This is a genomic window from Synechococcus sp. BDU 130192 (assembly GCF_963876085.1).
Classification (GTDB): domain Bacteria; phylum Cyanobacteriota; class Cyanobacteriia; order Cyanobacteriales; family MRBY01; genus MRBY01.
Genome location: NZ_CAWNNO010000008.1, coordinates 1 through 57,671, shown reverse-complemented (window position 1 = coordinate 57,671; position 57,671 = coordinate 1). Strand labels below are relative to the sequence as shown.

Here is a 57,671-nt window from a genome sequence, read left to right as displayed (position 1 = left end):
GAAAAATTTGGACAAGACCAAAGATTAACGAACCAATAGAAACGAAAATCGCCAGATAACGATCAATCTTGGGCAGTAAATAAATACTAAAGCCCACCACAAAGGGAAAAATTACCCAGCCAATGGTCAATTCATTCATGGTTATCATCCTCCCTAAACTAACGACCACTGAGAGTTGTCCTAAGCCAACACCAGCCAAAACAAACCCGTCAACACCAGACTCATCACCCCCACCAGATGTTCAAATTGCTCCACGACCCGGGGCAGCTTGACCGTAATCCGCTGGAAAATCAGCCCATAGGCCAGCCAACCGATGCCGATGGTGACTAACGCCTTGAGGATATTACTGGGTTGATAAGCTTCCAGATAAAAGCTGTTGGTCACAAACAACCCCCCCAGGAGCAGCACAATCGCGCCATAAAAATTCGGCAAAATTTTGAGGTTGGGGTCTGTTTTTTTCGGGAGGAAAATGAATTTCGCAAAGGAAATTGCTGTCCCCACTGCCGCCACATTGAGGGCGAAGCTTTGCCAAGGCAGAATATTTTTCATCGTCAGAATTTTAGAACTGTAACCCGCCAAAAAGGGCAAGCCAGAGATCGAAGCACAGGCCAACACCAAGACCCACCAGTAAGCCCGGGGAATCGACTGTTCGCGCAAAACTTTAAAATTGCGACTGGATAACTGTCCCGCCGTGAGAAAAAGCGCGCCTTTAACGAGGCCATGGGTGAGGGCATAAAACCCCCCCACCGCTGGCGCGGCCAACACAAAACCCAATTGGGAAACGGTGTGAAAAGCCAACATTCGTTTTGTATCTTTCTCAAAAACCGCATAGCCAACCCCCAACAGAGCCGTACCCACACCGAATAATCGCACCACAGGATCAAGCTCTGGCACTAATAGGGCGCAGCGAGCCAGGGGAAAAACGCCAGCTTTAACCACAACCCCTGATAAAAGGGCAGATACGGGGGTTTCTGATTCTCCATGGGTGAGGGGGAGCCACAGACCAGAGACAAAAATGCCCCCCTTGGTCAGTAAGCCGAGGAAGATTAAGGCGATCGCCTCCTTGGGGGCCACTGCCAAACCCGAAAAAGCAAAGGAATTACTCGCTTGGTAGACCAATACCGCACCAATGAGATAAAACAGCATCGCGGTATTGCTAATGAAGAGATAGCGCAGGCCGACCCAGAGGGAGCGATCGCTCCGGGAATAGGTGATTAATAAAAATGCAGCAATCCCAATGCACTCTAGGGCCACATACAGACTGATCAAATCTGCACAGCAAAATGTCGCATTCACGGCCCCATGGAGGATCACCAGTTGGGTATAGAAAAACGGTGATTTCTGTTTATCAAAACAATAAAGAAGTACAGCCCCCGTCACCAGCCCATTCATCAAAATGAAATAGCCGCTCAGTTCATCGAACATCAGGGTGACGCCGAAGCTATCCAAGAGTTCTAGGGTAAAAGGCTCTAGACTCCAAAGCAGACCGATACTATAGATCACCGATAGAGCGGCGATCGCCAAAGCAAAGTAACGGTTCCAGCGGGGCAAGAGATAAATACTGAACCCCACAACAAACGGCAACAAAATCCAAATAATTGTGATGTCGTCGATCATGGTGTGTGGCTTTTCTCGATTTCGCTGGTTTCTAAGGTCGGATTATCCCGTGACAACTTCATCACGCCCACGAGCATCAAAGCTTGAATCGAAAATCCGATCACAATCGCCGTCAAAATCACGGCCTGGGGCACCGGATCCGCATAGGCGATCGCCCCCTGGTCAGCATCCACAATGGGAGCAAAAATCCCCCCACGGGCCGCCACGAGAATGTAATACGCAATCACCCCCGTACTCATCACATCCATGGCCAGGATTTTCATAATCAGATTTTTTTTGAAAATGATGCCGAAAAACCCAATGAAGATTACTGCAAACACACAGGCTTCGAGCATAGACATCGACATGGCTGAATTCCCTCCGTCCGAGTGGGGAATGTCCCTGATGACAATCCCCCATTAATGATTTCCTACACCGACAAACTTTTCTCAAGGGCTTCCCGGTCGGCAGGCACATCCGGATCCTGGGGCTTATTTAAAACAGCCTGGAGGAGCGGCGGTGCCAAGAAAGTGGTCAAGATCACCATCACAATGATCGCTGCTTCTAGGGGCTTATCTAACACACCACTAGCAGAACCAATGCCCGCAAAAACGAGGCCCACTTCTCCCCGGGGAATCATGCCAAAACCAATGGCCAAGCGATTCACCCCCGGTTGACCAAAGACGGCCCAGCCCGTGATTACCTTCCCGACAATCGCCACAACAATGAGGAACGCAGCAATCACTAATCCGGCGCGGTTGGCAGACTCGAAGGGGTTCAGAACACCAAGGTCTGCTTTTGCTCCCACGGTTACAAAAAAGATCGGCACTAAAAAGTCGGCAATGGGCATTACCTGACGGTCTAACTCTTTACGGAGATCCGTTTCATCCAACACAAGACCCGCTGCGAAGGCCCCTAAAATGGCTTCTAAATGGATGAGGTTCGCAATAATCGCCATCACCAACGCAAAGGCAAAGGCCGGAATCAACAGCGCGCCCCGGGTTTTTAGTTTGGCGGCGATCGCCTCAAAGCCTTGGTTAAAGAATTTACCGAGCAGAATCGAACCCAACAGAAAAGCACTGGCCCCAATAATCAGATAGACCACATTCAGGAGATCCACCTCCCCGGTCTTAGCCAAACTCGCGACCACGGCTAAAACAATAATCCCCAGCACATCGTCAATCACCGCCGCACCAACGATAATTTTGCCTTCGGTGGACTTTAGCTGGCCCAAGTCCGATAGCACCTTCGAGGTAATGCCAATACTCGTGGCCGTGAGGGCGGCCCCCGCAAAAATAGCAGGGATAATCGGCGTATGGAACAACGTCACTAGGCCCACCGTCCCCAAAAGGAAAGGTGCCACCACCCCGACAATCGCGACCACCGCAGCCTGGGAACCCACTTTACTCAGCTCCCGGAGATCTGACTCAAGGCCAATCTCAAATAACAGCACAATGACCCCAAGCTCTGCCAATACCGAGATCACTTCGCTTTGGCTGGCAAAAATATGATCAAGGGCAGTGCCATCTAAACCACCAAGCTGCTGCAAAAACAGCATTAAACTTGAGTCGGCCGCCGTGGCCCCTATTTCCGGAAAGACAATCAAATGTAAAGCAGAGACCCCAACCAGAACACCTCCGACCAGTTCCCCTAATACAGGGGGTAAGCCGACTCGTTTGGAGAGTTCTCCCCCCAACTTACTCATGGCATAGATCACGACCAGGGTCATTAAAACGCCGGTTAAAACAAATGAACCATAGTCAGCTTCCGGGGTTGTCGCCAGGGACAGGGAAGGAACGAAATCCGTCAATCCTGGCAGACTACCAGAAAAGATTGTGGGACTTAGCATAGAATTTTTGCCTCAAACGTTGTGGTAAAAAGCGATCGCAAATATTGCAGGGATGGGACAAAAGGGAAAAGGGATAGGTTGCATCGAACCCGGAGAGGGCTATCTGCCGACCATACCGTCCTGAGATAAGCCGGAAGGTTAGACCAAGATAGCCAGGAACCCACCGCAGATCAGGGCCTTAACCCATCTCTGAACTAGGAGCCGTAACACCATCCGCCAAATGGGGATAGATTCCGAGCACGGCATTCTTGAGGGCTTCTTCCCGCGACATCAAACATTTATCGGGGGGAACCCGCTTAAAGAGCTTGAGTTTTTCCAGACGGCGACGGGTTTGGCCCGCAGCACCGACAATATAAACCTGACGTTCTTTGTCGAGGGCCTCTTCAATGGCATTTTCTAAGGCTAGGGAAGCGGTCACCCCCATGTGGGGGACTTCACCGATATCAAAGACGAGGGCATCACAATCACCCATGGCATTGTGTTCCCTGGCGATCGCCTTTGCGACCCCAAAGATCATCGGCCCACTGAGTTGGAACAAAAGAACGCGGCCTTGGCCTTCATCCAACCAACGTTTTTCAGTGGTAGTCAGGCGGATATTATCGTCAGCATCACTGACCGTTTGGACTTTTTCGGACTGGAGATTACTCATCCGTTCGATGGTGAGCACATTAGCCACAAAGACACCCACACCCACGGCAACAATCAAGTCAACTAAGACCGTCAACAAAATGACGCCGTACATAATAAAGGCACCTTTGGGGGAGATTTCGTGGGCCCGTTTCAGGAAACTCCAGTCAATAATGTCAACCCCAACCTTGAAGGCAATCCCCGCTAACACGGCCAGGGGAATGGTTGCTGTTAAACTCGCAGCCCCCAGGATCACAACCAACAGGACAAAGGCCCGCACCAATCCAGACAGTGCAGATCGACCACCGGACTGGATATTTACCACAGTCCCCATGGTGGCCCCAGCCCCGGCAATCCCGCCAAACAAGCCAGAAAAGAGGTTCCCTAGACCCTGACCAATTAATTCTTTGTTGGAATTATGTTCTGTCCGGGTCAAGCTATCGGCAACGACCGAAGTCAAGAGGGCATCGATACAACCGAGCATCCCTAGCACTGCCGCATCGAGAATCATCCTCTGGAATTCCCCTGCACTGAAGCTCGGTCTGACCAGCTCTGGGAACCCGGCTCGAATTTCACCGATGCGACGGAGATCGCTTACTTCTGGCGGGAAAACAAAAAAGGCGATTACCGTCCCCAGGACAAGGGCGACCAATTGGGGCGGGATTACCTTTTTAAACTTCTCTGGCATAAACCAGATGATCGCCACGGTGCCTAAAGCTAAGGCTGTTTCGCCCGGTTGAATATTACTCAGCAGTGTGGGTAAATTTTGGAGCGTGCCGATGACGCCGCCCCCCGGACTCGCCTGTCCCAGGAAGGGTGCTAACTGCAAAATGACCAGGATAATCCCGATCCCTGACATGAAGCCAGAAATCACAGTGTAGGGCATCATGGTGACGTATTTGCCGAGTTTGAGGGCGCCAAAAATAATTTGGAACACCCCGGCCATCATCACGACGGTAAAGGCGATCGCCAAACCTTCTTCTGGAGTAGCGGCGCTGGCCGTGAAATGGGCAATCACAGCGGTCATAACCACCGTCATCGGCCCTGTGGGTTCGGAAATGAGGGTGGGGGTTCCCCCAAAGAGCGCGGCAAAGAAGCCCACAAGCACAGCACCCCAGAGACCGGCCTCGGCCCCGGCACCGGATGCCACCCCGAAGGCGAGGGCCATGGGCAACGCAATGACCGCCGCCGTTAGCCCGCCAAAAATATCGCCGCGGATATTCCTAAAGTGAATTTTGTTGGTTATCTGCATGGTTACGCATTTTTCAGATCAGTAGTGAGCAAAGCACTTAAACAAACCATAAAGGATTCGTTGCTTAGCCTGTTGGGTGTGAGTTAAGTTGTCAGTGCAACAGGAGCATAGCTTAATATCTATGAAAATTTTATTTTGTATTGATTAACATCTAACCATAGCCCCCTACCAATTGTCTCCATTGGGAAAACTATCTTTTTGATGAATTGAATAAGTTTTTTTTATACAAAACATAGGTGGCGATCGCCCATGGCCGGACGCAATCGGGAGATTGCTAGGCTTCAAGTTACAATGGCAAGATTCTGTGGGGCGTCTAAGGAAAGAAGATGTTATGAAAATTTTTTGGTCAAGTCTAACCATTGCCACCCTGGGAGCCAGCGCCAGTTTAGTCAGTCAACCGAGCCTCGCCCAGGTACTCCAACCGACCACAAATCCAGCGGCGATCGCCTTACCGGATTACGGCCTGTGGCAAAACCAAGAACGCCAAAAGTTACTCAACGCCATTGACCATAGCCTGCGCTACATCGACACTAATACCGCCCAAGCGGATTACGCAGCGGTACAAGTCCCCGGCTTCAGTCGAGAAAAGGTGCGGCGATCGCTGGTGCGGTTTCGGCAGTTGGTGCAACAATATCCTGACCCCCGCCAATTACATCAAGCGATCCAGCGGGAATTTATTTTCTATCGCTCTGTGGGTAAAGATGGCACGGGCCAGGTGGACTTTACCGCCTACTTTGAACCAGCCTACGTTGCCAGCCCCGTTAAAACTAACGAATTTCAATATCCCCTCTATCGTCAGCCCCCCGGTTTTAAAACTTGGTCGCAACCCCACCCCAGCCGCGTGGCTTTAGAAGGCCGTGATGGTATTCCGCCGAGCGATAGTCCCTTGCGGGGGCATGAATTGGTTTGGCTAAAAAGTCGCCTCGAAGCCTACCTAATTCAGGTGCAAGGTTCCGCCCGGTTGCAACTGACCGATGGCCGCACCATGACCATTGGTTTTGATGGCAGTACCGATTATGAATACGTCAGCTTGGGCAAGGAGTTGATTAACGAGGGCATTTTTCAGCCAGAAGAATTGAGCCTCCCCAAATTAATTGACTATTTTGAGGCGAATCCCACAGAACTCAGTAATTACATTCCTCGCAATAATCGCTTTATCTTTTTCCGGGAAACCTTCGGGTCGCCGCCCATCGGTAGTATTGGGGTGCCCGTCTTGGCAGAGCGATCAATTGCCACCGACAAAAGTATTTTTCCCCCAGGGGCGATCGCCTTTATTGCGACCCAGCTTCCTTACCAGCGGGCCAATGGAGACTGGTTAAAACTCCCCGTTAGTCGCTATGTCCTCGATCAAGACACAGGCAGCGCGATCAAAGGGGCTGGCCGGGTTGATATTTTCCTCGGCACCGGGCCAAACACCCAAACTCGCGCCGGTCTCGTCAACGATCTGGGTAATCTTTACTATCTCCTCCTCAAGGATTAAGCCTCGCCTAATTTCTCGATCAAAAATCCCCCTAAATTTTTTCATCTAGGGGGACTGAATCTTAAGGTTCAAAAGCGTGTTAAATATCAACAACGGCCTTAGTTGGCGCCTGGAAATCGGCACATTCTTTGAGCAGGGCATAATCTAGCTCACTAGGAACATTGATCGGTTGGAAGCCCGCCGGAACCATCTGCAACGTCGGGCGATCGCCACCGGCGGCGACAAACCCCTTAGCCACATAATCCAATTGGTAATCGTAGGCCACCTGTTCGTAGGGATCGAGGACGGCTAAATCTAACTTACCGTTGTTAATCGCGCCCGAAAAGCAAGCATATTCCGAATTCACTTGGTAAAAGACCCCTTGCACCCGGTTGTTGTCATTTACCTGGAGCACCATGTAGTCCTGGCCTAATTGTTGGGCAACGGGAGAAGTTCCATAAACAAAGACGGCACTTTGCTGCTGGGCAATCAAGCGGGTATTTAGGGATGCAAAAAAGTTTTCACTCCGACTCAGGGCACGGTGTTCGAGGGTTGCTCCCTGGGCTAAATTTGGGGCGATCGCCGTCAGACCTAAACCCAGCAGCAGCGCCACTGGCCGTGCCACGAAATGACCTGCGAATTTTCTTAACTTTTGCCACACCATATTGCGCTCCCTAAATCTCTATCAACTGCCAAAAATCTCGATTATGTCCCGAAAAATTCCCCAATTTTTGGATTACTGGCAAAAAATTTTTCTGTGACTTTATTTGATTTCCTTATCTCTGACTGTAACGTAAATCGAAACCCTAATGGAAGAGGAAAAAAGCCTTTCTTCTCATAAGTTTACGATGTGATTTTTTGCTCACAAAAAAAGACCCGGCCGGGTCAAGAAATGTAAATATTCCCTGGGATTTAGATTGAATATTTTGAGCAGTAACCGTTAAGCTCGCCACCAGGAGAGTGATATTGAAGGCTTAATTTTGGAGGGCGCGGCGGATTTGTTGCATCAGTTGTGGCGCGGCAACGGCCCCTTCGATGCGGGAAACTAATTGTCCTTTGTTGTAGAGCACGAGAGTGGGATAGGCATGGACACCATGGTGGGAGGCAAGGGCCGGATAGCGATCGCCGTCTACTTTAACGATTTGAATTTCATTGGCCATTTGGGGGCTGATTTCTTCGAGGGTTTTGCCCATAATTTGGCAGGGGCCACACCAGGTTGCATAAAAATCGACTAAAATAGGCTTTTCGGCAGCCTGTAACATTGCTTCAAAACTGGAAAATTGTTTTTTGACAGCCATGGAAAATAGCTCCGAAACGAGATTGCGAGGGGAATTGTTGCGATCGCACGACCCTAACTCCTATGATAACCCAGTCATCAAAACGCAAAGACTTTTGGAGAGATAGGCAATGGAGCTTTTACCCGCCGCGCAACAACGTCTGAAGGATCAAGTGGCCATCGTCACCGGGGCCTCTCGGGGGATTGGTAAAGCCACGGCGATCGCCCTCGCCACAGAAGGTGCAAAGGTGGTGATCAACTACGCCCGTTCCAGTGCTGCCGCCGAGGCATTGGTCGCGGAAATTCAGGCCGCCGGAGGCGAGGCGATCGCCCTTCAAGCCGATGTGTCCCAGGAAGATCAAGTCAACGATCTCGTCGAAAAAACCCTCGCCCAATGGGGCCAAATTGATATCCTCGTCAACAACGCCGGGATCACAAAAGATACCCTACTGATGCGCATGAAGCTCGATGCCTGGCAAGCTGTCATTGACCTCAACCTCACGGGCGTCTTTCTCTGCACCAAAGCCGTCACTAAACCGATGATGAAAAAACGCCGGGGCCGGATTATTAACATCGCCTCTGTGGCCGGACTAATGGGGAACCCCGGTCAAGCCAACTACAGCGCCGCCAAAGCGGGAGTGATTGGTTTTACGAAGACTGTCGCTAAGGAACTGGCCAGTCGAAATATCGTGGTTAATGCCGTGGCCCCTGGTTTTATTACCACTGACATGACCGAAGGCCTCGAAGCCGATGAAATTCTCAAGTACATTCCCCTGGGCCGCTATGGTCAACCGGAAGAAATTGCTGGGATGATCCGTTTCCTCGCCGCTGATCCCGCCGCTGCTTACATTACAGGTCAAACGTTTAATGTAGATGGCGGGATGGTGATGCACTAAAGCGATCGCCTATTTCTTTTGCAAGATCCCCCAATGTTCATCCCCTTGCCGACTCGGCACAGAATTTTGAATCGGATCGAGGGCAAGAATCTTAAATTTTGGGGAAAACAACTGAATCACTTCCTGGGGGGTTGTGCCAAAGGGCGGGCCTCCCGTTTTGTTGTGGGTGTAGAAAATGCCGTAGAGTTTGGCCCCTGGTTTAAGGATTGTGGCCGCCAAGGTAACGTAATCGGGACGCTGCTCTGGGGCGATCGCACAGAAACAGGTATGCTCGAACAGATAATCAAAGTGACTTTTATGACTTTTTTTGAGATCAAAAATATTTTCTTCGAGTAAAGTAAGAGTAACACCATGATCTTGGCTTAATGCTTTCGCGGCGGCGATCGCCGCTGGGGCAAAATCAACCCCCGTTACTGAGAACCCCTGTTTTGCTAAAAACACAGCATCATGGCCCTGGCCACAACCCAAAACCCCCCATTCCCCTTGGGGTAATGGTGCTGTCTTTGCGAAAAAATCCTGGAGCGGTGGCGCTGCTTGGCCGAGATCCCAGCGATGTTGAGCCGTTTGATATTTTTCTTCCCAAAAATTTTTTTCCCGAACCATTACCATTGCCCAACCTTAAAGCTTAGTTGCAAAGCACTAATGAGTTTATTTAATCAGTATTACACTAATTTCCAGGGGCTTTCTTATCAAACTTTTCAAATTGATTGCCGTTTAGGGATCAGCAACCCCCCATCATTTCTCGTCTGATTTTCCTTTTTTTTTCTGTGCGTCTTATCCCACCCTGCCCATGCAATATAATCCTGCTCTAATTCAAGCCCTTGGCGACATCGTCTATGAACGCTGTTTAACCTCAGGTGCAATGGTTTGGTACGGGGATTTTACGCGGGTTTTGGGGTATTCGGCGGCGGAAATGGGTAATGATTGTCAAACTTGGCTAGAGCGGCTCTATCCGGACGATCAAACGAAAGTTTTGGCCACCCTCGAACAAGCCTTCGCCCAACAGCAAGCCTACGAGTTGGACTATCGATTCCAGCACCATGACGGCTCCTATGTTTGGATCCAAGACCGGGGGGTGCCTAAGGATATTACTGCGCAAGATTCGGATCAGTTTTGGGTGATTGGGGTGATGCGTGACATTAGTGATCGCAAACAGGTAGAGCTAGATATGCACAATGCCCTGATGCGCGAAAAAGAACTCAATCAACTGAAAACCCGTTTCATTGACATTGCCTCCCATGAATTCCGCACCCCTTTGACCTCGATTTTGGGCTTTACTGAACTCCTCGAACAATACGCCCACAAATTCAACCCAGAAGCGCAACGGCGGCATCTACAGCGAATTAAAGGGGCGGCCCAACGGCTCCAAACCCTCGTTGACGATGTCCTTTCGGTCAGTCGCGTCGATGCAGGACAACTCACCCTAGAGCCAGCGCCCGTGCATTTTGAAGGGCTGTGCCAGGACATCATCGAAGAGTTGCAAGTGGTGTTTGGCCATACCCACCCGATCCGGTTTGATTTCGTTCCCCAATACCAAGGCGATCGCCGCCTCTTCCCCGTCCTAGACGCCAAGATTATCCGCCACATTCTGTCTAATTTACTCTCGAATGCCCTCAAATACTCTTTTCCCGGTGAAGCCGTCAGCCTAGTAGTTGGTTGTGGCGATCGCCAAATCAGCATCACCATCACTGACCGGGGAATTGGCATTCCCCAAGCCGATTTACCCCATTTATTTGAACCCTTTCACCGGGCTCAAAATGTTGGCAAAATTCCAGGCACAGGCTTAGGGCTACACATTGTGAAACGTTACATTGACTTACACAATGGTACGATTATGGTCGCAAGTCTCGTGAATTCTGGCACCACATTCCGCGTTAAAATTCCCTGCTCTTTCGTGAGTAAACCCTGACTGACGCATCAAGTCCCATGAGAAACATCTACTATGGTTGCCTCCTCACTTTCCCCCACCATTCTCGTCATTGAAGACGAAGATTCGATCCGAGAGCTCATCGTCACCTTGCTCATTGCCGAAGATTATCAGGTGCTAGAAGCAGAAAATGGGCAGATTGGCGTCGGCATTGCCATTGAAAATCGTCCAGATTTAATTATTTGTGACATCATGATGCCGGGCATGGACGGTTATGGTGTCTTAGAAATTCTCCAAGCAGATCCAGAAACCGAAACGATTCCATTCATTTTTTTAACGGCCAAAGGTACGAAAGAAAATATTCGTCAAGGGATGAACTTGGGGGCCGATGATTACCTCACAAAGCCCTTTACCACCTACGAGTTACTTGACGCCATCAAAACACGTTTGCGGAAACATCGCTCCTGGCAGGGGTATTTTCAGCAAAAAAAACAAGCTGGCGATCGCCAACAAATCAACTACGCTGTTACCCACGACCCCATTACCCAGCTTCCAAACCAACTCGCCCTCCGGGATGACCTCAACCGCCTCCTAAAACAGTGGGAACCGTTCGTTCAGCAGCAACTCCAACCCCATGAGTCATGGCAAATTCCCATTTTTTATCTGAGCGTTGATCGCTTTGAAAAAATCAACGAATTATTTGGCTATCAATTTGGTAATGCTGTCCTCAAACATATCGTGCGCCAGTTGGTGACGGTGGTGGCGGAGGAGGCCTATTTAGCCTGTTTAAATTACACAGATTTTGTGGTGATTTATCCCCCCAATTGTGCGGTGCATGAGGCCGAACTCAATCAAATGGCAGAGCAGATTCTAGAAGCCTTTGGCAGCCCCCTGACGGTCAATGGGCAAAAGATCTTGATCAATTGGTACATCGGGATGATTACCATGCCTTACCGGGAATACAACTTTGATAAGTACCTCAACCAAGCAAAAGAGGCGATGGAGACGGCGCGTCAACGGGGCAGCACGAACTATTATTTTCATTTCCAAGAAGCGCAAATTAATGCCAATCACCAAAATCTACTGCTTGATGCGGATCTCTACGACGCGATCCAAAACAATCAACTGACCCTGTATTACCAACCTAAAATTAGTACGACGACGGGCAAAATTGTTGGTGCAGAAGCGCTCATTCGCTGGTTTCATCCCACCTTAGGGATGGTCTCACCGGCGAAGTTTATTCCCCTCGCTGAAAAAAATGGTTTGATCGCCAGTATTGGAGAATGGGTGTTTCGGGCTGCTTGTCACCAGGCTCAACAATGGATGCAAAGGGGCATGAGCGATCTTAGGATCGCTGTTAATCTTTCTGGACGGCAATTTTATCAGGCTCAACTGGTCGAAAATCTGGTCGAAATTACCCAGCAGTATGGGATTAATCCGGCCCAAATCGAACTGGAAGTAACCGAAAGCATTTTGATCTCGGATGTGGAGTTGGCGATCGCCCATCTGCAAGCCCTAAAAAACTCCGGTTTTCCCATTGCCATTGATGATTTTGGGACAGGCTACTCCTCCCTGAGTTATCTCCAAAATTTCCCCTTCGATATCCTCAAAATAGACCGCTGCTTTGTCCGCAACGTCGCCCACAACATTACCAACTCCACCATCGTCAAACACATCATCATGATGGCGAAACAACTCGAATTGACCACCGTCGCCGAGGGGGTCGAAACCATGGCTGAATTGGAATTCCTCAAGACGCAACATTGTGACGAGATCCAGGGGTTTTTGTTTAGTCCGCCGGTGCCCGCCGAAAAATTTACAGCCATGCTTCAGGCCGACCAAAATTTTTACGAGCCATGTCCCATCTCGCCTAATCCCGCCTAGCTTCCGACCCTGACGCTACGAAAGAACCGGAGTACGATAGGATTAAGCCTATTCCAAACTTTTTTCGTATCAGACATTTATTCACAATGACTGCAGAGCCTAATCCCGCGATCGCCTTTTCCATGGACGACTTTGAGCATGCCCTCACCGAACATGACTACCATTTCGAACAGGGACAAGTGGTCACAGGGAAAATTTTTGAACATCTATCCGATGGCGTCCTCGTGGATATTGGTGGAAAATCACCTGGGTTTTCTCCCCTCCGGGACGCACTCCTGGCAGGTGAAACAGATGCCCATACAGCTCTGCCCGTGGGCGAAACTGTTGAATTTTTGATTGTTCGAGGCCAAAATGCCGAAGGCCAAGTCACCCTGTCCCGCCGCAAATTAGCCGAACAACGGGTATGGGAAGATCTCGCCCAGGCTGCCGAAGCTGGCAACTCCGTCCAGATGCGGGTCACAGGTAGCAATCGGGGCGGCGTCACTGGTGATGTCCAAGGCCTGCGGGGCTTTATTCCCAACTCCCACCTAGTCGATAAAGATATTGATAATCTGATGGGACAACTCCTGACGGTTAATTTCCTGGAGTTTGACCAAGAGCGTCGCAAATTGGTTCTGTCCCAGCGCTATGCCGCCCAAGCCGAAGTGATGCGTCGCCTGTCGATTGGGGCTTTAGTCAGTGGCACCGTGGTGAACATTAAACCCTACGGCGTTTTTATTGAGCTCGATGGCATGACCGGGCTGCTCCACCGCAGTCAAATTAGCGCCAAACCCGTTGACCAACTCGAAGCCCTTTTTAGTATTGGCCAAACGGTGCGGGTGCTGATCACGGACATCGAAGAAAATAATAATCGCATTTCCCTGTCCCTCCAGGCCCTCGAAAAATTCCCCGGTGAAGTGATTGAACAGTTCGACGCAGTACAAACCAATGCCGAGGAACGGGTAGAGGCAGCCCGCAAAAAACTCAATCTGGTTTAAGGCATAAAAAATAAGGGAAAAGTTTCCCTTGTGAACCGGAATCAAACAATTTGATTATTTGAGGTGGTTTTTTTAGACCATCTTTTTTTTGGGCAAATTTTGCCAGCGACTATTCAAAATCTAAGTCCGTATGGAGAGAACCTGATTCAACTAAGCTCGATTCTAGGTTCATGCGTTGTTCCATCTGACCGAGGAAATAGCCCGTCATCATGGCGGACGCCAGGAGATTTGCTAAATTTTCGCGGTCGGTGGTGATGCTCACTTGAAAATCATCTGGGGGTAAGACACCGATTAAGCCTCTGACATTGTGGGCGATGATATCTTTTATCTCCGAGCTAGCGGACTGGGCCACCCGTGCAAGTACGTCCGGATTTTGCTGTTGCAAGTATTCCATTAAATTGTTTGCGGCTTGTTCGTCAACGTCGGCGGAAAAGAAGTCAGAGTTAAAAATCATTCCTTAGTCCGAAAATATTTACTGCTCACCCCCCACTTTAGCTTTTATTTATCGGACTGTACATGGTAGGTAACCGGAGAGCTTAGGGAGAGTGCTAGGGGCCAATGGTGTGAATCACGAAGGCGATCGCCCCCAAAAATTCCCCAGGGAAGATCACCTGTAAAATAGATTACGCCCACAAACCCTGTTGTATTCATTTCGACGATGACCGTAAGCCCGCCTCGCCAACCCACTGATTTCCGTGTCAAGCTAGTCAACGGCCTTTTAGCGATCCGACCAATCGCCGCCCTGGCAAAAAACCGTGCTAGGGCAATGATGATTCAACGGGCCGAAAAGTTAGGGGTGCCCTGGCGAGAAACTGTGGCGACCCTACAAAAACGGGATTGGCAAGCAGATCTCGCAGCGGTTGAAAATCCAGATTTAGCTTATCCCGAATACTACCTGCGTTCCTTCCATGCCTATGAGTCCGGAAATTTGGGTTGGGAGCCAGCCCTAGAAGTCGAGTCGGCGGCCTATTCTGTCCATTCAACCTTGTTTGGGGAACCGAATGTCCAAGGGGATGCGTTGTTGCGGGATAGTTATCACCAAATTTTGAAATTCAACATCGATATTACCCCGGAAAAAATTGTTGATATTGGCTGCAGTGTGGGCATGAGCACGGAGGCGCTACAGCAGGTTTTCCCCAATGCTCAGTTAACAGGGGTGGATTTGTCGCCCTATTTTCTGGCAGTGGCAAAATATCGCACCGCTCATCACGCTGATCAGTTTACCTGGTGCCACGCGCCCGGAGAGGACACCCAACTGCCTGGGCAATCGTTTGATTTAGTCTCCTGTTCTTTGATTTTCCATGAGCTGCCCCAAACAGCGGCGATCGCCATTTTCCGAGAAGCGAAACGACTCCTTAAGCCCGGCGGTTACTTCGCGCTGATGGACATGAACCCCCAGGCGGAAGTTTATAAAAAAATGCCCCCCTATATTTTGACGTTGCTCAAAAGTACAGAACCCTATCTGGATCAATATTTCAGCCTTGATGTGGCCGAGGAGTTGCAGCGGGCTGGGTTTGAAGCGCCCTTCATCCAAGAAAATACCGTCCGTCACCGCACGGTCATTGCCAAGGTCAGGGATTAAGCGATGGTGAAACGGGTTGTGATTTTGGGTGCAGGGGTCGTTGGGGCGGCGATCGCCTATGAGTTGAGCCGATTAGATCAGTTCGAGATTACGGTTTTGGATACAAGCCAACCGGCCAGTGGGTCAACAGGGGCAGCCCTGGGGGTACTGATGGGAATTATCAGCCGCAAAACGAAGGGTCGCGCTTGGACTTTACGTCGCCGCAGTATGGAACGCTTTCCGAGACTTTTAGAGGAACTTGCCGCCGCAGGTCAGCCAGTACCCCACAATCCCCACGGCATTTTGAAATTATTGCGGGAACCAGAGGAACTAGAAAAAGGCGATCGCCTCCGGGAATTGCGCCAAGCATCGGGCTGGCAGTTAGCAATCTGGGATCAAGAAATCATTCAACAACATTGTCCCCACCTCCAAGCCAAGGAAGCGGCTGGCGGTATTTTTTCGCCCCAGGATTTCCAGGTGCAGCCCGTCCCCTTCACCAAAGCCCTACTAGCCGTCGCCCAACAGAATGGTGCGCACTGCCACTTTGGCATTTCCCAACCCAAGTTGGAGATAACGGATCAACATTGTCAAAAAATTAACACGGATCAAAACAGCTATCCTTGCGATTGGCTCATTGTCTCAGCGGGTCTGGGTTCCCTGGAAATTACGAAACATCTAAGCGAAAGCCTGTCCCTGGGGCCAGTGTTGGGGCAAGCTTTTCACCTGCGCGTGCCAAAAAATCTTGAACCGCAAACTCTTTTTCAACCCGTGGTTAGCTTTGAAGATATCCATGTGGTACCCCTGGGCCAAGGGGAATATTGGGTGGGGGCGACGGTGGAATTTCCTGCGGAAACAGGTGGAATCACTCCAGACATCACCCTCGCTGATCAAGTGCTCCAAAAGGCGATCGCCTTCTATCCGCTTTTAAAAAATGCAGAAATTCTCCGGCATTGGTCAGGGAAACGGCCCCGGCCCAACGGTCAAGGCGCTCCCGTTCTCAAAGGGTTAGCGGGTTACGACAATATCCTCCTGGCCACGGGTCACTACCGCAATGGTGTCCTCCTGGCCCCAGCGACGGCCCTAACGATCCGCGATTGGCTCCTGGCCCCAGAAACCATTCCTTTTTAGTTTGTCCCAGTCCCTAATTTTTCTCACGTAAATCATGACGACCTCCGGCACCCTTTATTTGGTGGGCACCCCCATCGGCAATCTTGATGACATGACTTTCCGGGCGATCGCCACCCTCAAAAGCGTCGATCTAATCGCCGCCGAAGACACTCGACACACCGGCAAACTCCTCAAGCATTTTCAAATTGCCACCCCCCAAATTAGCTACCATGACCACAACCGTCACCAACGGCAGGCGCAACTCCTCGAAAAATTACGCAGTGGGCTAAATATTGCCCTCGTGAGTGATGCCGGATTACCGGGGATCAGCGATCCGGGTTTTGAATTGGTCGCCAGTGCGATCGATACAGAAATTACGGTGGTGCCCATTCCTGGGGTTAGTGCCGGACTCACGGGCTTAATTGCCTCTGGATTATCGCCGGAAAAATTTGTCTTTGAAGGTTTTTTACCTCCCAAAAAGAAGGATCGCCACCAGTTACTAACACAGCTATCCCAAGAACCCCGCACCCTGATTTTCTACGAAGCGCCCCACCGATTGGTGAAAACCTTAACAGATTTGCTGGAACATTTTGAAGGCGATCGCCCCCTTGTGTGCGCCAGGGAACTGACAAAACTCCACGAAGAATTTTGGCGCGGCCCCCTCGAAACCGCCCTCACCCATTACCAGCAGCACAACCCCAAGGGAGAATTTACCCTGATCTTGGCCGGAGCAAGCCCACAAACTGACCACGAAGCACTGACCGATGCTGAAATTTTGGCCCAACTTCAGGCGTTAATGCAACAGGGCATGAGTCGCTCTGGGGCTAGTCGCACCCTCGCCCAACAGCTGAATTTATCCCGCCGCCACATTTACCAACTCAGCACAGAGCTAGAGGGTTAATTCTAGGAAGACGCTTGGGTTTTGGGTTTGTTGTTGTCTGCTTTAGCCTGGTAAGTAAATTCTTCGACGGCACCGGGTTCCCCTAGACGGTGGGGCTGCTGGTTGTTGATGGTGATGTAAACGGCCCCCGCATTGCCGGAACGGACGCGCACACTTTCATCGGCGATCCATTGTTTCTGGGTGCCCTTGGCGAGGGTGCCTTCAAAGGCCGTTTGACCATCGATTTCGACGCGCATCCAGGCCATTTCCTGGGCGCGAATATCCACCACCACGGACTCTGGTACATCTGCCCCATTGTTGTTGGAGTCGATCGGGGCGGTGACTGACGGGGATAGTGCTGTGGTCTGGGCTGTGTTACGTTCCTGGCGGGCTGGGGTTGTGCTCTCCAGGAGGGCTGGATCAAGTTGGGGCGTCAGACTGGGGTTTTGGTTACGGACGATGTTGCCCAGGGATTGCACCGTGGCAACAATGATCAACAAATAGGCAAGGTACAGATGACTCGGCCGCAACTGGAAATGGTAAATAAATTGGCTCCAGCGGGGAATATGCCAACGGTTCTGGGTTTCGGCTTGGGGAAATTCCTGGGCGATCGCCGTGCCATCGAGGCCAAGACATTCCGCATAGCAGCGCAGGAGACCTTGGAGATAAACTGGTTCTGGGAGTTGCTCTAGGCGACCCGCTTCAATATTTTCAAGGAGTGCCCGACGAATGTTCGTTTTACGGGACACAAAGGCGAGGGACCAGTCTTTGGCGAGGCGTTGTTGCTGCAACTGGACACCAATTTGGGCGAGGTATTCTTGCTGGGGGATGGGGGAATGGATCGCTGTCTCCTTCATGCTTGGTACTCCCGGACTGGGGCGGATGAATGGAATGGGAAATTAGAATTATATTGGGATCGGAGCTGTTTGATCTCCGCTTTCGTTAGGGGACGGGCTTGACCCCGTTGCAGATCGCCCAGGTGTAGGTTACCAATGGCGAGACGATGGAGTTTTACCACAGGAAAACCGAGCTGTTCAGCGACCCGACGGATCTGGCGGTTGCGCCCTTCGGTAAGCATGATATCAATACAGGTTTTATCTTGGGTAATGGTTTTGAGGTGAATTTGGGTGGGCAAGGTACGGCGATCGCCCAACATTACCCCCTGACGCCACTGGTCGAGGACATGCTCTGGTACTTTTCCCTTGAGCCAAACGCGATAGGTTTTGGGAATGTGGTAGCGGGGGTGGGTCAAGGCCAGGGTAAAATTACCGTCATTGGTCAGCAGCAACGCCCCTGTGGATTGGGCATCGAGGCGGCCGATGGGATGGATCCCCTTTCCCTGTCGGAGCGGTGGGGGCAGCAAATCTAAAACCGTCGATCGTCCCTTGGGATCAGCGCAGGTGGAAACGACTCCCTTGGGTTTGTGGATCAGGTAATAGTAATGTCGCGGGCGTTCGGTCGCCTTGAGGGGTTTACCGTCAACACAGAGGCGATCGCCTTCTGGATCGGCTTGATCACCCAATTGAACGGGTTTGCCATTGAGGGTCACCCGTCCAGCGAGAATGAGTTTTTCTGCGCCCCGCCGTGACGCAATGCCCCAACGGGCGAGAATTTTTTGCACCCTTTCAGCCATAGATTATGGAGTGCTGGTTTTTAAAAAGCCAGGAAAATTGCAAGTCATATTTTACAAATCTTAGCAGGTGTTGTTTCCCCGCATAAATACTTAAAATCAAAGGCGGATGTCGAAATTCCTTGACAAAAGTAAGCCAAAGCGTGGGCTGACCTTGATCGTTTACCCACGACATCTGGTGTAATTTCGTCGGCTTAACGACCAATGGTGATGTTCCCCACCCGGATGGGGACGCAGGCGTGGGTCATTTGGGCAATCTGCATCGGTTCGCCTTTGCCGCACATATCGGTGCCGCGCTGTTCTAATTCTGAGGCCGGGGCGATCGCCTCGACTTTATTCCAAAATTCTGTGGTCATGCTCTGGTAGGTAAGATTTTTGACCATGCCTTGAAGCTGGCCATTTTTAATCCGCCAGACGCCATTGCCGCCAAACTGGAAATTCCGCCGTTGTTGGTCAATGGAAAAAGTATCATCCCCGTCGATGAGATAACCATCTTTGGTATCGGCGATCATTGCCGCGAGGGTTGCCGTGCGATCGCCCCCTGGTTCCCCTGGTTCGAGGCCCAAATTCGGAATCCGCACCATGGGGACACTGGCCCAACTATCAGCGAAGGCACAGCCATTACTCTCCGGGCGGCCGAGGCGGTGGGCGGTTTCTCGGTCAGTGAGATAATCCGTCAAAATGCCATCTTTAACTACGTACCATTCCTGGGCCTTGACCCCTTCGTCATCATAGCCAGCGGTGCTGCGGCCACCGGGTTGGGTGCGGTCGGCCTTGAAATTCACCCAGGGGGCTGCGTATTGCAGTTGATTGAGATGATTTGTTGTGGCGAAGCTCGTCCCGGCAAAATTTGCCTCATAGCCATAGACCCGGTCTAACTCCGTGGGATGACCGACAGATTCATGGATCGGCAACCAGAGATGACTCGGCTTGAGGATCAAGGTGGTTTCACCGCTGGGGGCTTCGGGGGCGTGGACTTTCTCAATAGCTTCCTGGGCGACGCGCGCGACATTGTTCCGGAGGGTTTCCGGTTCGATGTGTTCGTAGCCGAGGTTCAAAGGCGATCGCTCGTATTTGCGACCCTGGGCGTCTCCATTGGCCACCGCCGTACAACCCATCCCGGCGCCACTGCGATAGAGCCGTTGTTCAATTAACGACCCTTCCGTCGACGCAAAAATTTTATTTTCTTGGGTAAAGCTCAAATAGGCATAGGCTTTTTTAATCTGGGGATCATGGCCTAAGAACCGATCCGTTAAATCGAGGAGGAGGTCTGTCTTTTCCGTGAGGGATACCGCAAAGGGATCAATTTGAATCGGCGTTTCGTAGCGATCGCGGTAGGCTGGCACTGGCACCAAGCGAATTGGTTCCCGTTGGCTGAGGCGACTGCCTTTAGCAATATCAATGGCTAATTGCACAACGCGCACAATTTCTGCGGTTGTCCGCCGGTGACTCGCGGCAAATCCCCAGGCCCCCCGCCACAGGACCCGCACCCCAAAACCAGCGCTCACATTATCACTGAGGCGTTTGAGGGAACGATCCTGGGCCCAGAGTCGCTGCTTGCGATAGGTACAAAGACGAATTTCGCCGTACTCACAACCCTGGTTTCGGATTAGCTGAATGGCAGCCTGGGCGAGGTCGGTAAAGGTCATGTGCTGGGGGTGAGGCGCGGCTTGAACCATGGTTTAAAAAGGAATGAGGTTGTTGCGATCTTAATGAATATTTTGGGCGATCGCCTGACCCGCGAGCCAACTGGTCGTCCAAGCACTCTGGAAATTGAAGCCCCCCGTAATCCCATCGATGTCGAGCACTTCCCCGGCGAAAAAGAGGCCAGGACAACGGCGACTTTCGAGGGTTTTGAAGTTCACTTCCTTGAGGGAAACGCCGCCACAGGTGACAAATTCTTCTTTGAAAACGCCTTTCCCTTGGATGTTGTATTGGCCCTGGGTTAATTCTTGGCAGAGGATATTCAGTTGTTTTTTCGCCAGATCCGCCCAATTTTGATCAGGACTGATCCCCGCAGCTTGGGTCAAACTTTGCCATAGACGCTTGGGAATATCCACTGGGGCGAGGGTCGTAATTTTCTTTTTGGGATGTTGGGTCTTAAAAGTTTGGATGTCTTGACGGAGGGTTTCCGAATTAATGTCGGGGAGCCAATTCACCGTGAGGGGCATTGTGTAGCGGTGTTCGGCTAACGTGCGCGCCCCCCAAGCCGAGAGTTTTAAAACCGCTGGCCCACTGAGGCCCCAATGGGTGATCAGGAGTGGCCCCGTTTGCACGAGTTTTTTCTTAGGATCTAGCTTAATACTCACAATGGCCTTGGGCACACTCACTCCAGCTAGCCCCTGAAGTCGGGGATCATTAATCTGAAACGTAAATAACGATGGTTGCGGCGGAATAATCTTATGACCCAAGGTGGCGGCCAATCGATGCCCGGAAGGATGACTCCCCGTCGCTAACAAGATGTAGTCGGCAAAAAGGCGATCGCCTCCCTTGAGATTCACCTGAAATGGTGCGGTTTCCTCTTTAACAATACTCTGTACAACAGCCCCGGTGCGACATTGAATCTTTGCCTTAGTTGCCGCTGCGAGAAAGGCGCGAATAATCGTTTCGGAATCGTCTGTCACCGGGAACATTCGTCCGTCGACTTCGGTTTTGAGCTTGACCCCTTCGGCCTTGAGCCAAGCAATCATGTCCTGGGGTTGAAACTGACTGAAGGCACCCCGTAATTCCCGCTGGCCCCTCGGATAGGCCTTGACTAATTCCACGGGATCAAAGCAGTGGTGGGTGACATTACAGCGGCCGCCCCCAGAGATTTTTACTTTGCTCAAAAATGTTTTACCCGCTTCGAGGATAATCACCTCTAACTTTGGGTTCGTCCGGGCAGCGGCGATCGCCCCAAAAAAACCCGCCGCACCACCCCCAACGACGATTAATCTTGCCATGGTTTGTTAGTAATTCTTTGTCCACTCCAGCCCATAGAGGATCCCAGAAAGGAGCGTCAGGAGCAACATGATATTGATAATGCCCCCCGGCAGTAGCGTAAAGGGCGGCACCCCAAACCCCCGCAAAATCCAGAGCAACAAAAAGCAGACGAGGCAAGTAATAAAGAGGTAGAGAACACCGGAAGAATTGGAGCGATTCACAGGGCGACACACCGGGTCAAATAACGTCTCTAGTTTAACATTTGCCCCTTGGGGCCGCCCAAAACCCGCTATCATAAACAGTTGCAAAAATATCTAGATCAACACCCTCCTATGACCCAGCAATACCGGATCACCCTCCTCCCTGGCGATGGCATTGGCCCCGAGATTTTGGCCGTGGCAGTGGACGTTTTAAAAACCATTGGCCAACAATTTGATCTAGAGTTTGTTTTTACCGAAGCTTTGATGGGGGGCGCGGCCATTGATGCCACCGGGGAACCCCTCCCCCAAGCGACCCTAGATGCTTGTAAAGCCAGCGATGCGGTATTGTTTGCGGCTATTGGTGGCTACAAGTGGGATAACCTGCCCCGGGCGCAACGGCCAGAAACGGGTCTATTGGGTTTGCGGGCGGGCCTCGGTCTGTTTGCAAATTTGCGTCCGGCCACGATTTTGCCCCAGCTCATTGATGCCTCTACCCTGAAGCGGGACGTGGTTGAAGGGGTCGATATCATGGTGGTGCGGGAACTCACCGGCGGTATTTATTTCGGGAAGCCTAAAGGCAGTGTCACTTTAGAAACGGGCGAGAAACGGGGCTTCAATACCATGGTCTATGACGAATCGGAAGTGGATCGCATTGCGAAAGTCGCCTTTGAAATTGCCCAAAAACGGGGTAAACGTCTCTGTTCTGTGGATAAGGCGAATGTTCTGGATGTGTCGCAACTATGGCGCGATCGCCTGAATCTAATGGCCGAAAATTATCCCGATGTGGAACTGTCCCATCTCTATGTAGATAATGCCGCCATGCAGCTCATCCGCGCCCCCAAGCAGTTTGACACCATCGTCACGGGGAATTTATTTGGGGACATTCTTTCTGATGCGGCCGCCATGCTTACGGGGAGTATCGGGATGTTGCCCTCGGCTAGTTTGGGGGCGGATGGCCCTGGGGTTTACGAGCCAGTCCATGGGTCTGCGCCAGATATTGCTGGCCAGGATAAGGCGAATCCCTTGGCGATGGTGCTCAGTGCGGCGATGATGTTGCGCTATTCTTTTGACCAACCAGAAGCAGCAGCCAAAATCGAACAAGCGGTACAAACGGTACTCGATCAAGGCTTCCGCACCGGCGATATTATGTCCGAGGGCATGACTCTCCTGGGTTGCAAAAGCATGGGCGAAAAACTCTTGGCGGCCCTCAATGCTTAGATTTTATCCTGGGCGTTGATGCTGAAAAAAATTCGGCGGGCTATTTTTTTAAAAACACTTTTTGGCCATGGGGAACCTGAACTTTTCGAGACGGATTCCCCTACTGTCAAATTCTCCAGACAAAAATACAATAAATGGGTAAGTTCTAGGGTTTCTTTTCGGAGAAGCGATGGGACTTTATCTTAATATTTATTGTTCTGTCCTATGCAACCCACTAACCCAAATCAATTTACCGAAAAAGCCTGGCAGGCGATCGCCCAAACGCCGGATCTTGCCAAACAAAATCAGCAGCAGCAGATCGAATCTGAACATCTGCTACAGGCACTGCTAGAGCAAGACGGCCTCGCGAAAAGTATTTTTACCAAAGCGGAGATTCCCCTCGCCAAATTGCGAGACCGCACCGCAACCTTTATTGCTCAGCAACCGAAAATATCCCAACCGAGCGAATCGGTTTATTTAGGGCGGAGTTTAGACCTCCTTTTAGACCGCGCCGATCAACACCGAAAATCCTTTGGGGATGACTTTATTTCCGTTGAACATTTAATCTTGAGCTATGCCAAAGATGACCGTTTTGGCAAAAATCTCTACAAAGAATTTGACCTCACAGAAAATAAATTAAAGACGATCATTACGCAAATTCGAGGTAATCAAAAGGTGACCGACCAAAACCCGGAAGGGAAATACGAATCCTTAGAAAAATATGGCCGTGATTTAACGAGTCTCGCCCGCAACGGCAAACTAGACCCGGTCATTGGTCGCGATGATGAAATTCGCCGCACGATTCAAATTCTCTCCCGCCGCACGAAAAATAATCCGGTTTTAATCGGGGAACCGGGGGTGGGGAAAACGGCGATCGCCGAAGGATTAGCCCAGCGGATCGTTAACCGCGATGTCCCCGAATCCCTAAAGGATCGCACCCTGATCGCCTTGGATATGGGGTCACTCATTGCTGGGGCAAAATATCGCGGCGAATTTGAAGAACGCCTCAAAGCAGTCTTAAAGGAAGTCACCGACTCCGAAGGGCAAATTATTCTCTTTATCGACGAAATCCACACCGTTGTCGGTGCTGGGGCGACCCAGGGGGCAATGGATGCCGGGAACCTGCTTAAACCCATGCTCGCCCGGGGTGAACTGCGCTGTATTGGCGCGACGACCCTCGATGAATACCGTAAATACATCGAAAAAGATGCGGCCTTGGAACGGCGCTTCCAGTCGGTGATGGTCAACGAACCCAATGTGGTGGATACCATCTCGATTCTGCGGGGTCTGAAGGAACGCTACGAAGTGCACCACGGGGTCAAAATTGCTGATACAGCCCTCGTTGCTGCCGCGATGCTCTCCAACCGTTACATTAGCGATCGCTTTTTACCGGATAAGGCGATTGATCTGGTGGACGAAGCCGCCGCTAAGTTAAAGATGGAGATCACCTCCAAGCCAGAAGAACTGGATGAAATTGACCGGAAAATTCTCCAGTTGGAAATGGAAAAACTCTCCATCCAAAAGGAAAAAGATGAAGTTTCCCTTGAGCGGCTCGCCAAGCTGGAAAAAGAACTGGCTAATTTCAAGGAAGAGCAGTCCCAACTCAACGCCCAGTGGCAATCGGAAAAAGAATTTATCGACAAAATTCGCTTTCTCAAGGAGGAAATCGATAAAACTAACTTAGAAATTCAACAGGCCGAACGCAATTATGACCTCAATAAGGCGGCGGAGTTGCGCTACGGGAAGTTGACGGAACTGCAACAGAAAATCAAAGATATCGAGAGCAATCTTGCGGCCCAACAGGTGACCGGAGAATCTCTGTTGCGCGAAGAAGTAATCGAGTCGGATATCGCCGAAATTATCTCGAAATGGACAGGTATCCCGATTAGTAAATTAATCGAATCGGAAAAAGAAAAGCTGCTCCACCTCGAAGCAGAACTCCACCGTCGGGTTGTCGGCCAAGAAGAAGCCGTTACCGCCGTTGCCGAAGCGATCCAGCGATCGCGTGCCGGACTTGCCGATCCCAACCGTCCCACGGCTAGCTTTATTTTCCTGGGGCCGACGGGGGTCGGGAAAACAGAACTTGCCAAAGCCCTCGCCCAATTTCTCTTTGATACCGAAGAAGCCCTGGTGCGGATCGATATGTCCGAATACATGGAGAAACACGCCGTTTCCCGTTTAATGGGAGCGCCTCCAGGGTATGTGGGCTATGAAGAAGGGGGCCAGTTAACGGAAGCAATTCGCCGCCGTCCCTACTCGGTGATTCTCTTTGATGAAATTGAAAAGGCCCATGCCGATGTGTTTAATGTGATGCTGCAAATCCTGGATGATGGCCGTTTGACGGATTCCCAGGGGCGGACAGTGGACTTTAAAAACACGGTGATCATCATGACCAGTAATATCGGTTCCCAATTTATCCTCGATATTGCCGGCGATGATGCCCGTTATGAGGAAATGCGCAATCGGGTAATGGAGGCGATGAATGCGAACTTCCGGCCGGAATTTCTCAACCGCATCGATGAACTGATTATTTTCCATGGTCTACAAAAGGATCAACTGCGCTCCATTGTTCAACTTCAGGTGAATCGCCTCGCTGAACGCCTCGCCGAACAAAAGATCAGCATTCAACTCACCCCAGAAGCCTATGATTTCATTGCCGAGGTGGGCTATAACCCGGTCTATGGTGCGAGACCCCTCAAGCGGGCCGTCCAGAAATATGTCGAAACGGCGATCGCCAAAGGGATTCTCAAGGGTGAATTTAAAGCAGGCAGTGCCATTACAGTCGATGTGAAAGATGAACGTTTGACTTTTATTTAAACGCCTTTGAAATTCATCTTCATCAACAAACCCTGTGTTAGCTTCTAAGCCTCTAACACAGGGTTTTGAGTTTCTAACTATTTATTTGTTTAAACTCAACGCAAGAAAAAGCCTAGCGTGGCATCACATTGATGTTTACCAAGCTCATGGCGTTGCCTTCTGGGTTGGAGACAATCACTTGATTCGTTGCAGGAATAAATTCAATCCCTTCTGGCTCAAACCCAGCCTCTTGATCGGCCCGAACAACATCAGGGTTGAGAACGACAGTATCGAGTAGCTGAACATTTCTAGGGTTGGAAATGTCATGGATTGTGATCGCATCTGAACGCTCGATCGCTACGAATGCCAGGGTACGGCCATTTACAACACCAACAGAAACAACCTCAGGTTCCGGGCCTTTGCTGTTACAGCGCTGGGGCAAGCCGAGGGCAATGATGCTTTCTTCGATGGAATTGCCGCTATCTCCCAAAAGTTCACCCGTGGTTGCGTCAAAGACACTAATACTGCGGGTACCATGGGGACTTAAGAGAATTCCTTCGTAGGACTGGTTATTGACATTGGTCAAATTATCTTCATCGGCGGTGACAAAGTAGCGACCATCTGGGGTAATGGCAATGCCATCGGGTTCACGGGCAGAGGTGAATTCTTGTCTGAGGGATAGGTCATAGCTGCCAGAACGACAGCTTCCTTCTCCAACTTTATCTTGAACTAAACCGAAACCCGTACGAATGCCGACATCAAAGTTTTGCACCGAAAAGATATCAGGGGTTAGACGTCTGGGCAAAGGAGAGGGAATTTCAATGCGAGCGACAGCATTATTTTCTTGCAGTGTGGCGACAATAAAAGAGCTATCAGCCGCGATGCGAACTGTCTCAGGCTGTGGGTCGTGGGGGAAAAAGGGAATATTGTCGGGGGGAATGGGCACCTCGACCTGGGTCATGCGATTGGGGCCACGTCGGAGATCAATGATCGAAACGGTTCCAGCACCATTTTCTAGGTTCGTCAGATCTTCTTCGTTTTCTTCATCTTCATTGGCGACGGCAGCAAACTGACCGTTCGGGGCGATCGCCACGGAGTCTGGGCCGCGACCTACAGTTACGTGCCCAAGGGGTTCTAGATCGGGGAGAGAGAGGGCCACGACCTTGCCTGGCATTTCGTCAAAGGTATCCAGATTTGCGTCATCTGCGTCTTTGACCCCGATGAGTGCGAAGGCCCCGTCTGGGCTAATGGAAACTCCAGTGAGTTCGGCGTCCGCAGAACCTGCGGGCAAAAATTCATCCGTTAGGGTCCAAGTCCCTTCGACGGTTAAGGCATTATCTTCGATCGCCACTAAGGTCGCTGTTTTTGCGCCGACCACAAGGGCGTGGCGACCATCTTTTGTGACAGCGAGCATTTCTGCGCCGGCGAGATCCGTTAATGTGAAAACAACTTCACCTCGAATAGTTGCGTTTTGGGCGATCGCTTGGGGCGGAAAGATTAGCGTGCCCAATGGAAGGCCGGCAAGAGTTGATAAGAGAGCTAACTTGAAACCAGTTTGTAGCTTGGGCTTCACCATTGATGCCACTAAGCTTTTCACACCACTATTTAAGTTCATTACCTAATATTTATCTGATTAATACCACGACCCCAACGATACAATGGAAAGAGAATTGATTGAGTTAAAAAAAAACTAAGCAAAGTTTAATTTTAGATTTTGTAAAGACTATTTTTTGTGATTTTATTATTGTTTTTTAGTCAAATATTTTTTAGCTAAGGTGCAACTAAAAGTAATTAAATCAAGGGGATAATGTCTTACATTAGGTGAAGGAATTAGAGCCATGCTGAAGCATTGTTAACCTTGACCTTCCCGCATGGATCCATGATGGAGTTGCTTTCCCTTTTCTTTCTCCGGCACAATAGAAGACCGTGCAGTTTAGTCAGGGAAACATAACGATGGCCAGTCAGTGGGAAAATTTTCTAAAAAATCTGGGGAACTGGCGCGGTTCCTTTGCGGGGGTCAATCTAGATGGCGAGATCACCACGGAAGTCCCCTCTATTTTGACCCTATCACTCATCGACGGGAACCGGGATAAGGTGCTGTTTACCCTGCGGCGCTTTGAAAATGGCGGCTATGACAGCGAACCCACCAGCAATATGTCCCAGGAGTTTACCGGATTGGGGCGGCACACGATGTTTTTCGATACGGGCTCTTTCTCGAAAGGTTCCATGTGTCTCTCGTCCATCTCATCGTTTATCGCCGAATATGGATTTATCAAAGGCGATCGCCGGATGCGGATGGTGCAAATGTATGGCGATGCCTTTACCTTCAATAAATTGGTCTTTATCCGAGAATTTCGCGAAGGAAGCAATGCCCAGGAACGACCACCACTGACTGTGGAACAACTTTTGGGTACCTGGGAAGCGGAATACCACGTTTACACCCCCGACCTTGATCCCCCCAAGGTGCACCAGAGCCGCTTAACCCTCAGCAAAGAAGGCGATTATCTCCACCAGACCCTCGAATTAGAACACCAAACCATCGCCTCTAAAGGACAGATCCAAGGCAACACAATCCGCTTCACGGAAGGCAGTACGCCCCGCAATTTGGTGCTATTACCCGATGGGGCTTCGATGAATGTGCCGCCCCAATTGGCCCAGCGGCAAGCTTTTTTCGTCGAAGCAGGTTGGCTCGTCAGCGACAACGAACGACAACGGATCATGCGCAATTACAATGACCGGGGCGAATGGGTTAGTTCGACGTTGATTTTTGAGCGACGGGTGGCCTAGGCTGCGGTTGGCAGAGGGTTTGGTGTAGTTGATAGCGGTATTCGGCATCGAGAAATTGGTGCTGGAGTTTCGTCCACTGGTGCCAAGTCTGGTGGCGATTATCGTGGAAAATCTCACAGAGGGTAGGTAACTCCTGATCGAACGTTTTACCGAGGGCTTTTTCTAGAAATGCTTGCAGCACTGCATCATCCTGGAGCAAACCGATGAGGGTTTGGACTTTCTTAATCGCCTGGAGCTGATCGGCATAATCTTCGCCATAAAAAGGCGCAAAAATTTCCATGGTATAACGCGATCGCTTGGCGGCCTTGCGGAGGTCATGGAGAATTGGGCTGTCGGTTGCAAAAAGCGTTTCTAATTGTTTTTTGGAAAGCTTCTTCGGACTGTAACCGACCCACCAACCGGGATGGAGCAACAGTTCGCTGAGTTGGGGCAAGAGTAAATCCGGCAAGATCAGTTGAATATCCACCGAGGCGATCGCCTGATATTGGGGTTGATCTAACCAAGCCTGGGTCGCCCCCTTGAATTCCCCATAACGGGCTGAGTTGAGAAATTTCCGCACCTTAGTCAGTTGTTTTTGACGACGTTTGGCTAATTTTTTGAGGGCAATTTCGAGAATTGTGACTTCAACGGTCGGCAGTTGGGGCAGATATCGCTCCCGAAAAGTCAGGGTCATCACATCCACATCCCGCAACTTCCCCAGAACCCGACCATAACGGCCCACCTGTTTCGGGGTCAGAGCTTCTGGTAAAACCAGGGCAGGGGCAAACCCCAACAACACACTCCGCAACCGCCGCATCCCCACCCGCATTTGGTGCAATTCTTCCGGATCATGGTCGGCTAAAACCCCCGCTTCGTGGCTGAGGATTTTTTTGTAATGCTTGGCGATCGCCTTATGTGCCCAATCGCCAAAACTTTGTGTTTGGGGTGGCTGCATCATTTATGCCCAAATCAATCTCACCACTTCGATCTTAAGAGGTGCAATTTTAAAACCCGATTAAGAACACACAAGGCTTAATGATTCTGGGTTGCAGTGTTTTTCCTCCCAAAGCAAAGCCCTAGTCCAATGTCTAAAGGAACTGTCGTGCTTCTGTCACCCATTGCTTGACCAACCCCAGGGGCGGCGCCAAATCCTTGCGCTGGAGATTTGCCACCTGTAACTTCATAATATTTTGGTGGAGTCGCGAAAAGGATGTTTGGGCAAGCTGATTTACCGATGCCACGCCACTGTGCAATACTAGGCCGCAATATTGTGTGCCAATACTCGGTACTCTCGCCAGATCCGCCAGGGCCACCCATTTCAAAACGTAATTGGGATGAATTTTGAGGCGACGGGCTAACTGTTGTTTTGCCTGGGGTGTGCGAGTAGCTAACAAAAGCTGATGGGTGGTGCGAATCCCTTGGGCGGCGAGTTGGGTCTGTTGTTCTTTGCTCAGACCGGGTAACTCCGCAATCCGCCAATTACAGGAAGCCATAGGAATCCTTGTTAAAATGGAAGCACATGATATCAAGAAAAATTGTCGTTACCCTAAAACTTTAGAAAATTTATGACTGTTGGTATATCTGTCGAAAAAGGAAAGCAAGATACTCCTCCCTTAGAACTCCATTACCTCGGCGACAAAGTGCTACGCCAAAAAGCAAAACGCATCGCCAAAGTGGATGACGAAATCCGCACCCTGGCGAAGGAAATGCTGCAAACCATGTATTCTTCCCAGGGAATCGGTCTGGCTGCGCCCCAAGTTGGTGTTAATAAGCGTTTAATCGTCATTGATACCGATCCAGAAAATCCTGCCAATGCACCACTGGTTTTAATCAACCCCGAAATTAAAAAAACAGGTAAACAGCTTTGTTCTATGGAAGAGGGTTGCCTGAGCATTCCAGGGGTTTACCTTGGGGTGATCCGCCCGGATGAAATTGAAGTGAGCTATCGGGATGAGCAGGGTAAACCCAAAAGAATTAAAGCTTCTGGGCTGTTGTCCCGGGTGATTCAGCATGAAATTGACCATCTTGATGGGGTGATGTTCGTCGATCGCGTCGAAAATGAAATTGCCCTCAGTAGCCAATTAAAACAACGGGGATTTGCCCTGAAATCAGTACAGCGCATCGCCTAAATTTTTTTTGGCCTTTTCCACGTTTCAACATGACGGCAACTTAGTACTCTACGACGTTTGTGTGAGGCGATCGCCGTCCAGTGAGATAGACGTTCTGCCCTGTGAGGTGGTCGTCTTTTTTATTGCCTAATCTTCAGCAAGGTTGCGTTTTGTATCAAACAGCGAAAAATTTACGTTTCGTTAGCAAATGCCTGGGGTAGTCCAGAAGGATCGTTGCCACAAACATTGTTTTGAATCTCAGATTTTACAAAAGACAGAAGCTGGTTTTCCTCCATGGAAGGCGATTCACCTACTGCGGGGATTGTGTAGGGGCATCAAATTTGGCGATCGCCTTTTTGGACAGAACCCGCATTTATACTCAGATTTATTTGTAAATCCATTTTTTGTTTATTGTCTTTATTTATATAAATCAAAGACATAAATAGTATCTAAAAAGTTTTTATTGCAGTTTTGAGTGATTTTTAAGCTTTTAAAGGTTTTATAAAAATCCTAAGTCTCTTTGGATCTGTTTAAACGCCAAATCCCAAACAGTCGCACCTTTCCATTCACCCAAGGATTGCCAATAATGCAGCTAACGGAATTTTTTAGGAGCACGCAATCCCATGACAATGACCCTCGCGGTTTACGGCAAAGGTGGCATCGGCAAATCTACCACCAGTTGTAATATTTCCGTCGCCCTCGCCAAACGCGGTAAAAAGGTTCTCCAAATTGGCTGTGACCCCAAGCATGACAGCACCTTTACCTTGACAGGCTTTTTGATCCCGACGATCATCGACACTCTCCAGGAAAAGGATTTTCACTACGAGGACATTTGGCCAGAGGATGTAATTTACAAAGGCTATGGCGGCGTCGATTGCGTGGAAGCAGGCGGGCCGCCGGCTGGGGCAGGCTGCGGTGGTTACGTGGTCGGGGAAACGGTCAAACTCCTCAAAGAACTCAATGCCTTCGATGAATACGATGTAATTTTGTTCGATGTGTTGGGAGACGTGGTCTGTGGGGGCTTTGCGGCACCACTCAATTATGCAGACTACTGTTTGATCGTGACGGACAATGGCTTTGATGCATTGTTTGCGGCGAATCGCATTGCGGCTTCTGTGCGAGAAAAAGCGCGGACGCACCCCCTCCGGCTGGCTGGCTTGATTGGGAACCGCACCTCGAAGCGGGATTTGATCGAAAAATATGTAAGCCATGTGCCGATGCCCGTGCTGGAAGTATTGCCCCTGATCGAAGATATCCGGGTGTCGCGGGTGAAGGGAAAGACCCTCTTTGAGATGGCAGAAGGGGACTCGATGTTGGATTATGTCTGTGATTTTTATCTCAATATTGCGGATCAAGTCTTAGCGGCTCCAGAGGGGGTTGTGCCCAGCGAAGCTTCGGATCGGGAATTGTTTAGTTTGCTTTCGGATTATTATCTCAATCCGCCCGTCGAAAAGACCCAGGAGGATGAGCTGGATCTGATGATGGTCTAGGCCAGAGGATGCTGGGCTTGGTCTCGAAATCGCTGATCCGACAATCGCTCACTTTGATCGTCCTCATGGGTTAAATTTTGCTTCAAAATAGAGGCGATCGCCCTAAACGGCACTAATGATCAAAAAAGGCGATCGCCAATGTCAAACAACCCTTGCAGTGGATTTACGAGGAGAGTAAATATTGTGAGCTTTTTCGAGCAAATTAAACCCAGCATCAAAACCAAATGGCTAGATTACTTTGAAAATAACCAAGACTGGCTAAATATCCTGATGGATCGCGGCGAATCTGTGGCGACCCCCGACGGTGGCCGCCGCCCCCAAGGTTCCGTGATTCTCGGTGCCATCAGCGCCAAGGAACCCCGCCTCGCCGAAAGTCTTTATCTATTTTCTTTAGTTGAAGCGAATTTTGACACGATTGTTGATGTTTTAGGGCTAAACTTTGACCCACTCTTGGAACTCCGAAACCTAGAGGAAAAAGGAGCGGCGGCAAAGCCAATGATTACGCCCCCAAGCCCAACCGTTTTACCCACCGAATAATTTCTCACCGTTTGCCCTTCATTTCTTTGGGGGGCATCCCCTGAGCAACAATCGTGTCACCCCATTTCTAATTCACCATTGCCAAAACTGTTTGCAAATCTATTTAGGAAAATTTTTATGACCGTTGCTCAAGAAACCCCGAACTTAACCTTTGATTGCGAAACAGGCAATTACCACACCTTTTGTCCGATCAGTTGTGTCGCTTGGCTTTATCAGAAAATTGAAGATAGCTTTTTCCTAGTCATCGGCACCAAAACCTGCGGCTATTTCTTACAAAATGCCATGGGCGTGATGATCTTCGCCGAACCCCGCTACGCCATGGCCGAACTCGAAGAGGGTGATATTTCTGCCCAACTCAACGATTACGACGAACTCAAACGGCTCTGTCTACAAATCAAGCGCGATCGCAATCCCAGCGTGATTGTCTTTATCGGTACCTGCACTACCGAGATTATCAAAATGGATCTCGAAGGCTTTTCGCCGCGCCTCGAAGAAGAAATCGGCATTCCCATCGTGGTCGCCCGTGCCAATGGCCTAGATTATGCTTTCACCCAAGGCGAAGATACTGTCCTCGCAGCAATGGCGAATCGTTGTCCCAGCGAACCCCCGGCCCCAGCAAAAGAAAAAGAAGAAGATGCCGCTGCCGCCACTCGCTTCCAAAAACTTTTAAATTTGGGCCTCAAGAAAAAAGAAGACGCGCCCCCTGTGGCCACAGAACAAAAAGAGCATCATCCCTTAATTTTGTTTGGCTCTTTACCCGATCCCGTGGCGGCAAACCTAGAACACGAACTGAAGAAACAGGGCGTTAAAGTCTCTGGTTGGCTCCCCACCAAGCTCTATACAGAATTACCCGTTGTGCAAGAAGGCTATTACGTGGCGGGAGTGAATCCATTTCTCAGCCGCACTGCCACTACCCTGATGCGTCGCCGCAAATGTAAGCTCGTTGGTGCTCCTTTCCCCATTGGCCCCGATGGCACCAGAGCCTGGGTTGAAAAAATCTGCTCCGTGCTGGACATCGAACCCCAGGGCTTGGCAGAACGGGAAGCACAAATCTGGAAGAGTTTAGAAGACTATCTACAACTCATTCGCGGTAAATCAGTCTTTTTTATGGGGGACAACTTACTCGAAATTTCCCTCGCCCGATTCCTGATCCGCTGTGGCATGACCGTCGCTGAAATTGGCATTCCCTACATGGACAAGCGTTACCAAAAAGCAGAACTGGATTTCCTCGCCCGCACCTGCCAAGAAATGGGAACGCCGATCCCCAAAATTGTCGAAAAACCCGACAATTACAACCAAATTCAACGGATTAACGCCCTGCAACCGGATTTAGTGATTACGGGAATGGCCCATGCGAATCCCTTGGAAGCGCGGGGGATCAATACGAAATGGTCAGTGGAATTTACCTTTGCCCAGATTCACGGCTTTACCAATGCGCGGGATATTCTCGAACTAGTCACGCGCCCCCTACGCCGTAATACAAACCTCAAGGATTTGGGCTGGGATAAACTGGTGAAAGAAGAGGCTGCGGTCTAATTGTTTCTCTGGATTGTCTTACGGACTCACCGATAAAAGTGATGCATGTTCAACTGCTGCCCTTTGATGGCGATCGCCACTGGTCACTCATTCACAAGTGGATCGAAGCCCCCCATGTTGCACGGTGGTGGGGCGATCCGGGTGAGATTCTTTTAGAGTTACAGCAGCATGACCCAAATCATCAGGCAATGATTACCGCAGCGGGTCAACCAGTTGGTTTTCTTTGCTGGCAAACCCCCTCACAGGAAGAGTTACAAGCAGCGGGTCTTGCTGATCTCCCGAAGGATCTCATTGATGTGGACATCATGTTAGGGGAAGCCGAAGCCCTCGGTAAAGGGATTGCTCCCCAAGCCTTACGATGTTTATTTGAGCAACTAAAAAATCAGGGAGTAACCCTTGTCGGACTAGCAGGAGCGATCGCCAATGGGCGGGCGATGAAAGCCTATCAAAAGGCCGGACTCATGCCATTTCGTGACTTCTTTGAAAATGGTGAATGGTATCGATACTTTACGGTTTCTCTACTCTGAGCTGAGAAAAAATGCCGACTCACCGGGTTTTGACGGTTAAAACTTGGGGCGGCGTCGCATCGGGGGGATAGCGCAGTTGGATATTCACTAAACGGCGATCGCCTGGGGGCATTTCCAAGGTGACGAGGGGTTCCCCGACTTGACCACGCTTTTGCACAAGGTGGAAATAATCGGTACGCAAACGGCCCGTATCATCTTTGTAGTTGACCCGCACTGGCCCCCGGAAAAAGGTCGCCGTCGGCAGGGGATCAAAAAATCGCAAAGCCTCGTCGGTGGCATCTTGTTTGATGGGTGTTTCAAGGGCGATCGCCACGGTTTGGGTTGCCTCGGTGGGATTGTGGAGGGGCAGGGTCAAATCGTAGAGCACCCCATAGTTGCCGTGGGCGGCATAGGCGGTATCAGGATAGCGGCGCAACATTTCTGCCGTTTGGATTTGGCCCGTGCCATGGGTGCCGCCGACGAGGCTGCTAATGCCGTAGGAAAAAGCTTCCCCTGGGGCAGGAATCGTGAGATCCCAGGTGGGACTGTCATAAATTTGGGTTTTCCAAGTGCTGCCTTCAGAAACACCAGCCACCCGACCATAGATTAGTCCCCCTGGGGCACCGGGAACGGAGGGAGGGCGATCGCGGGGGCTAGAAAGTTCCCCGGTTTCTAAGAGCGCTTGCCATTCTGCCAGGGTGGGAGGCCGGAAATCACCTTGACCATCGGGTTTTTCAAAGAGGGCTAAACTCGCCACATACACGGGGCCAGTGCTGGTTAGCTCCAGGTAGGTCGAGCGGCCATTGAGGGGCGGTTCCAATTCCCGCACCGGAATCGGTAGATCAAAAATCATCTGGTAACTCTGGGGGGCGATGGTCAACTGCTTCGGGAACTGTTCTTGGAGACGACGACGCAGCAAATTATCCATTACCCGACTGCCCGGCCCGGCGTAAACAGTCCCCCTCGGATTCGGCACTTGGGGATCAAGGGCAATAAAAGGGGCATCCGGTTGACTTAAATAACTGGCTCCATTGAGAAAATAAAGGGTAACGGGTTGATCGCTCGGATTATAGGCGATCGCCCCAATGTGCAGACTGCGTAGATCCTCCGGGGAACCCTGGGCGACGTGGTGGGCAAACAGATCAAAGCGGCCTGAAAAAGGAAAATCTAGGTGGGCATTTGGATGGGTTTTGCCAGTGGCGGGAAATGTGGACAGCAGAATTCCTTCCCCCAACACCTTTTCTGGGCTGTTGCTATTAAACACAGGGATTTGGTCTAACTGCCCTGGTAAAACTCGTACTTCCTGGGGACGGACAATTTCGACTGGGGGCGGCGCTTGGGCAACAAAGAAGGGAAAAAACATACCAACATTCCACACACATTGCCGCCCATTGTATTGAGTTTTTTCGCTTTTTGGGTAATTACACCAGATCGCGATCCGTGAGGATTTCGTAGCCTGTTTCCGTCACCAGCACCGTATGCTCAAACTGGGCTGACAGGGACTTATCGGGGGTAATCACCGTCCATTTATCTTCGAGGGTAATGGTTTCCTTGGTTTTAGCATTGACAATCGGTTCGATCGCCAGCACCATGCCCGCTTCTAGGACGACATTGGGCAGATCACGGGTACGAAAATTAAACACCGATGGCTCCTCATGGAGCGCTTGGCCGACCCCATGGCCTGTAAAATCTTCCACCACCTGGTAACCGTAGCTGTGCACATGGTCTTCCACGGCCCCGGCAATATCCAGGAGCGTATTGCCTGCTTTTACCTGCTCAATGCCTTTGTAGAGCGCTTCTTCGGCTGCCTGCATTAGCCGTTTGGCCTCTGGTTTAATCTTTTTGCCAACGCCGACGGTAATACAAGAATCGCCATGGTAGCCATTGAAGAAGGCACCTGTATCGACTTTGACGATATCCCCTTGGTGGATGCGTTTATCGGCCCGGGGAATGCCATGGACGACTTCATCGTTGATCGAGATACAGATCGAACCGGGAAAACCGTAGTAGCCTTTAAAGCTCGGTGTCGCGCCCATTTCGCGGATCCGCTGTTCGGCATAGGTATCCACTTCGAGGGTGGTCATCCCCGGCTTGATGATCTCACTCACTTCTTTAAGGACGGTGGCGACAATCTGCGCCGATTGCCGCATAATCGCAATTTCAGCGGCGGTTTTGATTTTGACTTTGCTTTTTTTACGGCGACGGGGGAGGCCCACTTGGGCTTTTTTGGGTTCGGGAATGAGGAGGTTGAGTAACTGTTTCAATGGAGTACCTTGAGGAAATCAATGGCAGATTGGGCAATTATTGCGGCGGCGGGATCGAGATCTGCGACAATGCGCCGGGCATGGTAAAAATCTTGGCGATCGCCATTGAGGTAATCGTCTAATTTTTGGCCCGTAAACGAACCGTCGCGTAGCCCCAGCACGAGGATGATCGCCGCGAGGTGAGGTTCGGCAGCAAAGTCTGGGTGATCGACAAGGTTAACCCCGGTGCGATCGCCCCACCGGGTATAGTTTAACCGACCCGCAATTTTTACGAAGCCCCGGCCCTGGTAGCGCAGTCCATCGCCCGGTTGGATATTCCCCAAATCGCGGCGACTTTCGAGGGTTGAGTCTGGGGTCGGCTCCACAAGACTGGCACCAAAATCGCCTGCATAGCCCGCCGTAGCGAGAATATAAGCCACTTGAGTCGGTTCAATGATCCCGCAACGTTGGCAGGTTTCTAAAAGCATCGGGATCGTTTTGCGGGCGGCATCCTGATGGGGATGATTTTCTAAGGAGGCAATCAGGCGATCGCCATAGCTTTTAAGGGGGCGTAGGGGCAGATAAACTTCCACCCATTGATTCAAAAGCGTCATCCAAGTTTGAGCACCAACGACGCCATCAATGGTTAATTCTGCAATCATCTGAAAGCGTTTAACCGCCTGTTCGGTTTGGGGGCCAAAGTGACCATCAATGGGGAAATGCTCCAGGGACAGCAACCGCTGCAGCAAGCGTTGTAAATAGCGCACCGAGGCGTGGAGTTGAGGCGTCGCTAAACCATCGCCCAAGTGAAGGATGGGATATTTGCGGTCACTGGCTTGAAATTCCCCACTGGCAAAATGTTGCAAATCAGCATATTTTTTGGCGATCGCCTCTTGATCCCAAACGAATTTTTCCAAAGCTTCCCAGGTGGACAGTCCCACAATGCCATCGGTCACCAATTTTTGGCGCACCTGAAAAAACTTCACCCCATTTTCCGTTTGCCGACCAAACTTTCCATCCAGCTTGGCCGTTTCTGGGATAAATAAACCCCGTTGCAGCAATTTTTGCAGATAATATACGGCCTGCTGTTGGGGCGAAATTTCAAAGCCAGCCCCCCGGCGCAACAGAAGTTTTTCGGGCCGATCTTGTTGCAAAAGGGAAGTGGCTTCTGGGGCCTGTTCGGAGGGAGGTTCAGCCGTCGCGGGAGAAGCTAAAAATAATTGTTGATAACGTTCAATAGTTCGCCAGGTGCGGGGATCAACGGTGCCCGTTTTCGGCAATTTATTCGCCCGTTGAAATGACCGAACCGCCGCTTCCGTGGTGCGCCCAAAAATGCCGTCAATCACCGCCGAACGGGGTAAAAATCCAGCAGCCCGCAAAAAAGCTTGCAAATAACCCACATCATCATTGGCGATCGCCTGGCATTGCAGTTGCCGGGGGCGTTTGAGGGAAGGACGTTCACAGACAGTGGTGGCGGACTCACGGTGACGCTTCATATTATGATTGGGGGTGATGGGAGGGGCGATCGCCTTCCATTGTAAGAAATCAAAAAATAAACCACCGCCACCATGTTCAGAATTCTTCACTTCGCCGATATCCATATGGGCAGCGGTTTTTCCCATGGTCGGGTGAACCCAGAAACCGGACTCAATTCCCGCCTCGAAGATTTTGAGCAGACCCTGGGGCTTTGTATCGACCGGGCGATCGCCGACCCCGTAGACCTCGTTATTTTTGCTGGGGATGCCTTCCCCGATGCCACCCCCGCCCCCTACATCCACGAAGCCTTTGCGGGACAGTTTCGCCGCCTCGTCGCCCACAATATCCCGGCGGTGCTCGTCGTCGGCAACCATGACCAATATTCCCAAGGCAATGGGGGCGCTAGTTTAAATATCTATCGCACCCTGGCGGTGCCTGGTTTTATCGTGGGCGATCGCCTCCGCACCCACACCCTCGAACTGCCCAAAGGCCCCCTGCAAATCATTACCCTGCCCTGGCTGAACCAAGCCACCCTCCTCACCCGGCAACAAACCGAAGGCAAAACCCTCAACGAAATCCACCAGATCCTCCTTCAGAAACTCGAACCAATCCTCGAAGCAGAAATTCGTCGCCTCGATCCCGATATTCCCGCGATCCTGGTGGGTCATCTCATGGCCGACCGCGCCAACCTGGGGGCCGAGCGCTTCCTCGCTGTAGGCAAAGGCTTTAACATTCCAGTGGCTTTCTTGAACCGTTCTGAACTCGATTATGTAGCCCTCGGCCATGTGCACCGCCACCAAAACCTCAACCCCAGCAATGATCCCCCCATCATCTATCCTGGCAGCATTGAACGGGTTGATTTTAGCGAGGAAAAAGAAGCAAAGGGCTATGTTTTAATCAATCTCCGCAAAGGTCAAGCGGATTGGGAATTTGTGCCCCTCCCGGCCCGGGCGTTCCGCACGATCAAAATTGATGTGAGCGACGCAGACGAGCCAGAAACTGCGATTCTCAACGAAATTGCACAGGTTTCGATCACCGATACCGTTGTCCGCCTCATCTACAAAATTCGCCCCGAACAGACAGAACTCATTGACCAACGTGCCCTCAGAAAAGCCCTCAAAGCCGCCCATCAAGCTTCCATTCAAGCGGAACTGGTGAGCCAACTGTCCCGGCCCCGTCTACCGGAACTGGGCATTGGTCAATCCCTCGATCCGATGAATGCCCTAGATACTTACCTCACGAACCGCGAGGATTTGCAGGATATTGCCCTGGCCATGCGCGAAACCGCCACAGAACTGATGTCACAAACCTCAACTTGAAGCTTAAAACACTTAATGGCCAATGCCCACATAGCGGAACCCCAGGGTTTCGAGGGCGTCTCGGTCGAGGAAATTCCGGCCATCGATGATCAACCGATTTTGGAGGCGATCGCCTAATTGCCCATAGTCGAGGTGCAAGAATTCTTGCCAGTCTGTGACTAAAACCAAAGCATCACAGGTGTCCGCTAACATTTCTGGGCTATCTTCGATGATCACCCCTGATAGGCCGTGACCAATGCCATTTTGGGACACAATCGGATCGTAGGCTTTTACCCGTGCTCCTAGACGATTAAGTTCTGCAATCAGCTTCAGGGATGGAGCATCGCGCATATCATCGGTGTCTGGCTTGAAGGTTAACCCCAACAAACCAATGGTTTTCCCCTTAAGAATTTTCAATTCCTGTTGGAGTTTTTCGACGACGATTAATTTTTGCCGATTATTCACCGTCACTGCCGCTGCGAGGAGTTGCGCCTGGTAGCCATAATCTTCGGCAGTGTGTACTAAAGCGGCCACATCTTTCGGGAAACAAGAACCGCCCCAACCCAAGCCTGCCTGGAGAAATTTATTGCCAATGCGACTATCGAGGCCGATGCCCTTCGCCACCTGGAGAATGTCTGCTCCCACGCGATCGCACACATTCGCCACTTCATTAATAAAGCTAATTTTCGTTGCAAGGAAAGCATTGGCGGCATATTTAATCATTTCGGCGGAATTGAGATCCGTTTCCACCACCGGAATCGGTTTGGGATGTTCTGGCGCGCTAAATTGCCCTTGGATGAGGGGATCATAAAGCTGTTTCATCAGGGCGATCGCCTTGGAGTTGCTACTACCTAGAACAATGCGATCGGGGTTAAAAGTATCGAAAATTGCTGACCCTTCCCGGAGAAATTCGGGGTTACTGACCACATCAAACTGCACCGTATGGCCGTTTTGCTTCTGTTTGACTCCATCGAGGACAATCATTCGCACCCAGTCCCCTGAACCAATCGGAACCGTTGATTTGTTAACAATTACTTTGTAACTATCGGCGGGTAAATGTTCACCAATACCCTTCGCCACGGCCTCCACATAGCGGGTGTCGCTTTCCCCCGTTGGCAAGGCTGGGGTACCCACAGCGATAAACAGAATTTCCCCATGATTGACGCCAAAACTGAGGTCTGTACTAAATTGCAAGCGTCCGGTGGCCATTTCCTGCTGCATCAGTTCCGCTAGACCGGGTTCATAAATCGGCGATCGCCCCGCCTGCATGAGCTTGATTTTCTGCTCATTATTGTCGATGCAGATGACATCATGGCCCATGTGCGCCAGGCAAACCCCTGTGACCAAGCCCACGTAACCCGTTCCAATTACACAAACTTTCATCGCAATTTCTAGTGAATTTCTCGTGTTGTTGTCCGTTAGTTATTCTGCGAGGCGATCGCGGAAATAGGCGATCGTTTTTTCTAAGCCCACCTTGAGGGGCACCGTTGGCTGCCAATCCAAGTAGGTTTTAGCACGGGTAATGTCCGGTTGCCGTTGACGCGGATCATCCTGGGGCAGCGGCTCAAAGGCCACCTCAACATCAGGATTGACCATATTCTGAATCGTTTGGGCCAACTCCAAAATCGTGTACTCATCGGGATTCCCTAAATTGACAGGGCCGATAAAGTCTCGGTTCATCAAACGAATCAAACCTTCGACCAAATCACTTACGTAGCAAAAACTCCGGGTTTGGGAACCATCCCCATAGACCGTCAGTGGTTTGCCTTGCAAGGCTTGGACGATAAAATTACTCACTACCCGCCCATCATTCGGCAACATATTGGGGCCATAGGTATTAAAAATTCGGGCGACACGGATATCAACATTATTAGAGCGGTGGTAATCAAAAGCCAGGGTTTCCGCCATCCGCTTCCCCTCGTCGTAACAGGAGCGAACCCCAATTGGATTCACATTGCCATGGTAAGTCTCGGGCTGGGGATGGACATCTGGATCGCCATAGACTTCAGAGGTAGACGCCAACAGAATTCTCGCTTTGACCCGTTTGGCTAACCCCAGCATATTTAGGGTGCCCATGACATTGGTTTTAACGGTTTTGATGGCGTTGAACTGGTAATGGATCGGTGAGGCAGGACAAGCGAGGTGGTAAACCTGATCCACTTCGAGGCGGATCGGTTCGGTGATGTCGTGGCGCACCATTTCAAAGTAGGGGTTGCCAATCCACTGCAAAAGGTTATGCTTGCGGCCTGTGTAAAAGTTATCGAGGCAAATGACTTCATGGCCTTCGGTCATCAGGCGATCAATGAGATGGGAGCCGATGAACCCTGCGCCGCCGGTCACTAGAATTCGCATGGTTAGTTCTGGAACGATGACTGTTCAGATGGTTTTCCTAACGGTAGCGAGAGATAGACACTTTGTCTAGCCATCTAGTTCTCCTTCGAGGATCGTGGCGATCGCCTGCCTGGTATTTTCTTTGAATTCGCGGATATTCACGTTATTGAGAATAAAAATGGCACTGAACATCCCCACGGCTTGGAGCACAAAAACAGAACTGTAGGCCAAGAGGGGGGTTTGAAAAATTGCCCGCCCAATATCTAACACGACTCCCCCCATTAAAGTGGCGATCGCCCGGGACATCGCTTGGGCCAGCGCCCAGGTGCCAATGAAAGTACCAGCGGTTTCGGCGGCGGTGAGATCAAGCATTAAACTAATCGCGCCAATGGTGCCGATCCCCGTGGCCATCCCAAAGAGAACGAGGGCATATCTGAGGATCTGGGGCTGTTGGGTGAACCCGGCCAGAATAATTAAAAAGAAACAAGCCGCTGTGAGCAAACAACCTAAACGGGCAGTATTTTTCTTCCCTAGGCGCGGCACCACCAAAAATCCGGTCACGCTATAGCCCACGAGAACACCGATCCCCCAGTAGGAATTGAGCAGGGTACTTTCGCCGATGGACATCCCAAACACTTCACCGCCATAGGGCTCCAGCACGGCTTCTTGCATAAAGAGGCTGATTGTAAAAGTTACCAGAAAGCTAAAGAAAATGGCTGTTTGTGGACTACTACGGACGACTTTAATGGAGTCCCGAAAGGTGATTTGGTCTTCCCGCGTTGTGGGGGCAGTCCGTCGACTAAAGCGAGAATATTTGCGTTCGATCCCAAGGATACCGAGTAGCCCCAAACCAAAGGCGATCGCCGGCACGACTAGAAACAGAGAATTAATTGGCCCCTGTAAACTTTCGATGGGCGTATTCAGGAGCTTTTCCCCTTGGGTGATGATTGCTCCGGCATTGGCCCCCAGGATGACCCCGGCCTGTTGTACCTGATCGAGGAAAATACTGCCACTAATCCCGCCAATCACAACCCCCAGCAACAACATCGACCAGACCACCGCCACAATTTTTGAGCGATTATTTTCATCGGAAATATCCACTAACAACGCCGTAAAGGGGGTGGACGTAGAGCTGAGGGCCAGGCCATAGAAACCGAGCACTGCCCCCAGGGCGATCGCCCACAGCAACATCTCTCCAGACCAGGCCCAGCCGCCATTTTCCCGCACCGCTAGGGCCAACTGCCAGACGATTTGTACCGCCACAAAAACCGCCGAACCGAACAACACCGTCCCAATCCAGACATAACCACTGCGGTGGAGCTTAAAAATCTTTTTGCTGTCGGACAGTTGCCCGAACCACACCCGCGCGGGGGCCATAAATTGTGGTACCGCCAAAGCCCCTGCCGTCACCGTCGCCGGAATATCCAGCTCACTAATCATCACCCGGTTGAGTACCGCCAGGGTCAACACTGCCATCAGACCCAAGCCCAGATTAAAAAGTCCCAGGCGAAACATGGTAAAGGGGCCAACGGTGGGTAAATTTTGCGCGGAGGTAGAGCTAAGTTCAGAAGTGGTCATGGGGCGATCGCCACAGGGCTTTAAGAATCACGGAAAACACCCTACATTCTAGAATGCATCGGCCTCGAATGCCCCTTCTAAGTAAGCAGCCAAGCTGAAGCCCTGGGGAAAGACGGCAGTCTTGCTGTAGCTGACAAGGGCCACATCAAAGCGACAACCGTAGGTTTCATATTGGGGAAAATTGCCTAGAAATTGCAGAGCTGCCCGGACGGTTTTGCGTTGTTTGCTGGGGGTGATCGCCAGTAAACCTTGATAATCCAAGCTGTGCTGTTGTCGGGTTTTTACCTCTACAAAAGCGAGAATTTTTGTCTGGGCATGGAACGCCACCAGATCCAATTCTCCCCAACGACAGCGCCAACGGGTTGCGACAATTTGCCAACCTTGGCTTTCGAGGTGCTGCTCTACAAAAAGCTCTCCCTGCTCACCAACGGCAAGGGCCGCTAATTTTTTGGGTGAAGGGGTGTCGGCCATGGTAAAGGCTTACATCCCTCCAGATTCTGAATAGCCCTGGAGATTTTCCGGATTTTGCTCCTGGAGTAGACGGGTCACCAAATCGCGATATTTATTCAACTCATATTTATAGATCACGAGGTATTTCCCTGCATTGAGGCGATTGCGATAGGGTAGGGCATCGCCGCTCCCCACCGCCAAGCCAACGGTTGTGCCGACGAAATAGCTCCCCATGGCCCCGCCAACAGCTCCAGCGAGACCCCCGACAATATGATTACCCGGTGTGCCAGCCCAGGCGAAGGTATCTAACCCCGTAATGTAATCGAAGACAAAACCCCCAAAGAAACCGAAGGGGATTAGCCAATAGGCCATCAATTTTGCTCGCTTGCGCCCCTGCTTAGAGGGATCGATAAAGCCAAATTCATCGGCGGTTTGGTAGCCTTGACCAACAATAGCTAGATTTTTGGTGGGAACTTTAGCTTTTTCCAGTTGGGTATAGGCTTCTTCGGCGGTCATACGGTCTGGGAATACGGCGATCAGATAATTCATAGCAACGACAAACCAATGGAATCTTCAACGTTTGATTGTAGGCGATCGCCTTGAATGATTCTTTGGGAACATCGACAAACAAGGCATGAAACCAAATTCAACGTAACTCTTTGGCCCTAGGATGAAGTGATAAGCGATTACCCTTTGCAATTATGCCTGCCTTGATCCCCTTCCGAACCGTAGCATTGCTGATAGGAACCTCCTTATCCTTCATGGGGATGGGGATATACACCCTGTCTAACAATTCACCAGGATTGGCAGCAGCGCCCCCGTCCCTTACCACAGTATCGGAGACGGTTAATTTCCAGCAGCATTTCCAAGCCCTAAGGCTGGAGGGATCGATTCTAATCTACGATCTGAAAGCCAACCGGACTTTTCAGTACAATGCCCACCGCAACCGCACCGCTTTTCCGGTCGCGTCAACTTTTAAAATTCCCAATTCCTTGATTGCCCTCGAAACGGGGGTAATCCCCAATGAGCTGGCGTTACTCACCTGGGATGGGATTACGCGGGAATTACCGGTGTGGAATCGGGATCTGAATCTAAAGGAAGCCTTCAAACATTCGGCGGTGTGGTTTTACCAAGTCCTCGCACGGCGGACGGGCCATGGCCGGATGAAACAGTGGATCGAGGCGATCGCCTATGGTAATCAAACCATTGGCACTCCAGAGAATATTGATCAGTTTTGGCTGAATGGCACATTACAAATCACCCCCCAAGGTCAAGTGGACTTTTTGCGCCGTCTCTATGCCAATGAGTTACCTTTTTCGGAAAAGGCGATCGCCATGGTCAAGGAAATCATGATCGCTGAACAAACCCCCAATTACACGATTCGAGCCAAAACAGGCTGGTTTGGTTTTGGGAACCCCGGAGTTCAGAATATCGGTTGGTATGTGGGCTATGTGGAACGGGGCGATGATGTGTACTTTTTTGCGACCAACATTGATATCAACAGTCCCCAAGATGGTTCTGCTCGCCTGGAGGTTACCCGTCGCTGTTTACAGGAATTGGGGGTGCTGCCATAACAACCTCTGTTAGCCACCTTCCCCAGGGAAAAACCCCTTCCGACCTCCGGCCACCTTCCCCAAGGAAGGATTATTTGAGGAGGGTGGTGAGGGCGATCGCCAATTGGTCGATGTCTGCGGTGGTAGTGAAGTAGTGTGTACAGGCGCGGATACAGTCCGGGAAGCGGATCGTCCGGAGACAAAACCCCTGGGCTTCGAGGGCTTTGACAATATCACTGTGGCTTTGGGCGGTATCGACTTGAAAGGAGACTAACCCCGAAGCGGGTGGCGTAGCCTTGAGACATTGCACCTGGGGGATCGCGTTGAGTTTTTCCCAACAGTAGGCACTGCGATCGCAGATTTGTTGATAACGGCTGGCCGTGTCACCCCATTGTTGATGGAAGCGGATCGCCTCCATTAAGCCAACGTAGAGAGGATAAGCGGAAGTTGCGACTTCATAACGGCGGGAATCCTGGGCGAGGGCCACTTCAGTTGTTGTCTCCCACTGGGTTACCCCCCGCCAGCCAATAAAGGTCGGTCGATGCTGGGCGATCGCCTCGGTGGAAATATAAAGTCCGCCGACCCCAGCCGGGCCGCACCACCATTTATGACCCGTAAAGGCATAGAAATCGACCCCCAAGGCTGGCAAATCGAGGGGTAGCATCCCGAAGGATTGGGCCGCGTCCACCAGCACCAGGGTATTTTGGCCATGGCAGAGGGTACAAATTTCCTTTAAAGGCAATATCTGGCCTGTATTCCAAAAAAGATGGCTAATCACCAAAAGGCGAGTTTGGGGGGTTAAATGTTGGGCGATCGCCGCTGTAGGATCACCGCCATTGAGGGTGTCAAAGAGGGGACAAATGCGAATCTTCACGTCGAAGCGGGCCGCAATCTCCTGGACAATGCCAACAATGCCTGGATGTTCACAATCACCGAGGAGGATTTCGTCCCCCGGTTGCCAGTTGATTCCCCAGAGGGCAATGTTGCAGCCAGCAGTTACATTTTCGGTGAGGGCAATATTTTGGGGTTGAGCTTGGAGTTCAGCGGCGATCGCCCCCCGCAATTCTTGAATGATGCCCGTTTCCCATTGACCCTGGGCGAGGGAAAAAGGCCCTTGGCGATCGCCCTGGTGATAACTGTCGAGGATGGCATTAAGGCTCGACTGGGGTAACGGCCCCTGGCCACCGTAGTTAAAGTAAGTTTTGTGGGTGAGGGCAGGAAACTGTTGGCGATGTTGGTGCAGATCGGGCATGGGAGAATGAATTAAATTATGGGGGTAAAAATGAACAGGGTTATTGCTGGGGCGAAAACTGACGGGTATTGGGATCGTAGCGCCAGGAAATATTATCGGGATCTTTAGCCTGACTCCATTCGGCAAAATTATCACGGCCCCGGCGTTTACGGAGGGTGCTGGGATGTACGGAAAAACGTTTCGCGAGTTCCGTTTGAATCATCGGTGCTGGCGGTGATTTTGGAGTTAAGGGTGGTGGCGTGGGTTCCTGGGGGTCTGGCTCTGGGATTTCGGGATCACTGCCATTGAACATACTGCCCAGGGCACCGCTCGTCAAAAAGTAATAGACAATGCCTGTTTTTTGGTAAACCACAGCCTGGGCGGCGTACTCCTTTGCTTTGCGTTCGAGAAACCAACGGACATCATTCCCCGATAAGCCCGTAGCCAGGGTTAAGTCGGCTACGGTAATTTTCCCTTGGTTGGCTTCGATCAGGCGACGGAAATCGGGGGTGAGGGTGATTGAGAGTTGTTGCCAGCGGTACTGTTGCCAGAGATACCAGGCCACCAAAAAGGCGATCGCCACCACACAGATCGTCCAAACACTGAAAAAAACAGTCATTAACAGGGTGCAGGGAATGATCAGGATCAAGGGGCTTTTCGCATCTTTCTCCATTGGTTTTGTCAGGCAGTGCTGGTGAGAAGGGTCTACTTGCTAAGTTTAAACGGGGTTGCCTAAATGGGGCTGCTCGATACAGACAATGTGAGCCGCTGGAACATGGTCTGGCGTGCTTGGCGGGCCAGTTGATCGTCGAGGGGATCAAGGTGAATTTCGGTGTTGTACTTCCGTTCCAGGGCTTTTTCGAGGAGCCAATCGGCCAGGAACGGATTTTTCGGTAGCAGTGGCCCGTGGGCATAGGTGGCGATCGCCTTTTGGTAGAACGCCCCTTCCCAACCATCTTCGCCGTTGTTACCGTAGCCCTTGAGGACTTTGCCTAGGGGTTGCACCTCTCCTAAGTAAGTACGCCCACCGTGGTTTTCAAAGCCGATGGCAATGGGGCGATCGCCGAGTTTGGCCTTTAATTCTGTGGCGAGGGGTTCAGCAGTGATTTCAAAGGCGACATTCCCGATGCAACGTTTTGCCCCAAAGCCCGGATGTTTGCTGACAAGATCTAAAATGCCGAGACCTTCGATGCGTTGGCCGAGGGCAGGTTCATAATATTTACCGAGCAGTTGTGGTGAGCCGCAGGTGAAGACCCCTGGCACTTGATCTTCGATGAGGGCTTTTAATTGTTCGGCCTTGGCTCCCTGGAGATCTCGCATGACAATTTCCTGCTGGCGGTCTTGGGCGCCGCCGCCCACAATCAAATCTACTTCTTCCCAAACATTTAGGGGCGCTTCTTTATCGAGGGGGATCACTTCAACGGTAATCTGTCGCCATTGGGCTCGTTTTTCTAGGCAAATCACATTGCCGCGATCGCCATAGGTGCCCATGAGGGTGGGGTAGAGCCAGCCGAGCTTGAGGTGCATCGTCATTGAGCCATTCACCGAAAAAAAGAATGCCCCTTATCTTAACCCCTGGGGGTCAACTCCGAAAAAGGCGAGTGTATTGGGTTTCATGGTTCATACTCGCCAAACTTAAACCCCAGGTACAGGCATAAAGATCCATCTCTTTTTGCGTCACCAAAGTTTCTGCCGTCTCAATAATTAGGGGTTGTAACTGGTAGATGATCCGTTGGCCTTGGGTTTGTCCGAGGGGAATCAACTTTACCCCCGCACTCACCAAGTTACTCAGCCAGCTATGGAGATAACCTAAAACGGCCTGGTGCGGCTCAATGTTCCAGAGGGCGATCGCTATCCCAAAGGCGATCGCATAATGGCAGTTTTTGCCGATCTGCTCCCGGCAAGCCCTTAGCTGTGGTCGTTTGTTTTCGTCTAAATCCCCCAACAGTTTCAACAAACTATTGCCCATCTGGATACTTTGTTGCCGGAGTTCCTTGGTTTCCCGCGTCCCATTCAACCAACTATTCCAATACTGCAATTGGGTCAAATCATCAGCGGCGATCGCCCGCACAACAGTCAGCATTACTTGGGTATCAAGACGAATTGAGCCATAGGTCAACTCTCTTTGTAACCACTCCTGAAACGTCGTCAAAGAATGATCTTGCCGAGTGCATTCGATAAAAAACTCTAGCCCTTCTGAATAGTTATATGAGCCTAAAGGAAAACTAGAATTAATAATCTGAAATAAAAAGCTCATACTGTTTGTTCCAAGCATTAACGGGTTTCGATATTAAAGAGTCAGTGATCTGACACTTTAAAAACCTGGGGAAAAAGAGTATTGTAGGCTTCTCTTTTTTTCTCAAGTCGCATCAATACGTCTTGATTGATAGTCCTTAATTTTTCTTTAAACCATATATTGTCAAATTCCTGCTCATGGGGTAGTTCACCTACATACTCTCCATAGGGAAGTGACACCCTTGGCATTTGTTTATCAATAGCATTACCAGGGTATCGTTTATACTCAACCGTCTCTACGTCATAAAAACGACCTGACTCAAAAAAATGATCTAACATTTCTCGATAAAGACAATCTTCACTCCCTCCCATGATTTTAAAAATAGGTTCTTCAGAAAAGCCATTAATAAATTCGTGACAAGCACGATGTACACAGATGTTAATTGTTAGACTATTCGCTAAAATTTGCTTCCAGGAAGAATGAATTTCTGGATCGAGTTTTACACCTGTCGCCACATATCCTATTCTTTTTTCGGGCACTGAAACTGTCCAATGACATGATGGCGCTTGAACTTCAACTATAGATTTTTTTTCTAAATTGGCGTTAAGAATTGAATAACAAAAAAGAATATGTTCAGCTTCAAAAAAATCATCTCCGTCACAAAAAAATAATATTTCTCCTATTGATGCTTTCACGCCTGTATTTCTGGCAACTGAAGCACCACGATTATGAGGATGTGAAATAATCTTGAGTTGATACTCACCAGTGGAATGTAGCAAGCTTAAAATATCAGGAGTTTTATCTGTGGAACAATCATCAACTATAATCACTTCAATTTCAACAGGTTTAGGACGATTAAAATATTTCCGAAAAAAAGCGATGCTTTCTTCTATTTTTTGAAATGTTTTGACAATTCTATATCCGCAGTTATAGCAAGGAACAATAATAGATATGGATTTGATCATAACTAGCTCTCCATAGCCAAAATCCAAAAATACACCTTCAAGTAATCTACTTGACAACTACCATTTTTATATGTACTTCCCCAAAAACATTATTGAAGTTTCTAGCAGCTTGGGATAGTTCGTCTAAGGTGATACTTTTTTCATTCCATCTGCTAGCCCACTCTCCATCAGGTACATAGGTTGCAGAAGTGACTTCAAAATCAACATCTAAATATAACCCTAATGTTGTTGTCGCTACGCCTGCTGCTTGCCACTGAAGATTTGCTTTTTTTGAAAACATAGTCAAGCCTTCAACTGTAATGGGTCTAACATGGGTTGGATCAATAATAAAGTTGTCGTGGCGGTGGTGCGGCACTTGAATATCAATAACGGCTTGGTTTTTACAGATACGATAAATCTCTTGGATAATTTTCAAGTAGGTATTTGTATCTTGACCTAAATGCTCTAGGACATGATGCATGACAATTTCGACGACACTATCATTTTCCCAAGGCCAAGGAAAGGTTTCTAAATCAAATACAACATCAGGATTACCATATTTATCGACATTAATATAGTCTGGCAGGATTTTGTGGCCACATCCTAAATGAAGCTTGAGGTTTTCTTGGTTTATCATTCTGAATTTTTTAGGATTAAATTAATAGAAACGCTGTGTGATTTTAGCTACTAATATCAAAGTCTATTTTAGTTCTAAAGTGGAGTTAAAGCTTGCTAGTATGACAAAATACTTTGAATAACATTTAGTGCTTTTTTTGCTGCGGCTTGCCAAGACCAGTCTCGCCTAACCTGGACTGATGAGGCGATCGCCTTTTGTTGATAGTGTGAATAATTTTGATAAACAGCCCTCATTTTTCTACGGAGATCCTGGGTTTTTGGCATTGCCCAGGTACCATAATCCCCATCCATTCGATTAAAAAAGAGATCTACATCCTGAATGGGAACATCGAAATAATCAAGTAGAATCGCATTATCTTCATTGGCATACTCTGTAACGGCGCTATAGTTCGTGGCAATCGTCGGTTTACCGAGAGCCATCGATTCAATAATTGGTAATCCCCATCCTTCCGCTTTGGTTGGAAAGACACCGCAATGGCAAGCATTCATAATTTTAGCAACATCTGCATAATCACTTTTTCGAGAAATATAAATAAACTTATGATAGTTTCTAAGCCAAAGGTTTTCAACGAAAGCTTGCATATTAAACTGATGCACAAAAACATTGTCACAAGCTAGCACCAAATAAACATCAGGATCGGCATGAAACTCTAAATCAAACGCCTTGATTAACTCGGCTGTACTTTTACGTGGTTCACATTTGCCAACGGTAAAAAATTTGAATTCACCATCGTTTTCAAGCATGGGATCTACTGGGAGTTCAGGATAGAATAGGTCGCCGTTTACGCCTTCGGGTACGACAAAGGTTTTTTCTGGTTTGATACCATTTCCAATTAAAACTGTCTTCCCCCAATGGCTAGCAGTCCAAACATAATCGCAGCGGTTTAGATTTGGAACCCAACTATCTGGCAATTTGGTCGATTCCCAAACGGTGTAGGCAATTTTGATGCCTGGGAATGGCTGGAGTTTTTCCCAACAATCGTAGCCCATGCCAATAAAAATATTTATAATTGAACACTGAGACTGCTGCAAGTATTGGCAATGGTTAGTCATTTCTTCTTGGTTAAGCAAATCACTGACCAGCACTTGGGTATCACCATCGCAACATAAACTATCGAGGGCTTTAGCAAAATTAAAAGCATGGATATTATATCCAGTATGGCCCAATTCTGGATGGCCACGAAAATGCGAAATCAAGTGAATAATTGTTTTGGTTGATGACTTTGAGATATGTGCTAGTTGCAACTGACTATCGCGGAGATAAATGGGAATATCTTGGATAATTTTTTCAACAAATTGCAAGTTTTTTGGGTTGTTTTCTTTTTCTCTTTGCAGGCTTTCGATGTCAGCAATTTGAACGCCTGTATTGAGCAAGTTTTCTTGCAAAAATTGTGGAGATGAATGTGCTATTTCTTCTGTTTTATTACTCTCTATTAAACATTGAACAAGGGCTATTTTGATCTCATTGTTCTCAGGGTCAAGAATCATCGCTTGCTTAAAAGCCAAAATTGCTTGTTGAGTCGCACCATTGGCTTTCAAAATTTTGCCGTATTCTTTATATATTTGTATTTGGCTGATTTTATTTTCTATAAAAGAATACAGTGCTTCTACTAATATTTTAGTATCAGAAACCTGATTAGATATATAACAAAGATTATTTACTGCGCCATCATGGTCTGGCTTACTCTGTAGTGCTTTTTGATAATTTGCAATTGCCTCTCTATATTTGGCTTGCATTAAAAATGTGTTACCAAGATTAAAGCATAGGTTGGCATTTTCTGGTTCTAGACTTAGGGCTTCTTGAAATTGCTTTTCTGCTTCTAAATAACTTTTGTTTTCGTAGAATAGGTTGCCTAGATCATTGTGCAATTCTGAGTTATTCGGTTCAATTTCAATGGCCTTTTGATACATGGCGATCGCCTGCTCAAAGTCTCGGGCGGCTCTGAAACTTTCTGCAAGGCTACGATAGGACGTTACTTCCTGGCTACTTTTGATTTTTGGTGGAGTTACGGAGCCTGCGTCAGTAAACACTGTAGGTTTTTTATCTAGGTTTTCTTGGTGCGTTACTGAGGCTGTCCCCGATAAAGCTTCTAAAATCAATTCCCCCACAAGTGCCTCGTATATTTGACCAAAAACACCCTGCCAATCTCCGGCAATTCCTTGGCGAAATAAGTGCATTGTCGGATACCAGGGGCTATCTTCCCGTTCTAACTGCCAACGCCAATCAGGAATATGGGGTAACATCACCCAAACAGATTTCCCCAAGGCCCCAGCTAAGTGCGCCACAGCAGTATCAATCGTAATCACAAGATCTAATTGCGTGATAATAGCAGCGGTATCGTAAAAATCTGTAATTATAGAGCTGAGATCAAAAATCCCCGAATGGCTCAAAAAAGGTTGGACTTGTGCTGCATCTTCGCCAACTTGTAAACTCCACAGAGTAATTTGTTCGGTATCTAATAAATCTTGAAAAACTGGAATAAATTCTTGGAGTTGAATTGCTTTACTCCGGTACATTTGCTGATTTTCAATCTTGCTCCCCCAGACAAGACCTATTTTTTTTCCTTTTGTCCTTGGCAATATTAGACTATCTGAAATGTCTGGCACCGTCAGATAGGGGATTGTTTGAGGAATGGATGCTTCTGTACTTTGAAAAATATAGGGCAGACTCATCAAAGGACAGTGGTGAATATTTGGATCAATTCCTTGTAACTGATCTTGATCGATAACATTTACAGTGACGTTTAAGCATTTTTGAAAAAGACGTTTTAGGGAATTACGGGTGCCTAAAATCACATCAATTCCACGATCAACGCAGAGGGCAACATACCGCACAAATTGAATTGCATCGCCAAAACCTTGTTCACTCCATAATAAGAGGGGTTTGTTCTGAAGTGCTTCCCCTTGCCACATGGGTGTGGGTAGGAGTCGATTACTTAAATCTTGGGGGGAAAAGCGGTATTCGTAGTGATTCCAGCCTTCTTGGAGTTCACCAATTAATAACAAAACCCAGCCCAAGTTAAAATTAGCATCTTTATGTTCTGGTGCTTGTTGTAAGATTTCACGATAAAACTGAATTGACTCTAGGAAAAAGCCATTTCTTTGGAGAAGATTGGCTAAATTATATTTAATTGCAACGCTGTCTGGTTTTAGTTGCAGGGCATACCTTAGTTTTTGAATAGCTTCTGGGCCTTTCCCTTGCTCCTGTAAAGCGGTGCCGATGTGGCTAAAAGAGTCGGCATCGTCGGGGATAAATTCAAGAATTGCCTGAAAAGATGCAATGGCTTGATCATATTGTTTGAGGCCCATAAAGGCATGACCTCGGTTATTCCAAGTGTTGCGGTCTTGGGGATCTAGCTGCAATGCTTTGTCATAGCAGGCGATCGCCTGGTCGTATTTTTCTTGGAGCAAATAGGCATTTCCTAAGTTGTATTGCAGTCCGGGGGCGTTCGGAGCCTGCTTGACCGCGGCTTGGAACATGGTGGTTGCTTGATCAAGCTGATTTGTTCGGTGGAAAAGATTGCCTAGGGTATTGTAAGTTTCGAGAGGATTAGGTTCGAGTGTTAAGAGTTCTTGATAAACGGCGATCGCCGCCGTTAGTTGCCCCGTTCTTTGGAGTTGTTCGCCCCGTTGATGTAGAGTCTGCCGCTGATTTTTTGGGATTGCGATCCAGCTTTTGGCCTCAGTAAAGGTTGTTGTGGCACTGTTTTAACTGGTTGCGTATCTGTTACTGGGACAAACTCAAGGAGTGCGGCCCGGACATTGTCAAATACCGACTCCCAATCGCCCAGTGCGGGCTGACGAAATAAGCGCATCCCCGGATACCACGGGCAATCATCCCTCTCTAGCAACCAACGCCAATCAGGTACAAAGGGCAACATCAACCACACTGGTTTACCCATCGCTCCCGCAAGGTGAGCCACCGCAGTATCTACGGTGATCACAAGATCGAGTTGCTGAATTACACTTGCTGTATCTGCAAAGTTCTGTAGTTTGTGACTCAAATCAAAAACAGAATCAAACGCTAACCAGGGTTCGATTTGGGCTGCATCTTCTCCAACTTGGAGACTCCAAAAGGAGTAGTTGCCTGACGTTAACAAATCCTGCCGTCCCTGAAAAAAATCCTCTAGGTAAATTGACTTTGATTTATACAAAATAGGATTGATTTTTCCCCCGGCCCAAACTAAACCAATCTTTGTTGCGGATGATTGGGGTAACTGTAAATGTTCGGGAATTTGTGCTGGCGATCGTAGATAGGGAATTTGATTGGGAATGCTGTGTAGATCCGTCTGAAAAATCCAAGGTAAACTCATCAACGACACATGATTTTGATAGTTACTGAGATCCTCAGAATCTTGACTGATCACCTTAATTTTTGGTGACAAAGAAGTCCTAAATAGTTCCAATAAAGGGGCACGAGTCGCTACAGTAACTTGATAACCTTGTTGTTGCAGCAATAATGCATAGCGAATAAATTGAATTGAATCCCCTAGTCCCTGTTCACTCCACAGTAAAATTTCTTTATTAGCTAAAGGTTCACCCTGCCAAGGTTCAGTTTGCAATGAATTTGGAACCACTTTAGAAACCAGCAAGCGCCATTCGTGTTCTTGCCAACCTTCTTGAAATTTTCCATTTAATAGTAAGCCTAGGGCATAGTTCAAATGGGTACTTGCGGACTGGGGCTCTAGGGCGATCGCCTTTCGATAGGCAGTTAAAGATGCTTCAAATCTAGCTGTTTTTTGGAGTGTATTTGCAATATTGTTATAAACACCAGCATTGTTTGGATCCTCTGCTAACAGTGCCTCGTAAATTTCCAGGGCTTCCGTGTATTTTTCTTGTTGTTGTAGGGCATTGCCGATATGCTTTCGGGCATCTATATCACCTGGTTTAAGCGTCAATATTTTTTGAAATTGGGCAATGGCCTCATCGTATTTTTCAAGACCGTGGAAAGCATGCCCCAAATTATTATAAATTGCCGTATTTTCAGGATCTAAATGAACCGCTTTTTGGTAAGCATCAACGGCTTCATGAAAACATTTTTGGTCGAGAAACACATTCCCCAAGTTAAACCTCGCGTCCACATAGTCAGCTTGGGTCTGGATTGATTTTTGGAAACTGGCGATCGCCTTTTGGACATCCCCCTGGGCGAAATGGGCATTGCCCAGATGACAATAATATTGGGCTTCACAGGGATTAACTTGAATTGCAGCTTCGAGGGTGGCGATCGCCTCATCATGCTGATTCAGGTGATTGTAAGTTGCCCCCAGCAAAAAAAGCGCCCGATCATGCTTGGGCTGAAATGAAAGTGCATTTTGAAAACAACTAAAAGCTTTATTAAATTGACCAGACTGATAAGCTTCCATCCCCACCTGAATAAGAGCATCACAGGAGCTTTCAGACCCATTAAAGTGATTCGCTTTTTGATTTTTAGATGCCACGTAACTTTTTCCAGATTTACGTGTAGCATTTTGACGTTTTTTTTTGCGAGATTTGCCCATCAGTTTGATAATTTAATTTTATTTTTGGGATTTCAAAATAATCTAGTTTGAATTCCAAAACACTTTGGCTCTCAAGAAAGCTCAGATACTACAAAGTATAACTTTCTATATCAAGATTAACAACCCATAATAAGAAAACGAATACTACATATCAATACATCAGAAAATTCTGCTGATTTCATAATAAAAACCAGCTCCTAGAAAAAATTCCAGAAGCTGGCTCTTATAAGCAGATCAAGAGAAAAATGCTAACTATTGCGCTCCAATCCCGATTGTGAGGGTATCAATGCGAAAAGTACCATTAATCAATTGATAAGCTAGTTCGAAATTAATTTGAGGTTGTGTTGGAAAATAACCCGTAACCAGCAAATTATTGTCTTCATCTAGCATCGGCTGAGATGTAAATGTTGGTTCGTACTCTGTAACGGCAGTAAAATCCAGATTTGCTTCCCGAGTCGAGCGAAAAATCCTCGACAAATCTTGCTCTGTATTTTTCATCTGAAATCCAGGAGAACCCAGTTTTCTCAATACCGAATAATCTTGAGTTTGATTCGCTTGGTTCAGAGATAACAAAGAAGACTTAATAAGAGAGTGAACAAATATTCGGTCATTCTCAGTTGTAATTGCCGCTCTAGTTTGGGCAACATCGGACTGAGCCAATACAGGAGTAAGAAAAGCCTGTGGTGTTGTCAAAGGCATTAACCCCAGAGTTAACACCACGAAGGCTTGTAAAACAGAGTTGTTCTTCAAGGGACTTACCATTGGAGAGTTAAACCGGCCGCAGCACCAAATGTATCTTGGGTTAAACCAAAACCAGCACCGACATTAAAGAGAACTTGTGTGCCGTCGCTGTTCGGGTCAGTAAACAAGAATGTACCATTAGCAGCAATTGATACTTCACTCTTGAAAGTACCAAAGGCAACCCCGATGCCATAGCGCTTACCTGGCAACAAGCCTTTGTTAAGGCTAGAAAGTGCCAGGGCCATTGCGATACCGGAGCTGTTCTCTTCGATTTCATCAAAGGCTTCATCAATTCGCTGACGGTTTTCAGCAATGTCAGCCGTGTTTTGCGCAATATTTGCACTGTTAGTGGCAATATTACTGCGATTTTCAGTAATATCCGTCGTGTTTTGCGCAATATTACTGCTGTTCATCGAGATATTCATGCTGTTATCTGCGATGTTGCTGCTGTTCATCGAGATGTTCATGCTGTTATCTGCGATGTTGCTGCTGTTCATCGAGATGTTCATGCTGTTATCTGCGATGTTGCTGCTGTTC

The 57,671-nt window shown here is 49.3% G+C and carries 55 protein-coding genes (1 of these 55 running past the window's edge); 19 read left to right on the top strand and 36 right to left on the bottom strand.

Features of this window, described 5'->3' with window-relative positions:
- The 5 genes from AACT35_RS03390 to bicA all read right to left on the bottom strand — a co-directional run.
- A protein-coding gene (locus AACT35_RS03390) for a cation:proton antiporter (RefSeq protein ID WP_099238936.1) crosses the window boundary here: on the bottom strand, positions 1-139 show its 5' portion. It extends 1,298 nt beyond the left edge of the window; the window shows 139 of its 1,437 coding nt (coding positions 1-139); the start codon lies at positions 137-139; its stop codon lies beyond the left edge, outside the window.
- Between the two features lie 41 nt (positions 140-180).
- On the bottom strand, positions 181-1,617 hold the full coding sequence (locus AACT35_RS03385) for a cation:proton antiporter (RefSeq protein WP_173867231.1): 1,437 nt from the start codon (positions 1,615-1,617) through the stop codon (positions 181-183).
- Entirely contained in the window at positions 1,614-1,958 is a 345-nt protein-coding gene (locus AACT35_RS03380) for a cation:proton antiporter subunit C (protein WP_234991437.1), read from the bottom strand. Before AACT35_RS03380 ends, AACT35_RS03385 begins: the two co-directional genes overlap by 4 nt.
- A 68-nt stretch (positions 1,959-2,026) precedes the next feature.
- Positions 2,027-3,445 (bottom strand): cation:proton antiporter, encoded by a 1,419-nt coding sequence (locus tag AACT35_RS03375; RefSeq protein ID WP_099238934.1) that lies wholly within the window; start codon positions 3,443-3,445, stop codon positions 2,027-2,029.
- Between the two features lie 178 nt (positions 3,446-3,623).
- A complete protein-coding gene (bicA, locus tag AACT35_RS03370) occupies positions 3,624-5,324 on the bottom strand; it encodes a bicarbonate transporter BicA (RefSeq protein WP_099238932.1) in 1,701 nt (566 codons plus the stop codon).
- Positions 5,325-5,655: 331 nt separating this feature from the next.
- Here bicA and mltA point away from each other — a divergent pair, with 331 nt between their 5' ends.
- Positions 5,656-6,804 (top strand): murein transglycosylase A, encoded by a 1,149-nt coding sequence (mltA, locus tag AACT35_RS03365; RefSeq protein WP_099238930.1) that lies wholly within the window; start codon positions 5,656-5,658, stop codon positions 6,802-6,804.
- Positions 6,805-6,883: 79 nt separating this feature from the next.
- Here mltA and AACT35_RS03360 read toward each other — a convergent pair whose 3' ends face one another.
- Positions 6,884-7,408: a hypothetical protein gene (locus AACT35_RS03360; RefSeq protein ID WP_143596773.1), complete on the bottom strand. Its 525-nt coding sequence runs from the start codon at positions 7,406-7,408 to the stop codon at positions 6,884-6,886.
- A gap of 349 nt (positions 7,409-7,757) precedes the next feature.
- Positions 7,758-8,081, bottom strand: a complete 324-nt coding sequence (locus AACT35_RS03355; RefSeq protein ID WP_099238928.1) for a thioredoxin family protein — start codon at positions 8,079-8,081, stop codon at positions 7,758-7,760.
- 109 nt (positions 8,082-8,190) lie between these two features.
- Between AACT35_RS03355 and fabG the strand changes: the two genes are divergently transcribed.
- The gene (gene fabG, locus AACT35_RS03350) at positions 8,191-8,955 is read left to right on the top strand and encodes a 3-oxoacyl-[acyl-carrier-protein] reductase (RefSeq protein WP_065711223.1); all 765 of its coding nucleotides are present in this window, start codon (positions 8,191-8,193) and stop codon (positions 8,953-8,955) included.
- A 9-nt stretch (positions 8,956-8,964) separates the two neighbouring features.
- Here the strand turns inward: fabG and AACT35_RS03345 are convergent, their stop codons facing one another.
- Positions 8,965-9,558, bottom strand: coding sequence for a methyltransferase domain-containing protein (locus AACT35_RS03345; RefSeq protein ID WP_254047993.1), 594 nt, complete (start codon positions 9,556-9,558; stop codon positions 8,965-8,967).
- Between the two features lie 187 nt (positions 9,559-9,745).
- Here AACT35_RS03345 and AACT35_RS03340 point away from each other — a divergent pair, with 187 nt between their 5' ends.
- The 3 genes from AACT35_RS03340 (at position 9,746) to AACT35_RS03330 (ending at position 13,683) form a co-directional block, all read left to right on the top strand.
- Positions 9,746-10,864, top strand: a complete 1,119-nt coding sequence (locus tag AACT35_RS03340) for a PAS domain-containing sensor histidine kinase (protein ID WP_099238924.1) — start codon at positions 9,746-9,748, stop codon at positions 10,862-10,864.
- Positions 10,865-10,897: 33 nt separating this feature from the next.
- Positions 10,898-12,706 (top strand): putative bifunctional diguanylate cyclase/phosphodiesterase, encoded by a 1,809-nt coding sequence (locus tag AACT35_RS03335; protein ID WP_012307960.1) that lies wholly within the window; start codon positions 10,898-10,900, stop codon positions 12,704-12,706.
- An 86-nt stretch (positions 12,707-12,792) separates the two neighbouring features.
- Entirely contained in the window at positions 12,793-13,683 is an 891-nt protein-coding gene (locus AACT35_RS03330) for a S1 RNA-binding domain-containing protein (protein ID WP_099238922.1), read from the top strand.
- 109 nt (positions 13,684-13,792) lie between these two features.
- Here the strand turns inward: AACT35_RS03330 and AACT35_RS03325 are convergent, their stop codons facing one another.
- On the bottom strand, positions 13,793-14,137 hold the full coding sequence (locus tag AACT35_RS03325; RefSeq protein ID WP_012307958.1) for a DUF760 domain-containing protein: 345 nt from the start codon (positions 14,135-14,137) through the stop codon (positions 13,793-13,795).
- 44 nt (positions 14,138-14,181) lie between these two features.
- Positions 14,182-14,334, bottom strand: a complete 153-nt coding sequence (locus AACT35_RS03320) for a hypothetical protein (protein ID WP_158227954.1) — start codon at positions 14,332-14,334, stop codon at positions 14,182-14,184.
- A 7-nt stretch (positions 14,335-14,341) separates the two neighbouring features.
- Between AACT35_RS03320 and AACT35_RS03315 the strand changes: the two genes are divergently transcribed.
- From AACT35_RS03315 to rsmI, 3 genes are read left to right on the top strand one after another with little or no spacing between them, the layout of a single operon-like run.
- The gene (locus AACT35_RS03315; RefSeq protein WP_099238920.1) at positions 14,342-15,265 is read left to right on the top strand and encodes a class I SAM-dependent methyltransferase; all 924 of its coding nucleotides are present in this window, start codon (positions 14,342-14,344) and stop codon (positions 15,263-15,265) included.
- Between the two features lie 3 nt (positions 15,266-15,268).
- Positions 15,269-16,372 (top strand): NAD(P)/FAD-dependent oxidoreductase, encoded by a 1,104-nt coding sequence (locus tag AACT35_RS03310; RefSeq protein ID WP_099238918.1) that lies wholly within the window; start codon positions 15,269-15,271, stop codon positions 16,370-16,372.
- A 34-nt stretch (positions 16,373-16,406) separates the two neighbouring features.
- Positions 16,407-17,252: a 16S rRNA (cytidine(1402)-2'-O)-methyltransferase gene (gene rsmI / locus AACT35_RS03305; RefSeq protein ID WP_099238916.1), complete on the top strand. Its 846-nt coding sequence runs from the start codon at positions 16,407-16,409 to the stop codon at positions 17,250-17,252.
- Positions 17,253-17,254: 2 nt separating this feature from the next.
- Here rsmI and AACT35_RS03300 read toward each other — a convergent pair whose 3' ends face one another.
- The 5 genes from AACT35_RS03300 to AACT35_RS03280 form a co-directional block, all read right to left on the bottom strand.
- Positions 17,255-18,088: a helix-turn-helix domain-containing protein gene (locus AACT35_RS03300; protein ID WP_045441842.1), complete on the bottom strand. Its 834-nt coding sequence runs from the start codon at positions 18,086-18,088 to the stop codon at positions 17,255-17,257.
- A complete protein-coding gene (locus tag AACT35_RS03295) occupies positions 18,085-18,864 on the bottom strand; it encodes a pseudouridine synthase (RefSeq protein ID WP_012307953.1) in 780 nt (259 codons plus the stop codon). The genes AACT35_RS03300 and AACT35_RS03295 overlap by 4 nt, the downstream gene beginning before the upstream one ends.
- Positions 18,865-19,055: 191 nt before the next feature.
- A complete protein-coding gene (locus AACT35_RS03290; protein ID WP_099238912.1) occupies positions 19,056-20,540 on the bottom strand; it encodes a TldD/PmbA family protein in 1,485 nt (494 codons plus the stop codon).
- Positions 20,541-20,570: 30 nt separating this feature from the next.
- A complete protein-coding gene (locus AACT35_RS03285) occupies positions 20,571-21,803 on the bottom strand; it encodes an NAD(P)/FAD-dependent oxidoreductase (protein ID WP_099238910.1) in 1,233 nt (410 codons plus the stop codon).
- Between the two features lie 6 nt (positions 21,804-21,809).
- Positions 21,810-22,079: a hypothetical protein gene (locus AACT35_RS03280; RefSeq protein ID WP_198158652.1), complete on the bottom strand. Its 270-nt coding sequence runs from the start codon at positions 22,077-22,079 to the stop codon at positions 21,810-21,812.
- Positions 22,080-22,115: 36 nt separating this feature from the next.
- Here AACT35_RS03280 and leuB point away from each other — a divergent pair, with 36 nt between their 5' ends.
- Together leuB and clpB are read left to right on the top strand one after the other, a co-directional pair.
- A complete protein-coding gene (gene leuB / locus AACT35_RS03275; RefSeq protein ID WP_099238908.1) occupies positions 22,116-23,201 on the top strand; it encodes a 3-isopropylmalate dehydrogenase in 1,086 nt (361 codons plus the stop codon).
- Between the two features lie 204 nt (positions 23,202-23,405).
- Positions 23,406-25,997 (top strand): ATP-dependent chaperone ClpB, encoded by a 2,592-nt coding sequence (gene clpB, locus AACT35_RS03270; RefSeq protein WP_030006853.1) that lies wholly within the window; start codon positions 23,406-23,408, stop codon positions 25,995-25,997.
- A 112-nt stretch (positions 25,998-26,109) separates the two neighbouring features.
- Here clpB and AACT35_RS03265 read toward each other — a convergent pair whose 3' ends face one another.
- On the bottom strand, positions 26,110-27,486 hold the full coding sequence (locus AACT35_RS03265) for a choice-of-anchor I domain-containing protein (RefSeq protein ID WP_143596772.1): 1,377 nt from the start codon (positions 27,484-27,486) through the stop codon (positions 26,110-26,112).
- Between the two features lie 443 nt (positions 27,487-27,929).
- Between AACT35_RS03265 and AACT35_RS03260 the strand changes: the two genes are divergently transcribed.
- Complete coding sequence (locus AACT35_RS03260) at positions 27,930-28,763, top strand: DUF3598 family protein (RefSeq protein WP_099238904.1); 834 nt, start codon at positions 27,930-27,932, stop codon at positions 28,761-28,763.
- On the opposite strand, the gene AACT35_RS03255 is transcribed toward AACT35_RS03260, so the two are convergent.
- Together AACT35_RS03255 and AACT35_RS03250 are read right to left on the bottom strand one after the other, a co-directional pair.
- Positions 28,726-29,700 carry a CHAD domain-containing protein gene (locus tag AACT35_RS03255; protein WP_099238902.1) on the bottom strand — a complete coding sequence of 325 codons (975 nt, stop codon included), beginning with the start codon at positions 29,698-29,700 and terminating at the stop codon, positions 28,726-28,728. The genes AACT35_RS03260 and AACT35_RS03255 overlap by 38 nt on opposite strands.
- A 130-nt stretch (positions 29,701-29,830) precedes the next feature.
- On the bottom strand, positions 29,831-30,235 hold the full coding sequence (locus tag AACT35_RS03250; RefSeq protein WP_030006849.1) for a DUF4332 domain-containing protein: 405 nt from the start codon (positions 30,233-30,235) through the stop codon (positions 29,831-29,833).
- A 72-nt stretch (positions 30,236-30,307) separates the two neighbouring features.
- Between AACT35_RS03250 and def the strand changes: the two genes are divergently transcribed.
- The 6 genes from def (at position 30,308) to AACT35_RS03220 (ending at position 34,940) form a co-directional block, all read left to right on the top strand.
- The gene (gene def / locus AACT35_RS03245; RefSeq protein ID WP_099238900.1) at positions 30,308-30,871 is read left to right on the top strand and encodes a peptide deformylase; all 564 of its coding nucleotides are present in this window, start codon (positions 30,308-30,310) and stop codon (positions 30,869-30,871) included.
- Between the two features lie 7 nt (positions 30,872-30,878).
- Positions 30,879-31,001, top strand: coding sequence for a hypothetical protein (locus tag AACT35_RS03240; protein ID WP_256376220.1), 123 nt, complete (start codon positions 30,879-30,881; stop codon positions 30,999-31,001).
- 478 nt (positions 31,002-31,479) lie between these two features.
- Positions 31,480-32,340 carry a ferredoxin:protochlorophyllide reductase (ATP-dependent) iron-sulfur ATP-binding protein gene (gene bchL / locus AACT35_RS03235; RefSeq protein WP_041443966.1) on the top strand — a complete coding sequence of 287 codons (861 nt, stop codon included), beginning with the start codon at positions 31,480-31,482 and terminating at the stop codon, positions 32,338-32,340.
- 183 nt (positions 32,341-32,523) lie between these two features.
- Positions 32,524-32,877: a DUF5331 domain-containing protein gene (locus AACT35_RS03230; protein ID WP_012307942.1), complete on the top strand. Its 354-nt coding sequence runs from the start codon at positions 32,524-32,526 to the stop codon at positions 32,875-32,877.
- Positions 32,878-32,994: 117 nt separating this feature from the next.
- Positions 32,995-34,413, top strand: coding sequence for a ferredoxin:protochlorophyllide reductase (ATP-dependent) subunit N (locus tag AACT35_RS03225; protein ID WP_099238897.1), 1,419 nt, complete (start codon positions 32,995-32,997; stop codon positions 34,411-34,413).
- 41 nt (positions 34,414-34,454) lie between these two features.
- Complete coding sequence (locus tag AACT35_RS03220; protein ID WP_099238895.1) at positions 34,455-34,940, top strand: GNAT family N-acetyltransferase; 486 nt, start codon at positions 34,455-34,457, stop codon at positions 34,938-34,940.
- Positions 34,941-34,959: 19 nt separating this feature from the next.
- Here AACT35_RS03220 and AACT35_RS03215 read toward each other — a convergent pair whose 3' ends face one another.
- Genes AACT35_RS03215 through AACT35_RS03205 form a run of 3 tightly spaced genes read right to left on the bottom strand, consistent with a single transcriptional unit; the run spans position 34,960 to position 38,763 of the window.
- Positions 34,960-36,282: a DUF3370 domain-containing protein gene (locus AACT35_RS03215; protein ID WP_099238893.1), complete on the bottom strand. Its 1,323-nt coding sequence runs from the start codon at positions 36,280-36,282 to the stop codon at positions 34,960-34,962.
- 58 nt (positions 36,283-36,340) lie between these two features.
- Positions 36,341-37,183, bottom strand: a complete 843-nt coding sequence (gene map, locus AACT35_RS03210; RefSeq protein ID WP_099238891.1) for a type I methionyl aminopeptidase — start codon at positions 37,181-37,183, stop codon at positions 36,341-36,343.
- Positions 37,180-38,763 (bottom strand): peptidoglycan-binding protein, encoded by a 1,584-nt coding sequence (locus AACT35_RS03205; RefSeq protein ID WP_216820530.1) that lies wholly within the window; start codon positions 38,761-38,763, stop codon positions 37,180-37,182. Before AACT35_RS03205 ends, map begins: the two co-directional genes overlap by 4 nt.
- Between AACT35_RS03205 and sbcD the strand changes: the two genes are divergently transcribed.
- Positions 38,731-39,957 carry an exonuclease subunit SbcD gene (gene sbcD / locus AACT35_RS03200; RefSeq protein WP_099238944.1) on the top strand — a complete coding sequence of 409 codons (1,227 nt, stop codon included), beginning with the start codon at positions 38,731-38,733 and terminating at the stop codon, positions 39,955-39,957. The genes AACT35_RS03205 and sbcD overlap by 33 nt on opposite strands.
- A gap of 12 nt (positions 39,958-39,969) precedes the next feature.
- Here the strand turns inward: sbcD and AACT35_RS03195 are convergent, their stop codons facing one another.
- The 5 genes from AACT35_RS03195 to AACT35_RS03175 form a co-directional block, all read right to left on the bottom strand.
- Entirely contained in the window at positions 39,970-41,319 is a 1,350-nt protein-coding gene (locus AACT35_RS03195; RefSeq protein ID WP_099238887.1) for a UDP-glucose dehydrogenase family protein, read from the bottom strand.
- 39 nt (positions 41,320-41,358) lie between these two features.
- On the bottom strand, positions 41,359-42,288 hold the full coding sequence (locus AACT35_RS03190) for a UDP-glucuronic acid decarboxylase family protein (protein WP_065711202.1): 930 nt from the start codon (positions 42,286-42,288) through the stop codon (positions 41,359-41,361).
- 66 nt (positions 42,289-42,354) lie between these two features.
- The gene (locus AACT35_RS03185) at positions 42,355-43,845 is read right to left on the bottom strand and encodes a BCD family MFS transporter (RefSeq protein ID WP_062435607.1); all 1,491 of its coding nucleotides are present in this window, start codon (positions 43,843-43,845) and stop codon (positions 42,355-42,357) included.
- A 48-nt stretch (positions 43,846-43,893) separates the two neighbouring features.
- Complete coding sequence (locus AACT35_RS03180) at positions 43,894-44,316, bottom strand: YraN family protein (protein ID WP_099238885.1); 423 nt, start codon at positions 44,314-44,316, stop codon at positions 43,894-43,896.
- 9 nt (positions 44,317-44,325) lie between these two features.
- Positions 44,326-44,844, bottom strand: a complete 519-nt coding sequence (locus AACT35_RS03175) for a hypothetical protein (protein WP_062435601.1) — start codon at positions 44,842-44,844, stop codon at positions 44,326-44,328.
- 254 nt (positions 44,845-45,098) lie between these two features.
- Here AACT35_RS03175 and blaOXA point away from each other — a divergent pair, with 254 nt between their 5' ends.
- The gene (gene blaOXA, locus AACT35_RS03170) at positions 45,099-45,869 is read left to right on the top strand and encodes a class D beta-lactamase (protein ID WP_339374587.1); all 771 of its coding nucleotides are present in this window, start codon (positions 45,099-45,101) and stop codon (positions 45,867-45,869) included.
- A 70-nt stretch (positions 45,870-45,939) separates the two neighbouring features.
- Here blaOXA and AACT35_RS03165 read toward each other — a convergent pair whose 3' ends face one another.
- The 10 genes from AACT35_RS03165 to AACT35_RS03120 form a co-directional block, all read right to left on the bottom strand.
- Positions 45,940-47,100 carry an aminotransferase class V-fold PLP-dependent enzyme gene (locus AACT35_RS03165; RefSeq protein ID WP_099238881.1) on the bottom strand — a complete coding sequence of 387 codons (1,161 nt, stop codon included), beginning with the start codon at positions 47,098-47,100 and terminating at the stop codon, positions 45,940-45,942.
- 40 nt (positions 47,101-47,140) lie between these two features.
- Complete coding sequence (locus AACT35_RS03160; RefSeq protein WP_254047992.1) at positions 47,141-47,698, bottom strand: hypothetical protein; 558 nt, start codon at positions 47,696-47,698, stop codon at positions 47,141-47,143.
- 113 nt (positions 47,699-47,811) lie between these two features.
- Positions 47,812-48,612, bottom strand: a complete 801-nt coding sequence (locus AACT35_RS03155) for a type 1 glutamine amidotransferase (RefSeq protein WP_254047991.1) — start codon at positions 48,610-48,612, stop codon at positions 47,812-47,814.
- 49 nt (positions 48,613-48,661) lie between these two features.
- Positions 48,662-49,336 carry an urease accessory protein UreF gene (locus tag AACT35_RS03150; protein ID WP_099238876.1) on the bottom strand — a complete coding sequence of 225 codons (675 nt, stop codon included), beginning with the start codon at positions 49,334-49,336 and terminating at the stop codon, positions 48,662-48,664.
- A 41-nt stretch (positions 49,337-49,377) separates the two neighbouring features.
- Positions 49,378-50,280 carry a glycosyltransferase family 2 protein gene (locus AACT35_RS03145; RefSeq protein WP_339374586.1) on the bottom strand — a complete coding sequence of 301 codons (903 nt, stop codon included), beginning with the start codon at positions 50,278-50,280 and terminating at the stop codon, positions 49,378-49,380.
- 46 nt (positions 50,281-50,326) lie between these two features.
- Positions 50,327-50,896 carry a class I SAM-dependent methyltransferase gene (locus AACT35_RS03140; protein WP_254047990.1) on the bottom strand — a complete coding sequence of 190 codons (570 nt, stop codon included), beginning with the start codon at positions 50,894-50,896 and terminating at the stop codon, positions 50,327-50,329.
- A gap of 95 nt (positions 50,897-50,991) precedes the next feature.
- On the bottom strand, positions 50,992-54,483 hold the full coding sequence (locus tag AACT35_RS03135) for a tetratricopeptide repeat protein (RefSeq protein WP_256376221.1): 3,492 nt from the start codon (positions 54,481-54,483) through the stop codon (positions 50,992-50,994).
- Positions 54,484-54,491: 8 nt separating this feature from the next.
- Positions 54,492-56,333, bottom strand: coding sequence for a tetratricopeptide repeat protein (locus AACT35_RS03130; RefSeq protein WP_158227953.1), 1,842 nt, complete (start codon positions 56,331-56,333; stop codon positions 54,492-54,494).
- A 312-nt stretch (positions 56,334-56,645) separates the two neighbouring features.
- A complete protein-coding gene (locus AACT35_RS03125) occupies positions 56,646-57,155 on the bottom strand; it encodes a hypothetical protein (protein ID WP_143596769.1) in 510 nt (169 codons plus the stop codon).
- On the bottom strand, positions 57,149-57,671 hold a 523-nt coding region (locus tag AACT35_RS03120), incomplete at its 5' end, for a hypothetical protein (RefSeq protein ID WP_216820529.1). The genes AACT35_RS03125 and AACT35_RS03120, both read right to left, overlap by 7 nt.

Coding starts and splice junctions, on each gene's coding strand:
- AACT35_RS03385 (WP_173867231.1), bottom strand. CDS start 1,617: ATGATCGACGACATCACAATTATTTGGATTTTGTTGCCGTTTGTTGTG.
- AACT35_RS03380 (WP_234991437.1), bottom strand. CDS start 1,958: ATGTCTATGCTCGAAGCCTGTGTGTTTGCAGTAATCTTCATTGGGTTT.
- AACT35_RS03375 (WP_099238934.1), bottom strand. CDS start 3,445: ATGCTAAGTCCCACAATCTTTTCTGGTAGTCTGCCAGGATTGACGGAT.
- bicA (WP_099238932.1), bottom strand. CDS start 5,324: ATGCAGATAACCAACAAAATTCACTTTAGGAATATCCGCGGCGATATT.
- mltA (WP_099238930.1), top strand. CDS start 5,656: ATGAAAATTTTTTGGTCAAGTCTAACCATTGCCACCCTGGGAGCCAGC.
- AACT35_RS03355 (WP_099238928.1), bottom strand. CDS start 8,081: ATGGCTGTCAAAAAACAATTTTCCAGTTTTGAAGCAATGTTACAGGCT.
- fabG (WP_065711223.1), top strand. CDS start 8,191: ATGGAGCTTTTACCCGCCGCGCAACAACGTCTGAAGGATCAAGTGGCC.
- AACT35_RS03345 (WP_254047993.1), bottom strand. CDS start 9,558: ATGGTTCGGGAAAAAAATTTTTGGGAAGAAAAATATCAAACGGCTCAA.
- AACT35_RS03340 (WP_099238924.1), top strand. CDS start 9,746: ATGCAATATAATCCTGCTCTAATTCAAGCCCTTGGCGACATCGTCTAT.
- AACT35_RS03335 (WP_012307960.1), top strand. CDS start 10,898: ATGGTTGCCTCCTCACTTTCCCCCACCATTCTCGTCATTGAAGACGAA.
- AACT35_RS03330 (WP_099238922.1), top strand. CDS start 12,793: ATGACTGCAGAGCCTAATCCCGCGATCGCCTTTTCCATGGACGACTTT.
- AACT35_RS03325 (WP_012307958.1), bottom strand. CDS start 14,137: ATGATTTTTAACTCTGACTTCTTTTCCGCCGACGTTGACGAACAAGCC.
- AACT35_RS03320 (WP_158227954.1), bottom strand. CDS start 14,334: ATGAATACAACAGGGTTTGTGGGCGTAATCTATTTTACAGGTGATCTT.
- AACT35_RS03315 (WP_099238920.1), top strand. CDS start 14,342: ATGACCGTAAGCCCGCCTCGCCAACCCACTGATTTCCGTGTCAAGCTA.
- AACT35_RS03310 (WP_099238918.1), top strand. CDS start 15,269: ATGGTGAAACGGGTTGTGATTTTGGGTGCAGGGGTCGTTGGGGCGGCG.
- rsmI (WP_099238916.1), top strand. CDS start 16,407: ATGACGACCTCCGGCACCCTTTATTTGGTGGGCACCCCCATCGGCAAT.
- AACT35_RS03300 (WP_045441842.1), bottom strand. CDS start 18,088: ATGAAGGAGACAGCGATCCATTCCCCCATCCCCCAGCAAGAATACCTC.
- AACT35_RS03295 (WP_012307953.1), bottom strand. CDS start 18,864: ATGGCTGAAAGGGTGCAAAAAATTCTCGCCCGTTGGGGCATTGCGTCA.
- AACT35_RS03290 (WP_099238912.1), bottom strand. CDS start 20,540: ATGGTTCAAGCCGCGCCTCACCCCCAGCACATGACCTTTACCGACCTC.
- AACT35_RS03285 (WP_099238910.1), bottom strand. CDS start 21,803: ATGGCAAGATTAATCGTCGTTGGGGGTGGTGCGGCGGGTTTTTTTGGG.
- AACT35_RS03280 (WP_198158652.1), bottom strand. CDS start 22,079: ATGATAGCGGGTTTTGGGCGGCCCCAAGGGGCAAATGTTAAACTAGAG.
- leuB (WP_099238908.1), top strand. CDS start 22,116: ATGACCCAGCAATACCGGATCACCCTCCTCCCTGGCGATGGCATTGGC.
- clpB (WP_030006853.1), top strand. CDS start 23,406: ATGCAACCCACTAACCCAAATCAATTTACCGAAAAAGCCTGGCAGGCG.
- AACT35_RS03260 (WP_099238904.1), top strand. CDS start 27,930: ATGGCCAGTCAGTGGGAAAATTTTCTAAAAAATCTGGGGAACTGGCGC.
- AACT35_RS03255 (WP_099238902.1), bottom strand. CDS start 29,700: ATGATGCAGCCACCCCAAACACAAAGTTTTGGCGATTGGGCACATAAG.
- AACT35_RS03250 (WP_030006849.1), bottom strand. CDS start 30,235: ATGGCTTCCTGTAATTGGCGGATTGCGGAGTTACCCGGTCTGAGCAAA.
- def (WP_099238900.1), top strand. CDS start 30,308: ATGACTGTTGGTATATCTGTCGAAAAAGGAAAGCAAGATACTCCTCCC.
- bchL (WP_041443966.1), top strand. CDS start 31,480: ATGACCCTCGCGGTTTACGGCAAAGGTGGCATCGGCAAATCTACCACC.
- AACT35_RS03225 (WP_099238897.1), top strand. CDS start 32,995: ATGACCGTTGCTCAAGAAACCCCGAACTTAACCTTTGATTGCGAAACA.
- AACT35_RS03220 (WP_099238895.1), top strand. CDS start 34,455: ATGCATGTTCAACTGCTGCCCTTTGATGGCGATCGCCACTGGTCACTC.
- AACT35_RS03215 (WP_099238893.1), bottom strand. CDS start 36,282: ATGTTTTTTCCCTTCTTTGTTGCCCAAGCGCCGCCCCCAGTCGAAATT.
- sbcD (WP_099238944.1), top strand. CDS start 38,731: ATGTTCAGAATTCTTCACTTCGCCGATATCCATATGGGCAGCGGTTTT.
- AACT35_RS03205 (WP_216820530.1), bottom strand. CDS start 38,763: ATGGATATCGGCGAAGTGAAGAATTCTGAACATGGTGGCGGTGGTTTA.
- AACT35_RS03195 (WP_099238887.1), bottom strand. CDS start 41,319: ATGAAAGTTTGTGTAATTGGAACGGGTTACGTGGGCTTGGTCACAGGG.
- AACT35_RS03190 (WP_065711202.1), bottom strand. CDS start 42,288: ATGCGAATTCTAGTGACCGGCGGCGCAGGGTTCATCGGCTCCCATCTC.
- AACT35_RS03185 (WP_062435607.1), bottom strand. CDS start 43,845: ATGACCACTTCTGAACTTAGCTCTACCTCCGCGCAAAATTTACCCACC.
- AACT35_RS03180 (WP_099238885.1), bottom strand. CDS start 44,316: ATGGCCGACACCCCTTCACCCAAAAAATTAGCGGCCCTTGCCGTTGGT.
- AACT35_RS03175 (WP_062435601.1), bottom strand. CDS start 44,844: ATGAATTATCTGATCGCCGTATTCCCAGACCGTATGACCGCCGAAGAA.
- AACT35_RS03165 (WP_099238881.1), bottom strand. CDS start 47,100: ATGCCCGATCTGCACCAACATCGCCAACAGTTTCCTGCCCTCACCCAC.
- AACT35_RS03160 (WP_254047992.1), bottom strand. CDS start 47,698: ATGACTGTTTTTTTCAGTGTTTGGACGATCTGTGTGGTGGCGATCGCC.
- AACT35_RS03155 (WP_254047991.1), bottom strand. CDS start 48,612: ATGACGATGCACCTCAAGCTCGGCTGGCTCTACCCCACCCTCATGGGC.
- AACT35_RS03150 (WP_099238876.1), bottom strand. CDS start 49,336: ATGAGCTTTTTATTTCAGATTATTAATTCTAGTTTTCCTTTAGGCTCA.
- AACT35_RS03145 (WP_339374586.1), bottom strand. CDS start 50,280: ATGATCAAATCCATATCTATTATTGTTCCTTGCTATAACTGCGGATAT.
- AACT35_RS03140 (WP_254047990.1), bottom strand. CDS start 50,896: ATGATAAACCAAGAAAACCTCAAGCTTCATTTAGGATGTGGCCACAAA.
- AACT35_RS03125 (WP_143596769.1), bottom strand. CDS start 57,155: ATGGTAAGTCCCTTGAAGAACAACTCTGTTTTACAAGCCTTCGTGGTG.